Origin of the sequence: Pseudomonas sp. 31 R 17, assembly GCF_900004915.1 — a bacterium.
GTDB lineage: Bacteria > Pseudomonadota > Gammaproteobacteria > Pseudomonadales > Pseudomonadaceae > Aquipseudomonas > Aquipseudomonas orientalis_A.
Map to the genome: position 1 here is coordinate 111,200 of NZ_CVTN01000056.1, position 57,671 is coordinate 168,870.

Below are 57,671 nucleotides of genomic sequence, written 5' to 3' on the forward strand. Positions count from 1 at the left end.
CGGCTAACCCGGCGTCCTGCCGGGTTACCCACGGATTCAAGCCTGCGTTCGGCCAGCGTGGTTTAACGGGGCGCCTGAGATCAAGATCAAGAGCAGATCAAGATCAAGAGCGGCTCGCTTCGCATCGTGGTTAGCGGTGGGCGCTACGGCGTCATGGTCATCGGGGGCAGGCCCCTCCACACTGGGGCCTCCTGCAACTTCAAGCCTGTTGCTTATCCAGTTTCTTTTCGTGGGCGGTGACTTGCTGGCACAACTCGATCATCTGTTCGCGCATCCAGCGGTTCGCCGGGTCCTGGTCGGTGCTTTCATGCCAGTACAGATGGGTTTCCACCGGCGGCACGTCATTGACGGGCAGGTTGAACCAGTGCAGTTCATGGCGGCGGGCGAAGCGTTCGGGCACGGTCATGACCATGTCGGTCTGCTGCAATACTTGCGATGCCATCAGGTAGTGCTGGGAGCGCAGGGCGATTTTGCGCTGGATGCCCATCTTGCCCAGGGCGAGGTCGACATGCCCCAGGCCGTTGCGGCGGCTGGAAATATGGATATGGGTCAGCGACAGGTAGTCATCCAGGGTGAATTTGTCCTTGCCCGCCATCGGGTGCCCCTTGCGCATGGCGCATACGTAGCGGTCTTCCATCAGCTTGACGTGACGCACTTGCGGGTCGGTGTTGAGCGGCGCATCCACGGCGAAATCCAGGCGCCCGGCGGCCAGTTCCTTGGTGGTTTCGCGGCGTTTGGACAGGAAACTCTCGATGACCACCGTCGGCGCGAGGCGGCGCAGGCGTTGGAACAGCAGCGGTAAAATCACCGCTTCGGTCAGGTCGGTCATGCTGATGCGATAAGTCTTGGCCGCCTGTTGCGGGTTGAAAATCCGGCTCTCTTGCACGGAAACCCGCAGCAACGACAACGCGTTGCGCACCGGGCCGATGATGTTCTGCGCCATCGGCGTAGGCACCATGCCCTGGGCGGTGCGCACGAACAGCGGGTCGTTGAAGGTCTCGCGCAGGCGTGCCAGGGCGTTGGACACCGCCGGCTGGGTGATACCGACAATCTGCCCGGCCCGGGTGAGGTTGGCTTCGGTGTAGATCGCGTCGAAGACGATAAAGAGATTGAGGTCGACCTTGCTCAGATTCATGGGGGTTGCGCTCTTATTATCAGGTGGCGATTTTTTACGTCTTCAGACGCCAATCATATATCGGTGATGAATGTTAATACACGCCGAGAATAGGCTAGGTAAATTATCAACGCTGTTCTAGCATCGATTGCATGACCTAAACAACCTCTCAGAGAAGGGAGCCGCTCATGGATTTCGCCTATTCGCCCAAGGTTCAGGAACTGCGTGAACGCGTCAGCGCATTCATGGACGCTTACGTCTACCCGGCCGAGCCGGTGTTCGAACGCCAGGTCAGCGAAGGTGACCGCTGGCAGCCCACTGCGATCATGGACGAGCTCAAAGCCAAGGCTAAAGCCGAGGGGTTGTGGAACCTGTTCCTGCCGGAGTCCGAGTTGGGCGCCGGCCTGACCAACCTCGAATACGCGCCACTGGCCGAAATCATGGGCCGCTCGTTGCTGGGTCCGGAACCGTTCAACTGCTCGGCCCCCGATACCGGCAATATGGAAGTGCTGGTGCGTTACGCCAATCAAGAGCAGAAACAACGCTGGCTCGAGCCGCTGCTGCGCGGCGAGATTCGTTCAGCCTTCGCCATGACCGAACCCGACGTGGCTTCCTCGGACGCCACCAACATGGCCGCCCGCGCCGAACGCCAGGGCGATGAATGGGTGATCAACGGCAAGAAGTGGTGGACCTCCGGCGCCTGCGATCCGCGTTGCAAGATCCTGATCTTCATGGGCCTGAGCAACCCGGACGCGCCACGCCACCAGCAACATTCGATGATCCTGGTGCCGGTGGACACGCCTGGCGTAACAATCCTGCGCCCGCTGCCGGTGTTCGGCTACGACGATGCGCCCCACGGCCACGCCGAAGTGCTGTTCGACAACGTGCGCGTGCCTTACGAAAATGTGCTGTTGGGTGAGGGGCGCGGGTTTGAGATCGCCCAGGGCCGGCTTGGCCCGGGCCGTATCCACCACTGCATGCGCTCGATCGGCATGGCCGAGCGCGCGCTGGAATTGATGTGCAAACGCTCGGTCAGCCGCAGCGCCTTCGGCAAGCCGTTGGCGCGCCTGGGGGGCAATATCGACAAGATCGCCGACTCGCGCATGGAAATCGACATGGCGCGGCTGCTGACCCTGAAAGCGGCGTACATGATGGACACGGTGGGCAATAAAGTCGCCAAAAGCGAAATCGCCCAGATCAAGGTGGTTGCGCCTAACGTGGCACTCAAGGTTATCGACCGCGCCATCCAGATTCATGGCGGTGCCGGTGTGTCCAATGACTTCCCGCTGGCCTATATGTACGCCATGCAGCGCACCCTGCGCCTGGCCGACGGCCCGGATGAAGTGCACCGGGCAGCGATCGGCAAGTTTGAGATTGGCAAGTATGTGCCCAAAGAGATGATGCGCGGCGGGCAGTGAGACCGCGTCGCCTGCTATCGGCGGCAAGCCACCTCCCACATTTTGACTGTATTCACAAATCCAAGTGTGGGAGGGGGCTTGCCCCCGATGAGGCCGGCTTGAACACCCCAAAAACCAGCCTCAGTACACCCAGACCTCCACCCGCCGATTCTTGATCCGGCCTTCATCCGCCGTATTCGCCGCCACCGGCATCTGTGCGCCGAACCCGCGAATATCGCGCAGTATCACGCCGCTTTTCACCAACTCCCGGCGCACCGCCATGGCCCGCAACTTCGACAACAAGGCCGCCCGCTGCGGATCATTCTTGGCATCGCCAAACCCCACCAGCGTCACTTGCTTGTGCAGTTTGCCGTGGCTTTTCAGGTAGGCCACCACTCGCTGCACATCCTGGCGCGCCTTGTTGTCCAGGCTGGCGCTGCCTTCCTCGAAACGAAAGTTCACCGTCAAGCGCTGGGCGTTGCGCACAATCGCCTGGTAATCCTCGGGCATCGAAGCGCGGGGCTCCACGCCGATTGCCTGCACGTGCTGGGCGATAAAACCATTGGCCGCCACGATCGCCTGGCCCTGGCTGCTCTGGGCGAAGTCCACCAGTGCCTTGGCCCAGGGATTCTGCGTCGACGGCGGCAGATAAACGTACAGTCGCCGTGACAGCGGGTAATCCTCGGTGGCGATCAGGCTGCCCAGTGGCAGCATCGGTTGCGAGTCGCCATCAACCACCGCCACCGTCTTGGCCTTGCGGACGTAGGGCAGCCCGATAAAACCGATGCCTTGAGGGTCCTGGCTGACCGCATCGGACAGCGCTTCACTGGACTCGAAACGCCGTGCCGACGCCACCAGCGGTGTGTCGCGGCGGTTCAGCACCAGGTCCTTGAAGGTGTCATAGGTGCCGGACCGGTCATCGCGGGCGTACACATGAATGGCGCCGCCACTGCCGCCCAGGGCTTCCCAGGTGCTGATCCGGCCATTGAAGATTTGCGCCAGTTGCTCGGTGTCCAGCGTATTGAGCGGGTTGCGGGGGTTGAGGATGATTGCCAGGCCATCGATGGCGATCACCTGTTCGGCTTCCGGGCTTTTCAGGTCGCCCAGGGTTTCCAGGTCGACCAGTTCGCTGTCTTTGATCGGGCGCGACGATGCGGCGAGGTCGGCACTGTGGTTTTTCAGCGCGGCAAATCCTGTACTGGAACCATGGGCGGCTACGTCGATGCTCACGGTTTTACCCTGACGGGTCTTGCCGATCACGTGCTGTTCATTGGCGCCCTCGGCGGGTTCGATGCGCACGCCTTGCAAACCCTGGCGCTCCATCAACCCCTTGACCAGCGCCGGGCCCAATCCCGCGCCGATGGTGTTGGAACCCTGGATACGCAATGCCGGGCCTTGATCGGGAAGCGGGAGGGGGGCGGACACAGCGAAAAACGGGAAAAGCGTCAGCAGTAACAGAACGCGCAGCCTCATGCCGGCACCTTTTTGCGCCAAAGGAAGTGCCGGGAGATTAAGTCAGTTGGATTGCAAACATGTGACTGGTACACCACAGATCTAAATGTGGGAGGGGGCACGCCCTGGCCCTCTGTAGGAGCGAGCTTGCTCGCGAAAAACTCACGGGCACCGCGTTCGTTCAGTAAACACGCGGTATCGTTGACGTTTTTCGCGAGCAAGCTCGCTCCTACAAGTTGATCGAGTAGTGTCAGGGAATTAACTCAATTCCAGCCAGATCGGCGCATGGTCCGAGGGCTTTTCCAATGCCCGCAGATCATAATCGACGCCGGCATCCTTGACCCGGGGAAGCAAGCCATTGGACGCCATGATCACGTCGATGCGCAGGCCGCGCTTGGGCTCGTCCTCAAAGCCACGGCTGCGGTAATCGAACCAGCTGAAACGGTCGGTCACCTCAGGGTGCAAGTGGCGGAAGCTGTCCACCAGGCCCCAGTTTTTCAGGCGGGCCATCCATTCGCGCTCTTCCGGCAGGAAGCTGCATTTGCCGGTTTTCAGCCAGCGTTTGGCGTTGTCGGCGCCGATGCCGATGTCGCAGTCTTGCGGGGAAATATTCACGTCGCCCATCACCACCAGTGCCTGGTCATTGCTGAACTGGCTTTCCAGCAACTGTTGCAGGTCTTCATAGAAGCGCTGTTTGGCCGGGAACTTGGTGGGGTGGTCGCGGCTTTCGCCCTGGGGGAAGTAGCCGTTCATGATGATGACCGGGTTGCCGTTCTCGTCGGCGAAGGTGCCCCAGATAAAACGGCGCTGCGCGTCTTCTTCATCGGTGGCAAAACCCTTGTGCACACTCAACGCTTCCTTGCGCGAAAGGAGAGCCACGCCGTAGTGGCCTTTCTGGCCGTGGTAATACACGTGGTAGCCCAGCGCCTGGACGTCGGCCAGCGGGAACTGGTCGTCGTGCACCTTGGTTTCCTGCAGGCCAATGACGTCCGGCTGGTGTTTTTCAATCAGCGCCGCCAGCTGATGAGGGCGGGCACGCAGCCCGTTGATATTGAAGGAGACGATTTTCATGGTCGGCGGTCCAGTCTGGCAAAAGGGCGATGCTAGCCGACAAGTCGGACGGGGGCCAGCGTGGCGGTAGGATGCATGCGCTGCTAATGTCTGGGAACGACTGGCGCTGCGCAGGTTCGTACCCATAAGAACGCCATCTTTTTGAATGGCGTCCAGGAGATTGATTGTTATGCCTGACACCTCGACGGCAGCTGCCGAGATTCGCCTGCTCAACAGCGGTTATTCCCGCGAAGCGCGTTCCCTGTTGTACCAGGCCTACCGTCACGAACCGACCTTCGCCTACATCTTCGAAGCCGAGCGTCCAGGTTATGAACAGCGGGTACGCGCAACAGTGCGCGAGTTGGTCAAGCAGCACTTCTTTCAGAAACTTCCGGCCATCGGCCTGTTCGTCAACGACCGTTTGATTGGCGTCGCCCTCATCGCGCCGCCGCAGCGGCGCCTGGGCATCACCGAGAGCTGGGCCTGGCAGATTCGCATGTGGTTGAGCACCGGTGTGCGCGGTACGCGGCGTTACCTGGAATACCATCAGGCCGTGCTGGCGTGCCTGCCCGGTGAGTCGGTGCATGTGTTGCCGTTGCTCGGTATTCATCCGCAGTTGCAAGGTCAACACTATGGCGAGCAGTTGCTCGAGGCGGTCCATAACTGGTGCGCCGAAGACCCGCACTCATCGGGCGTGGTGCTCGACACGGGCAATTCCCGTTACCTGGATTTCTACAAGCGCCAGGGCTACGAGGAAATCGGTGAAATTGCGGTAGGACCTGTCGTGGAGCATGTGTTTTTTCATCCCAATCCCCAGGCGTTACATGTTGCAACGGCCTGAGACAGAATTATTCAGATAAATCCGAGTTCAAAGTACCTCTCTCGCTCGTGTAGCATCCGCGCCTATGAAGTTTCCAGGAAGATTTACCAGCGGCTTGATTCTGCTGTTCACAAGCTGTGGCGCATTGGCGCAAAGCGAACTGGACGTGCGGATCAAACCCTCAAATGACGCGCTGAAAGCCAACATCGAAGGCTATATCGGCAGTGTTGGCGATCGTGACGAAGAAGCCCTGCTGCGATTCAGCCGTGGTGCCGAAGAGCAGGCGCGCAAAGCGGCCCAGGCGCTGGGCTTCTATCAGCCGCGGATCGCCAGTGAGGTGAAGGGCGGCAAGAACCCGCGCCTGACCCTGACCGTCGACCCCGGCGAGCCGGTGCATCTGCGCAACGTGACCTTGCGCGTCGATGGCCCGGCGGCGAGCCTCAAGGCCTTTCGCGTGCCCGCCAGTGATGACCTCAAGCCCGGCGCGGTGCTCAATCACGGGCATTACGACGACGCCAAGCGTTTGATCCAGAATCAGGCGTCGCGCTATGGCTTTTTCAGCGGGCGTTTTACCCGCCAGAAACTGGCCGTAGACCCTCAAGCGGGCGTGGCTGACATCGAACTCATTTACGACAGCGGCCCGCGCTACAGCATGGGCAAGGTCAGCTTCAGCGGCGACACGCCCTTTGACGAAGAGCTGTTGCAGCGCATGGTGCCGTTCACGCCAGGTACACCCTATGACTCCGAACTGATCGCCGAACTCAACCAGAACCTGCAGGCCAGTGGCTTCTTCGAAAGCGTGCGCGTGGACGCCAGCCCCGCGGCCTCAAGCAATGACGTGATTCCGGTGGCCGTGCAACTGGACACGCGCAAGCCCCGCACCATGGGCCTGGGCCTGGGGTTCTCGACGGACGTCGGCCCGCGGGGCAAGGCCAACTGGACGCGCCACTGGGTCAATCCCCAGGGCCACAGTTATGGCTGGGAAGCCGAGTTGTCGGCGCCGCGCCAGAACGTCGGCCTGTGGTACGACATTCCGCTGGACCCTCCGCTCACCGACAAATTGCGTTTTGCCGGCGGCTATCAGAATGAAGAGATCGCCAACACCGACACCTTGAGCAAGCTGCTCACCCTCGGCCCCGAATGGCACAGCAAATTGCCCAGCGGTTGGACCCGGGTCATCTCGCTCAAATACCAGCGCGAGGAATATCGCCTGGGCAATGACTCGGGGTTGAGTAACCTGGTGATGCCGGGCATCAGCTACTCCTACCTGCGCAGCGACAACCGCATCGATCCGCACAACGGCTATCGCCTGATGTTCGACAGCAAGGTCGCCAAGGAAGGGCTCGGTTCCGACACCAACCTGCTGTATGGCACCGCCACGATCAAGGGATTGACTACCCTCTGGGATAACCACCGTTTCCTGGGCCGCGCGCAAGTGGGCGGCAGTGCCACCAATGGCTACCAGTCGGTGCCGCCGTCGCTGCGCTTCTTCGCCGGTGGCGACCAGAGCGTGCGCGGTTATGAATACCAGACCCTGTCGCCGGAAAACGACCGTGGCGACCGCATCGGCGGCCGCTACATGGTGGCGCTGAGCGCCGAGTATCAATATTCCATCACCGAAAAATGGCGGGTCGCGACCTTTATCGACCAGGGTAACTCGTTCAACACCCTGGATATGCCCAGCCTCAAAACTGGCGTGGGTGTGGGGGTGCGCTGGGTCTCGCCTGTGGGCCCGATCCGCCTCGACCTGGCCCATGCCCTGGAAGATCCGGGCGGCGTTCGATTGCACTTTTCCATGGGGCCTGAGCTGTGATGCGTGGTTTGAAAATAGCGGGGCTGGCATTGATCGCCGTCCTCGCGCTGTTGCTGTTGACGCTGTGGGCGGTGCTCGGTACCCAGGCCGGCAGTCGCTGGGTGCTGGGCCAGGTGCCGGGCTTGAGCGTGGAGAATTTCCACGGACGCCTGGGCGGGCAGTGGAGCGCCGACCACCTGCTGTGGCAGCAGGACGGCAGCCGCGTCGAGCTCAATGCACCGACGTTTGACTGGTCGCCGGGTTGCCTGTTGCGCATGACCTTGTGCATCAACCGGTTGGATGTGGACCAGGTCAGCCTGACGGTTGCACCCAGTACCGAAGAAAGCAGCAGCGGGCCGATCCAACTGCCCGACCTGAAGCTGCCGGTTGCTATCCAATTGGGCGATGTTCGTATCGGCAGCCTGCTGTTCAACGGCAGTGAAGCACTCAAGGGCTTGCAACTGGCGGCGCATTGGACCGCCGCCGGCATGCAGATCGACTCCGTTCATGTGCAGCGCGACGACCTGGTGCTGGACCTCGCCGGCCTGCTGCAACCCACAGGCGATTGGCCGCTCAATGCCACCGGCACGCTCAGTTTGCCCTACGCTCCGGGCGGCGCACCCTGGACCGTCGCGGTTAACATCAACGGCGACCTGCTCAAGACCCTCAAGCTCGATGCCGACAGCAGCGGTTACCTGCCGGCCAAGCTCAGCGGCGAGCTGCAACCCCTGGCGGAAAACCTGCCGGCGCAGTTGCGCATCACCTCCGAGGCGTTCAAGCCCAGCGCCGATCTGCCCGACACCTTGCAACTCAACCAATTGGACCTGAGCGCCAAGGGCGACCTTAAAGCGGGTTATCAGTTGCTGGGCAAGGCGGTATTACCGGCGCAAAAAGGCCCGGTGGATTTACTGCTGCAAGGCAAGGTCGACGCCAACGGGGCGCAGATCGCCGGCCTCGACCTGAACGCCGGCGACAAGCAAAGCCTCAAGCTCAGCGCCAACCTGGACTGGCAACAAGGTTTCAGCGCCGATGCCAAAATCGACTGGCTGGACTTTCCCTGGCACCGCCTCTATCCGCTGATCGACGAACCGCAGGTGGCCTTGCGCACCTTCAACGGTGAAGTTTCCTATAAGGACGGCAACTACCTGGGCAACCTCAAGGCCGACCTTGACGGCCCGGCGGGCGCCTTCACGGTGGTCACGCCGTTCAGCGGCGACCTCAAGCAAGTCTTCCTGCCCGAACTGAAGTTGAGCGCCGGCCAAGGCAAGGCCGAGGGCCATCTGAACCTACAGTTTGCCGACGGTATCGCCTGGGACACCGCGCTCGACCTGTCGGCATTGAACCCGGCGTACTGGGTCGCCGAATTGCCCGGCACCCTGGCCGGGCCGCTGCGCAGCAAAGGCGAATTCAAGAACGAGCAGCTCAAGCTCAACGCCGACCTCGACCTCAAGGGTCGCCTGCGCGGACAGGCCGCCGTGTTTGCAGCCAAGGCCGAAGGCGCTGGGCAGCAATGGACCCTTGCCAACCTGGACATCCGCCTGGGCGACAACCGCATCAACGGCAGCGGCAGCCTGCAGCAACGCCTGGCCGGGCAGATCGACATCAAGCTGGCGCGCCTGGCCCAGCTCTGGCCGCAACTGCGCGGGCAGGTCAATGGCCGCCTCGATGTGGCCGGCACCTTGCAGGCGCCCCAAGGCAAGCTCGACCTCAAGGGCCAGCAACTGGCATTGGCCGACAACCGCCTGCAAAGCCTCAACCTCGACGCCACACTGGACAGCGCCCAGCGCGCCAGGCTCGACCTCAAGGGCAGCGGCATCCAGAGCGGCGAGACCCAGGTCGGCACGTTCACCGCCAGCGCCCAGGGCGATATCAAGAACCAGAAGGTTCAACTGGACCTGGCCGGACCGTTGCTCAAGCTGGCCCTGGCCCTGGATGGCAACCTCGACAACGGTAACTGGCGTGGGCGCCTGGCCAGTGGTGACGTACAAGCCGGCGGCCAGGACTGGCGGCTGCAAGCCCCGGCGAAAATCGAGCGACTGGCCGATGGCAAGCTGACCTTCGCCGCGCACTGCTGGGTGTCCGGTGGCGCCAGCCTGTGTGGCGAAGTCCAGCGCCTGATGCCCGAGCCGAAGCTGCGCTACCACCTCAAGCAATTCCCTATCGACAGTCTTGCGGCGTTCCTGCCCAAAGACTTCGCCTGGCAGGGCAGGCTCAATGCCGACGTACAACTCGACCTGCCGGCCAGCGGCCCGAAGGGCGTGGTCTCGGTAGACGCCGGTGGCGGCAACCTGCGGGTGCGGGACAAGGGCCAATGGCTGGATTTCCCCTACGACACCCTGAAACTGGAAACCACCCTCAACCCCAAGCGCATCGATACCCAGCTCAACTTTCGTGGCGGCAAGCTCGGTGAACTGCTGTTGCAGGCGCAGATCAACCCGCTGCCGGCCAACAAGCCGATCACCGGCAATTTCAGCCTCACCGGCCTGGACCTCGCCGTGGCGCGACCCTTTGTGCCGATGGTGGAAAAGCTCAACGGCAAGCTCAACGGCAATGGCCGCATCTCCGGCGGTTTGCTCGCGCCCCTGGTTAACGGCAACGTGAATCTGGTGGACGGTGAAGTCTCGGGTCCTGAACTGCCCATCAGCCTCGAGGGCCTGAACCTGCAGGCGCAGATCGCCGGCAAAAGCGTGCAGCTTAACGGCGGCTGGCACAGCGGCAAGGCCGGGCAGGGCAGCCTCAAGGGCCAGATCGACTGGGGCCGCGCCCTGGTGGTCGACCTCAGCCTCAAGGGCTCGCAACTGCCGGTCACCGTCGAACCCTATGCCAAGCTGGAAGTGGCCCCCGACCTGAAGATCAGCCTCAAGGACGACAAGCTGGCGATTGCCGGCAAGGTGCACATCCCGCGCGGCGATATCACCGTGCGCGAGCTGCCGCCCTCGACGGTCAAGGTGTCCGATGACACGGTGATCGTCGGCAGCCAGACCGAAGAAGGCAAACCGCCGATGGCGATGGCCATGGATATCGACGTGGAAGTGGGCGAAGACCAGCTCAACTTCGCCGGTTTCGGCCTCACCGCCAAAGTGCAGGGCCATGTGCATATCGGCGACAACATGGACACCCGTGGCGAGCTGTGGCTTAACGACGGCCGCTACCGCGCCTACGGCCAGCGCCTCAACGTGCGCCGTGCACGGCTGTTGTTTGCCGGGCCGTTGGACCAACCGTTCCTGGATATCGAAGCGGTGCGTGTGGTGGTCGAATCGTCCCGCACCGTGACCGCCGGTATTCGCCTGAGCGGCAGCGCCGAGCAGCCGACCACGCAGATCTTCTCCGAGCCCGCCATGGCGCAGGAAGACGCGTTGTCCTACCTGGTGCTGGGACGTTCGCGCACCAACAACGGTGAAGACAACAACATGCTTGCCGAAGCCGCCCTGGGCCTGGGCCTGATGGGCAGCGCCGGCGTGACCTCGGACATCGCCAATAAACTCGGCATCCGCGATTTCGACCTGGATACCCAAGGCACCGGCAACAGCACTGCCGTGGTGGCCAGCGGCAAGATCAACGACAAACTCAGCCTGCGTTACGGGGTAGGGGTGTTCGAACCGGCCAACACCATCGCCTTGCGCTATCTGCTGAGCAAGAAGGTGTACCTGGAAGTGGCCACAGGCGTGGCCAGCTCCCTGGATATCTTCTACAAGCGCGACTTCTAAGCCTAACTGGGTCAAATGTGGGAGGGGGCTTGCCCCCGATTGCGGTCTTTCAGTCAGCTAATCTGTAGCTGACCCACCGCCATCGGGGGCAAGCCCCCTCCCACATGGACAACTATTTTCACTCAAGCTCTTGATCAATTACCAAGCAACCTAACTATTCCATTTGACATTCGCTGCCTAAGCAGTAATATCTCGTCACACATTCACTGCCTAGGCAGTAATAAGGTGACTTTCGATGCCTCATTTCACCCCTGACAACTTCCACAACTGCCATCTGGGCCTGTTGCTGGGCCGCGCCGCGATCCTCAAAGACCGCATCATCGACACCCATATGGAACCCCACGGCATCACCGCCGCGCAGTTCAAGGTGTTGATCATCATGGCCCAGTTCGGTGTCGACACCCCGGCCGAGCTGTGCCGCCACCTGTCCCTGGACAGCGGCTCGATGACGCGCATGCTCGACCGGCTGGAGCAGAAAGGCTTGCTCAGCCGCAAACGTTCCGAACTGGACCGCCGCCAGGTGCAGTTGGTGCTGACCGCCGACGGCCAGCGCCTGGCGGACATGCTGCCGCAGATCGGCGCCCAGGCCCTCAACCAACTGGCCGGCGTCCTCGAGTCGGGCGAGCTGGAAACCCTGGAACGGATCCTCAAGAAAATCCTGATCGCTGCGGGTGACCCCATCACGATCCTGCGGGTAGGTAACCAATGAACACACGCGCACTCAGCCTGGTGCTGGCGGCGATGACGCTGGCCGGTTGTGCCAACTACAGTGGCCTCGACACCCAGGGCCAACGCCTGGACGCCAACACCCTGCAAGCCGGCAAGTCCTTGAGCGGCGTGACGCTGTCGGAGGCCGCCTGGCCCAGCGCCGACTGGTGGAAAAGCCTTGGCGACCCACAGCTCGACGGGCTGATCCAGGAAGCCCTGCAAAACAGCCCCGACATGCAAGTGGCCAGCGCCCGCGCCCATCAGGCCGAAGCCGCGGCCTATGCCGCCAACGCCGCGCGCCTGCCGACCGTGGATGCCAGCGCCGGTGTCAGCCGTTCGCGCCTGGCCAGGGACCAGGACCCGCGCGGGCAGGGCGATGCCTACTCGACCGTGCGCAACATCGGCGCCAGCTTCAATTACAACTTTGACCTGTGGGGCGGCCAACGCGCTGCCTGGGAAGCCGCCCTGGGCCAGGCCCGCGCCGCCGAAGTCGATCAGCAGGCCGCGCGCCTGACCCTGGCGGCCAACGTGGCCAAGGCCTACAGCGACCTGGGCCAGGCGCATATCGTGCGCGACCTGGCCGTGGACGACCTCAAGCGCACCCGCCAGATGCTCGACCTGAGTCAGCGCCGCCTGAGTTCCGGTATCGACAGCGAGTACCAGTACCAGCAGACCGAAAGCCTGGAAGCCAGCGCCCAGTCGCAACTGATCGATGCGGAAAAACAACTGCAAAGCGCCAGGATCGCCCTCGCGGTATTGCTCGGCAAAGGCCCCGACCGTGGCAACGAACTGGTCCGCCCGGCGGTATTGAAACCCGCTGCCGTCGCCGTGCCTTCCGTGTTGCCCGCCGAGTTGCTTGGCCGGCGGCCGGACCTGATCGCCGCGCGGTGGCGCGTGGAAGCCGCGAGCAAGGACATCGCCGCCAGCAAGACCCGCTTCTACCCCAACCTCAACCTGAGCGCGAGCGCAGGCGCCGAGTCGTTGCTGGGGGACGCAATGTTTGGTTCGGCCAGTCGCTTCTTCAACATTGCACCCACCGTATCGCTGCCGATCTTCGACGGCGGCCGCCTGCGCGCCGACCTCGATGCCCGCGACGCCGATTACGACCTGGCCGTGGCCCAGTACAACAAGACCCTGGTGCAAGCCCTGGGCGATATCGGCACCACCCTGTCGCAATTGCGCGACACCGGGCGGCAGATCCAGGCGCAGCAACATGCCGCCGACATCGCCCAACAGTCCTACGACACCGGGGTGCAACGCTACAGCTCCGGCATCGGTAACTACCTGGATGTGCTCAGCATCGAGCAGCAACTGCTGCAGGCCCAGCGTCAGTTGGCGACCCTGAATGCTGCGCAGATCGACCTGTCGATTCAATTGATGCAGGCCCTGGGTGGCGGATTCAACGCCCACAACGTCGCCGCGACCACCCCAGCCACCCGCACGGAATAATTTGAGGTATTTGTCATGGCCACTGCCGACAGCAACAACGCAACTGAACAAACCAAGGACAACAACCCGCGCAAACGCAAAGTCATGTTGATCGGCCTGGCGCTGATCGTCATCTTGGGCGTCGTCGGCGTGTGGGCCTGGTACGAGCTTTACGGGCGCTTCAACGAAAGCACCGACGACGCCTATGTGAACGGCAACGTGGTGGAAATCACCCCGCTGGTCACCGGCACCGTGGTCAGCATCGGCGCCGACGATGGCGACCTGGTCCACGAAGGCCAGGTGCTGGTCAACTTCGACCCCAACGACGCGGCCGTCGGCCTGCAAAGTGCCCAGGCCAACCTGGCCCGCACCGTGCGCCAGGTGCGTGGCTTGTACAGCAACGTCGATGGCATGAAAGCCCAGGTCAACGCGCAGAAAGCCGACGTGCAGACCGCCCAGGACAACTACAACCGCCGCAAGACCCTGGCCCAGGGCGGCGCGATCTCCCAGGAAGAACTGTCCCACGCCCGTGACAGCCTGACCGCGGCGAAGAACGCTTTGACCAACCTTGAACAGCAACTGAAAACCACCAATGCCCTGGTGGATGACACGGTGATTTCGTCCCATCCGGATGTGCAAGCCGCCGCCGCGCAACTGCGCCAGGCTTACCTGACCAACGCGCGCAGCACCTTGATCGCACCCGTCACCGGCTATGTGGCCAAGCGCACCGTGCAGCTGGGCCAGCGCGTCCAGCCGGGTACCGCGTTGATGGCGGTGATCCCGCTGGACCAGCTGTGGATCGATGCCAACTTCAAGGAAACCCAGTTGCGTGATATGCGCATCGGCCAGCCGGTGGACATCGAGTCGGACATCTACGGCAGCGACGTGAAGTACAGCGGCACTGTCGACAGCCTCGGCGCCGGCACCGGCAGCGCGTTCGCCCTGTTGCCCGCGCAGAACGCCACCGGCAACTGGATCAAGATCGTGCAGCGCGTACCGGTGCGCATCCATATCAATGCCGAAGAACTGGCCAAGCACCCGTTGCGCGTGGGTTTGAGCACCGTGGTCAATGTGGACCTGCACGACCAGAGCGGCCCGGTCCTGGCGCAACAGCCGCCGCAGAAGGCTTCGTTCACCACCACTGTGTATGACCGCCAGCTGGTCGAGGCCGATGCCATGATCAACCAGTTGATCCATGACAACAGCGTCGCCGCTCCCAAGGCTGCGCAACGCTGATGAGCAATAACGCCTCGTTCACCCCACCCAGCCTGCTGATGGCCACTATCGGGCTGTCGCTGGCGACCTTCATGCAGGTGCTCGACACCACCATCGCCAACGTGGCGTTGCCGACCATTTCCGGCAACCTGGGCGTGAGTTCGGAGCAGGGCACCTGGGTCATTACCTCGTTTGCGGTGAGCAACGCCATTGCCTTGCCGCTCACCGGTTGGTTGAGCCGACGCTTCGGCGAGGTGAAGCTGTTCCTGTGGGCGACCATGCTGTTTGTGCTGGCCTCGTTCCTGTGCGGTATTTCCACCTCGATGCCCGAGTTGATCGGCTTTCGCGTGCTGCAAGGGCTGGTGGCGGGGCCGTTGTACCCGATGACCCAGACGCTGCTGATCGCGGTCTACCCACCGGCCAAGCGCGGCATGGCCCTGGCGCTCTTGGCGATGGTCACGGTGGTGGCGCCGATTGCGGGACCGATCCTCGGCGGCTGGATCACCGACAGCTACAGCTGGCCGTGGATCTTCTTCATCAACGTGCCGATCGGCATCTTTGCGGTGATGGTGGTGCGTGCGCAGTTGAAGAAACGCCCGGTGGTCACCAGCTACCAGCCGATGGACTATGTAGGGTTGTTGAGCCTGATCGTCGGTGTCGGCGCCTTGCAGATCATCCTCGACAAGGGCAATGACCTGGACTGGTTCGAATCCAATTTCATCATTATCGGTGCAGTGATCTCGGCGATTGCCCTGGCGGTGTTCGTGATCTGGGAGATGACCGACAAGCACCCGGTGGTGAACCTGCGCCTGTTCGCCTACCGCAACTTCCGCATCGGCACCATTGTGTTGATCGGCGGGTACGCGGGCTTTTTTGGCATCAACCTGATCCTGCCGCAGTGGCTGCAAACCCAGATGGGCTACACCGCCACCTGGGCCGGCCTGGCGGTGGCGCCGATCGGCATTCTGCCGGTGCTGATGTCACCGTTCGTGGGCAAATACGCGCACAAATTCGACTTGCGCCTGCTGGCGGGGTTGTCGTTCCTGGCGATGGGCTTGAGCTGCTTCATGCGCGCAGGCTTCACCAATGAGGTGGACTTCACCCACATCGCCCTGGTGCAGCTGTTCATGGGGATCGGCGTGGCGCTGTTCTTCATGCCGACCTTGAGCATCCTGATGTCCGACCTGCCGCCGCAGCAGATTGCCGACGGCGCGGGGCTGGCAACCTTCTTGCGCACCTTGGGCGGCAGCTTCGCGGCCTCGCTCACCACCTGGATCTGGATTCGCCGCGCCGACCAGCACCATGCGTACATGAGCGAGAACATGACCACTTATGACTCGACCACGCGCGACGCGATACAGGCCCTCGGCGGGGCGGGGCAGAAAGCGTATGCGCAGTTGGACCAGATCCTCACCAGCCAGGCCTACATGATGTCCACCGTGGACTATTTCACCTTGATGGGGTGGATCTTCGCGGGCTTGATGTTGCTGGTGTGGCTGGCCAAGCCGCCGTTTACCGCCAAGGCGGGGCCTGCGGCTTCGGGGCACTGACTGCCTAGGGCTGACATGCAATCAACTGTGGGAGGGGGCTTGCCCCCGATAGCGGTGGGTCAGTCAAAGATGTATCAACTGACACACCCTCATCGGGGGCAAGCCCCCTCCCACATTGGATGTGTGTTGTCAGGTATCAAGCGCCAGGCAGGGCCAACTGCGGATTGTTGCTGGTATGGCTGGCCAAGCCGCCGTTTGGCGCGAAAGCCGGGCCGGAAGCAAGGCCACTGATCCGAACGGATTGGAACGCAATCAACTGTGGGAGGGGGCTTGCCCCCGATAGCGGTGGGTCAGTCACAGATGTATCAACTGACACTCCCTCATCGGGGGCAAGCCCCCTCCCACATTGGATGTGTGTTGTCAGGTATCAAGCGCCAGGCAGGGTCAACTGCGGATTGTTGCTGGTATGGCTGGCCAAGCCGCCGTTTGGCGCGAAAGCCGGGCCGGAAGCAAGCGGCCACTGATCCGAACGGATTGGAACGCAATCAACTGTGGGAGGGGGCTTGCCCCCGATGGCGGTGGGTCAGTCACAGATGCATCAACTGACACACCCTCATCGGGGGCAAGCCCCCTCCCACAGTTTGATCTCTGTTCACATGGGATCAGTGGTATTGCGTATCAAGCGCCTGGCAGGGCCAGCTGCGGATTGACGAAGTCAAACGCCGCCAGTTGAAAGCCTTGCTCATCCACCTGCAACGCCCAGCCTTGCTTGTCCCAATCCCCCAGCACAATCCGCTTGGCCGCCTGGTCGCCAATCTGCAACTTATGAATGGCGGGGCGGTGCGTGTGGCCGTGGACCAGGGTGCGCACGCCGAATTGCTGCATCACTCGCGGTACTTCTTCGGCGGTGACATCGACAATGTCGTTGGCCTTCATGCGCGTCTGTGCACGGCTTTCGCTGCGCAGCTTTCGCGCCAGCTTGTGGCGTGTGCCCAGGGGCAGGTGGCGCAGGATAAACAGCACAACCGGGTTACGCAGGATGCGCCGCAGCTTCATATAGCCGAGGTCGCGGGTGCAGAGGCTGTCGCCGTGCATCAGCAGCACGGGCTCGCCATAAAACTGCACGACACTCGGGTCCTTGAGCAAGCTGGCGCCTGCGGCTTTGCAGAACGCCTTGCCGATCAGGAAATCGCGGTTGCCGTGCATGATGAAAATCGCGGTGCCGCTGTCGCTCAGTTCGCGCAGCGCGTCACAGATGGAGCGCTGGAACGCGGTCATCCCATCGTCGCCAATCCAGGCTTCGAAGAAGTCCCCCAGAATGTACAACGCCTGGGCACCACGGGCGCGGCCGTGGAGCAGATCCAGAAACGCCCGGGTAATGTCCGGGCGCTCCTCTTCCAGATGCAAGTCTGAAATCAGCAATATCACCCAACGATCTCGGCTTTCTCGACGATGACGTCTTCGGCTGGAACGTCCTGGTGACCGGCTTTGGACGTGGTGGACACGCCTTTGATCTTGTCGACGACGTCCTGGCCTTCGGTGACTTTACCGAATACGGCGTAACCCCAGCCCTGCACGTTCTTGCCGCTGTGGTTGAGGAAAGCGTTGTCGGCCACGTTGATGAAGAACTGCGCGGAGGCCGAATGCGGCTCCATGGTACGGGCCATGGCGACGGTGTACTTGTCGTTGGAAAGGCCGTTGTCCGCTTCGTTCTGGATGCTTGGGCGCTTGTCTTTCTTCTCTTTCATGCCTGGCTCGAAACCGCCGCCCTGGATCATGAAGTTGCCGATGACACGGTGGAAAACGGTGTTTTCGTAGTGGCCGGCGTTGACGTACTCGATGAAGTTGGCGACGGTGATCGGCGCTTTCTCGGCGTTCAACTCGATGACGATGTCACCGTGGTTGGTGGTCAGTTTGACTTGAGTCATGTTCACTACTCTTTTCAGGGAATTCGTGGGTTTGAGTGCCCGGGGCACCTTACCTGTCTGGCTTAAACGACGGCCAAGGCGCGCAGTTTAGCGTGCCCCGCAGGAATTTCGAGGTGGTTTTTTACCGCCCCGGCCATAAAAGCAGTAATTAAACAGCAGTTTTTGGTCCCGGCCTGTCAGTGTCTTGACTGCATCGGCTATTATGAGCCCTTTGTTTTATCTGGCCCCACCCGGCCACGAACCTGTCTGTTCAAGGATCCTATGAGCAAGCCCACTGTCGACTCTACCCCGAATGCCAAGGCCGGACCTGCCGTCCCGGTCAACTTCCTGCGCCCGATCATCCAGGCGGACCTGGATTCGGGCAAGCACACGCAGATCGTCACCCGTTTCCCGCCAGAGCCCAACGGCTACCTGCACATCGGTCACGCCAAGTCGATCTGTGTGAACTTCGGTCTGGCCCAGGAGTTCGGTGGCGTCACGCACCTGCGTTTCGACGACACCAACCCGGCCAAGGAAGACCAGGAATACATCGACGCCATCGAAAGCGACATCAAGTGGCTGGGCTTCGAGTGGTCCGGTGAAGTGCGCTATGCCTCCAAGTATTTCGACCAGTTGTTCGACTGGGCCGTCGAGCTGATCAAGGCCGGCAAGGCCTACGTCGACGACCTGAGCCCGGAACAGGCCAAGGAATACCGTGGCACCCTGACCGAGCCGGGCAAGAACAGCCCGTTCCGCGACCGTTCGGTGGAAGAGAACCTGGACTGGTTCAACCGTATGCGCGCCGGCGAATTCCCCGACGGCGCCCGCGTACTGCGCGCCAAGATCGACATGGCCTCGCCGAACATGAACCTGCGCGACCCGATCATGTACCGCATCCGCCATGCCCACCATCACCAGACCGGTGACAAGTGGTGCATCTACCCCAACTACGACTTCACCCACGGTCAGTCGGACGCCATCGAAGGCATCACCCACTCCATCTGCACCCTGGAGTTCGAGAGCCATCGTCCGCTGTACGAGTGGTTCCTGAGCAACCTGCCGGTGCCGGCCCAGCCGCGCCAGTACGAATTCAGCCGCCTGAACCTGAACTACACCATCACCAGCAAGCGCAAGCTCAAGCAGCTGGTGGATGAAAAGCACGTGCATGGCTGGGATGACCCGCGCATGTCGACCCTGTCGGGCTTCCGCCGTCGTGGCTACACCCCGGCGTCGATCCGCAACTTCTGCGACATGGTCGGCACCAACCGCTCCGACGGCGTGGTCGACTTCGGCATGCTCGAGTTCAGCATCCGCCAGGACCTCGATGCAAACGCCCCACGCGCCATGTGCGTGCTGCGTCCGTTGAAAGTCGTGATCACCAATTACCCGGAAGACAAAGTCGACAACCTTGAGTTGCCGCGTCATCCGCAAAAAGAAGAACTCGGCGTGCGCAAGCTGCCGTTCGCCCGTGAAATCTACATCGACCGCGATGACTTCATGGAAGAGCCGCCAAAAGGCTACAAGCGCCTGGAGCCGAACGGCGAAGTGCGCCTGCGCGGCAGCTACGTGATCCGTGCCGATGAAGCGATCAAGGACGCCGACGGTAACATCGTCGAACTGCGCTGCTCGTACGACCCCGACACCCTGGGCAAGAACCCTGAAGGCCGCAAGGTCAAGGGCGTGGTCCACTGGGTGCCGGCCGCTGCCAGCATCGAGTGCGAAGTGCGTTTGTACGATCGTCTGTTCCGTTCGCCGAACCCCGAGAAGGCCGAAGACAGCGCCAGTTTCCTCGACAACATCAACCCTGACTCCCTGCAAGTGCTCACCGGTTGTCGTGCCGAACCCTCTTTGGGCGACGCACAGCCGGAAGACCGGTTCCAGTTCGAGCGCGAAGGTTACTTCTGCGCGGATATCAAGGACTCCAAACCTGGTCAGCCGGTATTCAACCGTACCGTGACCTTGCGTGATTCGTGGGGCCAGTGATTCTGTTTAAGGAACTGTCGTGCTAACGATCTACAACACACTCAGCAAGACCAAAGAAGTCTTCAAGCCGCTGGATGGCAACAAGGTGCGCATGTACGTGTGCGGCATGACCGTGTACGACTACTGCCACATCGGCCACGGCCGCAGCATGGTTGCCTTCGACCTGGTGACCCGCTGGTTGCGTTTCAGCGGCTATGACTTGACCTATGTGCGCAACATCACCGACATCGACGACAAGATCATCAACCGCGCCAATGAAAACGGCGAGTCGTTCGACGCGCTGACCGAGCGCATGATCGCCGCGATGCACGAGGACGAGGCGCGCCTCAACATCCTCAAGCCGGACATGGAACCGCGCGCCACGGACCACATCCCTGGCATGCACGCGATGATCCAGACCCTGATCGACAAGGGCTACGCCTACGCCCCGGGCAATGGCGACGTGTACTACCGCGTCGCCAAGTTCATGGGCTACGGCAAGCTGTCGCGCAAGCGGATCGAAGACCTGCGCATCGGCGCACGCATCGAAGTCGACGAAGCCAAGCAGGACCCGCTCGACTTCGTGCTGTGGAAAGCCACCAAGCCCGGCGAGCCGAGCTGGGAGTCGCCGTGGGGCGCCGGGCGTCCGGGCTGGCACATCGAATGCTCGGTAATGTCCACCTGCTGCCTGGGCGAGACCTTCGACATTCATGGCGGCGGCAGCGACCTGGAGTTTCCGCATCACGAAAACGAAATCGCCCAGAGCGAAGCCGCCACCGGCAAGACCTACGCCAACGCCTGGATGCACTGCGGCATGATCCGCATCAATGGCGAGAAGATGTCCAAGTCCTTGAACAACTTCTTCACCATTCGCGACGTGCTGGAAAAGTATCATCCGGAAGTGGTGCGGTATTTGTTGGTGTCGAGCCACTACCGCAGCGCCATCAACTACTCGGAAGACAACCTCAAGGACGCCAAGGGCGCCCTGGAGCGGTTCTACCATGCGTTGAAAGGCTTGCCCGCAGTGGCCCCGGCCGGCGGCGAAGCCTTCGTGGCACGCTTCACTGAAGTCATGAACGACGACTTCGGCACCCCCGAAGCTTGCGCGGTGCTGTTCGAGATGGTGCGCGAGATCAACCGTCTGCGCGAGACGGATATCGACGCAGCGGCAGGTTTGGCGGCACGCTTGAAAGAGCTGGCCAGCGTGCTGGGCGTGTTGCAGATGGAGGCGGATGACTTCCTGCAAGCCGGCGCTGAAGGGCGCGTGGACGCGGCGCAAGTGGATGCCTTGATCCAGGCGCGTCTGGCTGCTCGGGCTGGTAAAGACTGGGCGGAATCCGACCGTATCCGTGACCAACTGACCGCCATGGGCGTGGTGTTGGAAGACGGGAAGGGCGGGACGACCTGGCGGCTGGCTGACTGACCGTTGATAGCAACAGGCTGAATGAAAAACGCCCCGACTGGTTTGGGGCGTTTTTTGAGGAGCAAAAAAAGATGCCCCTTAACGTTTCCACCACCAATTTAAGTCCTGCTTGACTGGAAATGCACTAGCGTGCAGAAAGAAGCAAATAAGCGCTAGCCACCCAATAAAAATATGCTCATCGATTATGTCTGGCCTATATCCTAGGAGCGGGAACTTGTTGAGGTACGCGATTTGGTAATGCAGAGCCATAGCTAGCATGTTTGGAATTAGTCCAAGAAATAGCTTGGTGTATCCTAAGGTTTCACTGGAAAGTAATACTCTAAGTGAGAATGCACAGGCCACGCCAAGTATGGATAATGTCGGGAAGATCCAGGCGATCATTTTTTTTGCTCTTCGTAAAGCTGATTTATTGTAATTCCATTTATAACCGCTTCAGCTCCCAATGAACTTGGGCTCATTATTTTATAAGCTCGCACACGGTCCGCGTCTAGGTATCTGAACAAGCGCCAAGCGTCAGGCTTCAGCACGTGCCTCACAATACTGTAGGCGGATAATCCAATATCTACGGCGCCATAAGCCATGTTTGCCTCTCGCTCTCCGTGACCGGCGGCGAAGGCGACTGATTGATACATGGCACGAGCCGGTCCGACGGTGTCTGATTGTCCTGTTGCTAGGTTACGTCCGCCTTCATATAAATTATTAGCACCGTGCGCCATCAATGGCACCCCTGCGATGAGGCAGAGCGTACCCACCGAGGCGTAGCAAATTCCAGCGCCTGCGGCGATCTGAAGTGCCCCCGCAACAACTCCAACTCCTTTTTGTGCGATTTCTTTTGACTGATCCAGCAAGCTACGCTGCTCTTTTTTTATCTCAATCAGCCCCTCTGCGACTGTCTTTTTTCCCTGCTCTACATCATTAACAATACTGCGAGCGTAATAGGCCACTTCCCGATTGAATATCGAACGATTAACGCCATCCTGTAGATGTCGGGCACTTATTGCGCACGCATGACTGGTCAGTTTTGCAGCGGCTTTGCTGACTATCCCCAAGTCATAGAAAGTAGGCGTTTGATTTTTGTTCTTTGAGTTTATCGCCCGCTTTCCCATGAGCCATAGCCGCTGGTCCCCGCGATGTGATGTGTCCAGATAATTTCCCGATAACGAATCGCCAGATGTTCTTGTGCGTCTACATCATTCAGGAGTACGGAATGGGGAACATCGACGGTCAGGCTGGCAATGATGCAGCCCCTTATATCGACGGTGTAGTATTTTTCGTGCCGACCAAACTGTGAAATTCGATAGAAGTTGATGACGCAGTTCAGTTCTTCTCTGTTGGATAATGCCACGGCCAGCAAGGGCGAGGATTTATCAATGCTTTTTGTGATGATCACCGGGCCATGAGTGGAAGCTCTGACATTGCCGGTGTTGAGCATATTGTGGTTGAAGGACATCACCATGATTTCGTCTCGATGCCCTTCCTGACACTTGTTGCCAATGGAGTCTTGAGTTGAGCAGCCAGCCGAAATCAGGCCTTGAGATTTTCCGTTAATGGACATGTAACCGTGGTTAGCCATGGACGTTGGTATCCTGATGTATTCGCCATAAACATACGGAAAAATGTAAATAGGAAATATCGGATGTTTCGCCTTTTATCGTGCGAGCGGGATGTAGGATTATTCGGGTTTGTGCGAGAAGAAAAACGCCCCGTTATGCCGGGGCGTTTTGCTGGGGTTGTGCGAGCGAAGGTAATGACGGCATTCGTCGCCTACTATTTTTCAATTCCCGCGCAATGCTCATTCAGTGCTTCATTCACCAGAAGCTGGATAGTTTCCACCATTCGGCAAATCCCTAGTGCCACGCTGCGTGGTATGCCATCAATCTCAAAGGCTAAATGACTAGCCAATGCCTGAACCGACGCAAGATCCTCCGTAGCATTGACCAGTAGTGTCTCGGCATCCAGTCCTTTACGTACAGTAAAAAGACCTAGCCCGTCATCAGGTGGCCCAGGCGTTGAAGACGGATTCAAATGATGGTTAATCGCACGATCAGCACAAGCGTGAAGCGAAGATGAAACCAGCGGCGGATTCGAATTGTCTTTAATCATGGCGAAGCTCCCAGAGTATTGGAGTCACCTAGAGTCTAATCGGGCTGCGAAACCCGGTCGCTGAATTTGCAGCGACCACCGAAGATTAGGCAGCCATCTTCCGAGCGACAACCCTAAAACGCTGTCGGAAGTTTCCTGCTGAGACTCACGCTTGATCTGAGTTGTTCGGCGGGGCGCGGAGCGTCCCGGGCGGCATTACCACGCGGAGCGTGGGAACGATCAAAATGGGCGGCGCGCATCAGGTTTTTCGTCTGATGCAAAACCAACTGTGGGGGAGGGTTTGCTCGCGAATGCAGTCTTTCATTCAGAGCAGCAGTGGCTGACTCACCGTATTCGCGAGCAAGCCCGCTCCCGCATTTTGACCGTGCTCACCTTGCCGGGTCTTCGGTTTCAAATTTATTGGGGATGCACGCACTTCAATATTCGCGTAGGCCCGTAAATCCAATGGCTTACTTTGAAGTGAGCCCATTACCTTTTCGTGCGTTCTTGTGGCGAGTCCCGGCGGTTTCTATCCTGAAGGCCTATCGAACATTCAGGAGTACCCGCCATGACCCTCGCGCTTCCCCCAGCCATCGCCCGTTACTTCGCCGCCAGGGCAGGCGATTTCAGCGAGTGTTTCACTGCCGATGCGGTGGTGAAGGACGAAGGCCACACTTATGTCGGGTTGCTGGCTATCCAGGCCTGGAAAGCCGGCACCGGCAACAAGTACACCTACACCAGCGAACCGTTTGCCTGTGAAGAGCAGGGCGATAAAACCGTCGTCACCAGCCATCTGGTCGGCAATTTTCCTGGAAGCCCGCTGGACCTGCAGTATTGCTTCAGTCTGGAAGGCGACAGGATTGCTGCACTGGAGATCGGAGTATGAGCTTTGACCTCGGCCTGAAGGGCCTTCGGGCACTGGTCACGGGCGGTACTAAAGGCATCGGCGCCGCCGTGGTTGCGGTGTTGCATGAGCAAGGCGCCCAAGTGATTTCGGTTGCGCGTTCGGCAGCGGATTCGACGCGCGAAGGCGTGCATTTCATTGCCGCCGACCTGGGCACCTCCGTCGGTTGTGCGAGCGCTACCGAAGCGGTGAAAGATCGGTTCGGCGGCGTGGATATCATCGTCAATGTGCTCGGCGGCTCCAGCGCGCCCGGCGGTGGTTTTGCGGTGCTCGATGATGAGCAATGGGCGAATGCGCTGAACCAGAATCTGATGGCGGCCGTGCGGGTGGACCGGGCGTTGCTGCCAGGGATGGTCGAGCGTGGCGCTGGTGTGATTATTCACGTCACCTCGATCCAGCGGGAATTGCCGTTGCCCGAATCGACCACGGCCTACGCCGCTGCCAAGGCGGCATTGGCAACGTACAGCAAGAGCCTGTCCAAAGAAGTGACGCCCAAGGGCGTGCGGGTGGTGCGTGTCTCGCCGGGCTGGGTGGAGACGGATGCAGCGGTGGCCCTGGCGGAGCGGCTGGCGGATGAAGCGGGTACGGATTATGAAGGCGGCAAGCAGATCATCATGCAGGCGCTGGGCGGGATTCCCCTCGGGCGGCCGGCCAAGCCCGAGGAAGTGGCCGACTTGATCGCGTTTCTGGTATCGCTGCGCGCCGCTTCGATCAGCGGCACCGAGTATGTGATCGATGGCGGTACGGTGCCCACGGTCTAGCTCGCGGGTTTGGCGGCCTGCCATTTGAGCAGCCCGTCCAGCACCGGGCACAGGCTCTGGCCCCATTCTGTCATACGGTACTCGACCTTGGGTGGCACCACCGGGTAAGCCGTGCGGTGCACCAGGCCATCGGCTTCGAGCTGGCGCAGCTGTTGGGCCAGCATCTTCTGCGAGATCTCCGGGATCAGCCGCTCAAGGTCGGAATAGCGCTGCACCTGGCCACCGAACAGGTGAAACAGGATGATCAGCTTCCAGCGCCCGCCGAGCCAGGCGAGTGTGGTTTCCACGTCGGCTGCGGCGGTGGCGGGGGTGTAGGTTTTGCTCATTGCGTGCGTCCTGGGAATCGCCGGAATTGGCGTTGCGAATCCGTTCCATTGCCTGGCATCTATCCAACAGTGGGAGCTGGCTTGCCTGCGATAGCGGTGCGTCAGCCAACATTTTCGGTGGCTGACACGCCCTCATCGCAGGCAAGCCAGCTCCCACATTTTGCACTGTGTTCATTTGATGAATCAGCGGCGGCTGCTGACTTCGGCCGGTACGTCGTCACCCGCCATACGCTTGCGAAACAGCGCCGTTCGCGCCAGCAGCAACGTTGTGACCGGCACCGTGATCGACAGCAAAATCGGAATCAACCACCCGTGCAGCACCGGCCCGGACTTGAGCACCGAAAAGTAGATGATCGATGCCAACGCCACACACCACGAACCCAGCGTCGAGGCCAGCGCCGGTGGGTGCATGCGCTGGAAAAAATCCTTCATGCGCAACAACCCGAGCGCCCCTATCAGCGCAAACAGGCTGCTCAGGACCAGCAGCACTCCGACGACGGCTTCCATCCATAACGGCATCATTCAATCACCTCCCCACGCAACAGGAATTTGGCCAGGGCGAACGAGCCGACAAAGCCGAACAGCGCAATCAGCAGCGCCGCTTCAAAGTAGGTGTCACTGGCATAACGGATGCCCAGCACCAGCATCATCAGCATCGCCAGGATGTACAGATAATCCAGCGCCAGTACGCGGTCCTGGGCAGACGGACCTTTGAACAGGCGGATCAACGTCAGCACCATCGCCAGTGAGAACAGGAACAGGCTCAACAGGATCGCATTGGAGAGCAGGGCGCTCATTCGAAGATCTCCATCAGGGGCCGTTCGTAGGCGGATTTGAAATGCTCGATAAACTGCGCCTCATCGTCCAGGTCGAACACATGCAGCAGCAGGACGCTGCGGTCCAGCGCCAGTTCCGACCAGATCGTGCCGGGGATTACCGTCGTGATCATCGACAGCGCCGCGAGGCCGTTGGGGCTGCGCAGGTCGATGGGGATCTTGATGAAGCGCGCGCGCGGCGGGCGTGAGCCGCAGGTCAACACGCCCCAGGCCACTTGCAGGTTGGAGACAATCACGTCGCGCCCCACCAGCAGAAACAGGCGCAGGATCACGCCGGGACGGCGCAGGCTGATCGGTTGCGGGCGCAGTGGCGCCATCATCAGCGGCGCCAGCACGCCCAGCAATGCACCGAGCAACAGGTTGCCGGGGCTCATGGACAGGTTCAGCACCAGCCACAAACCCAGCAGGGCCAGGGACAACCACGGTGCGGGAAACAGGCGCTTCATGGTTGCACCTCCAGGGCGGCTGCCTGGGCTTCGGGGCTCGGCACCGGGCGCGTCGCCATCACTGCCATCACGTAGCTTTCCGGGTTGTTCAGGCTCTTGGCGGTGGCCAGCGTGTAGCGCATCAGTGGCTCGGCCTTGAAGGTCAGCGCGATGCTCAGGCCCAGCAGCAGGAAGATCGGCACACATTCATAGCGGCGCAGCAGGGGCGAGGGCCGTTCTTCCGGGGTCCAGAAACGCTGGATGCCAAGCCGGGCGAAGGCAATCAGCGAGGCCAGCCCCGACAGGATCAACAGCGCCACCAGGCCCCAGGCCGCCGGGCGGATGGGTTCATCCACCGCGTTGCCCAGGCCCAGCGGATTGACCAGCGCATGCAGCAGGCTCAGCTTGCCGATAAACCCGGACAGGGGCGGCATGCCGATGATCAGCAGCGCGCAGGCAATAAAGCTCAGGCCCAGGAACGCCATGGTCCAGGGGATCACCTGGCCGATCACGGCTTTCTGTTCATCGTCGAGGTTGACGCCGGGCCGTGGATGCAGGGATTCCATGGCCTTGGGCAGGGCGTCGATTTCCTCGTCCAGCGGCAGGTCATTGGCCGAGCGCGAGCGTTCGATCAATTCCGCCAGTAAAAACAGCGCGCTCAACGCCAGGGTGGAGCTGACCAGATAGAACAGCGCCCCGGCCGTCAGGCTGGGCTGGGCAAACCCCACGGCCGACAGCAGGATGCCGGCCGATACCAGGATGCTCAGGCTCGCCATGCGTTCCAGGCGTTGCGCCGCGAGCATCGCCAGCGCCGCGCAGAGGATGGTCGCCATGCCGCCGTACACCAGCCAGTCACCGCCAAACAACGCCGAAGCGCCGGCCTGGCCGGAAAACAGCAAGGTCCACAGGCGCAGCACGGTGTACACGCCGACTTTGGTCATGATCGCGAACATCGCCGCCACCGGCGCGCTGGCCGATGAGTAAGCGGGCGCCAGCCAGAAGTTCAGCGGCCACATGCCGGCCTTGGCCAGGAACGCGGTGGCCAGGATCGCCGCGCCGGCGTGCAGCAGGCCGCGATCGGCCTCCGGCACCAGCGGGATTTTCAGTGCCAGGTCAGCGAAGTTCAGCGTGCCGGTCACCCCGTAGATCATCGCCGCGCCAATCAAAAACAGCGACGACGCCAGCAGGTTGATCGCGATGTAATGCAGCCCCGACGATACTCGGGCGCGGCCGGAACCGTGCAGCATCAGGCCGTAGGAGGCCGCCAGCAACACCTCGAAGAACACGAACAGATTGAATAGGTCGGCGGTGAGGAAGGCACCGTACAGGCCCATCATCTGCACCTGGAACAGCGCATGGAAACTGGTGCCGGCACGGTCCCAGCGGGCCATGGCGAACAACAGCGCGCTGACGCCGATGATCCCGGTCAGCACCAGCATCAGCGCCGACAGCTGATCCACCACCAGCACGATACCGAACGGCACTTGCCAGTTGCCCGGCAGGTACACGCCGATCGAGCCCGGGCCGCCTTGTTGTGTCCAGTACAGCAGCAATACGGCGATGCCCAGGCCGATGATGCTGGAGAACAGATTGATCCTGGCTTTGAGCGGGCGGCGTTTTTCGCCGAGCATCAGCATCAGCGCCGCGGTCAGTAACGGCAGCAGGATCGGCGCAACGATCAGTTGGTTGACCCAATTCATTCCTTGGGCTCCCGGCCGTCCACATGGTCAGTACCGGTCAGGCCCCGTGAAGCCAGCAGCACCACCAGGAACAGCGCGGTCATGGCGAAGCTGATCACGATGGCCGTGAGCACCAGCGCCTGGGGCAGGGGGTCGGTGTAGTTGAGCAGGTCTTGCGGCACGCCGTCCTTGATGATCGGCTCCTTGCCGATAAACAGGCTGCCCATGCTGAAAATGAACAGGTTGACCCCGTATGACAACAGGCACAGGCCCATCACCACCTGGAACGTCCGTGGGCGCAGGATCAACCAGACGCCGGAGGCCGCCAGGACCCCAATGGCAATTGCAATGACTTCTTCCATCAGGCGGCAGCTCCTTGTGGGTTGACGACGGCTTTGGGCTGGTTGCTCGGTTTATGCGCGCGCACCGACTGGTGGCCGAGGGCGGTGAGCATCAGCAGGGTCGAGCCGACGACCATGGCGTAGACGCCGACATCGAAGAACAGCGCGCTGGCCACATGGATATCGCCCAGCACCGGCAAGCTCAAATGCCAGGTATGGGTGGTGAGGAACGGGTAGCCGGCAAACAACGCGCCGAGCCCGGTGAGCGTTGCCGCCAACAGGCCGAAGCCCATCCAGCGCATCGGCCGCAGGCTCATCTGCGCCTCGACCCACTGCGTGCCGGCCACCATGTATTGCAGGATAAACGCCACCGACATCACCAAGCCGGCGACAAAACCGCCGCCCGGCTGGTTATGGCCGCGCATGAACAGGTAGAACGACACCACCATCGCGATCGGCAACAGCAGGCGCACCAGCACCGCCGGCACCATCATGAAGCCCAGGGCGGTGTCGCTGGCCTGGCGCGGGTTGACCAGGTCGGTGGCCACGTCCGGCGCCAGCTGGCGCTGTTGCGGCGGCAGTTCCATGCTTTCTTTCGACGGGCGGAAGCGTCGCAGCAGGGCGTACACGGTCAGGGCCACGGCGCCGAGCACGGTGATTTCGCCAAGGGTATCGAAGCCGCGGAAGTCCACCAGCATCACGTTCACCACATTGCTGCCGCCACCCTCGGGCAGGGCGCGACTGAGGTAGAACGAGGAGATATCGTTGGGGGTCTGGCGTGTCAGCATCGCGTAGGACAACAGCGCCATGCCGCCGCCCACCACGGTGGACAGCAGGAAGTCGCGCACCCGCCGAATCCGCGCCTTGCGCAGCGTGTTGGGCAGTGGCGACACCTCTTCGATCCGCCGTGGCAGCCAGCGCAGGCCGAGCAGGATCAACACGGTGGTGACCACTTCCACCACCAGTTGCGTCAGGGCCAGGTCCGGCGCCGAGAACCACACGAAGGTAATGCACGTCATCAGGCCGCACACGCTGACCATGGTCAGGGCTGCCAGCCGGTGATACTTGGCCTGCCAGGCGGCGCCCAGTGCGCAGGCAATCGCCAGCACCCACAGGGTGACGAACACGACGGAGCCGGGGATCTTCGGCCGGTCACCCCAGGTCAGGCCGCTGTTGAGCATCGGGATCAGGGCGCCGATCACCGCCACGGTCACCAGCAGGAACAATTGGGTTTGCAGGCGTTTGGTGCTGATGCGTTTTTCGATCTTGCGCACCCCGCGCATCATCACCACCAGGCAACGCTCGAAGCCGCGCTTGCCGTTGAAGTAGCCAATCAGCGGCGGATAGGTGAAACGGCCACGCTTGAGTTGCTTGCGCAGCATCAGGTACAGCACCACACCGCCGGACATCGCCACCAGGCTCATGATCATCGGCGCGTTCCAGCCGTGCCAGATCGCCAGGCTGTATTCAGGCAGCGCGCCGCCCACCACCGGCAAGGCGGCGGCGGCCAGGATCGAGCCGACCATCTGCGCCGGGAAGATACCCACCAGCAGGCAGGTGAACACCAGCAGTTCAACCGGTGCGCGCATCCAGCGTGGAGGTTCGTGGGGGGTGTGCGGCAGGTCGGTCGCCGGTGGGCCGAAGAACACGTCCACGGTGAACCGCAATGCATAGGCCACGCTGAAGGTGCCGGCGATGGTCGCGATCACGGGCAGCATGACTTCCACCCATTTTGTCGACGAGATGAATACGGTTTCGGCGAAGAACATCTCTTTGGACAGGAAGCCATTGAGCAACGGCACGCCGGCCATCGAGGCGCTGGCCACCATCGCCAGGGTCGCGGTGAACGGGATCAGGCGCACCAGCCCACTGAGCTTGCGGATGTCCCGCGTGCCGCTTTCGTGGTCGATAATGCCCGCCGCCATGAACAGCGAGGCCTTGAAGGTGGCGTGGTTGAGGATATGGAACACTGCCGCGACGGCGGCCAGCGGGCTGTTGAGGCCCAGCAGCAGGGTGATCAGCCCGAGGTGACTGATGGTGGAGTAGGCCAGCAGGCCCTTGAGATCGTTCTGGAACATGGCGCAGTAGGCGCCGAGGAGGAGGGTGAGCGCGCCGGCACCGCCGACGATCCAGAACCACTCTTCGCTGCCGGACAGCGACGGCCACAGGCGGGCCAGCAGGAACACGCCGGCCTTCACCATCGTCGCCGAGTGCAGGTAGGCCGAAACCGGTGTCGGCGCGGCCATGGCGTGGGGCAGCCAGAAGTGGAAGGGGAACTGTGCGCTTTTGCTCAGGGCGCCGATCAGCACCAGGGCCAGCATGACCGGGTACAGCGAATGCGCGCGAATCTGATCGCCCGCCACCAGCACCTGGTCCAGGTCATAGCTGCCGACGATGTGCCCCAGCAGCATCACCCCGGCCAGCAGGCACAAACCCCCTGCGCCGGTGACCATCAGCGCCATGTACGCACCCCGTCGCGCATCGGCGCGGTGGTGCCAGTAACCGATCAACAGGAAGGAAAACAGGCTGGTCAGTTCCCAGAAAAACACGATCTGGATCAGGTTGCCGGAAATCACCAGCCCGAGCATGGCGCCCATGAAGGCCAGGAAAAACGCGAAGAACCGCGGCACCGGATCGTCCGGCGACATGTAGTAACGCGCATACAGCGCCACCAGCGTACCGATACCCAGCACCAGCATCGAGAACAGCCAGGCGAAGCCATCCAGGCGCAGCACGAAATTCAGGCCGAGGCTGGGCAGCCACATGAACTCTTCACGGATGACGCCACCGTGGGCGATCTGGGGGTAGAGCAGGGCGACTTGAACGGTGCCGACCAGAGCCACCAGGCCGGCCAGCAGGGATTCGCTATTACGTGCATTGTGCGGCAGCAAGGCCGCCAGACAGCTGCCAATGAATGGCAGAAGCAGTAGAACTATCAGGGACATAGGCTTCTAATCTGCGGGAGTTTGGGATGCATCATACGTGCCGCTTTCGCGATCACCAAACGGCAAGATGTGGCAGGATCCTACAAGGGTAGGAGTAAAGCGGCTACAGCGGTTGAAAGTGGCAAGCTGCAAGCCGCAAGCTACAAGCCGAACGCCTGCCTCTTGCAGCTTGTGGCTTGCAGCTTGTAGCTCAACACATCACCCCCGATTTTCCTGCTCGACCGCGTCCTGCACATCGCCAGTTTTCGAGCTACTCCTCTTCAACTCACTCACAATCACCGCCACCACAATCAACACCGCGCCTGCCATCGCGATCGGCGGGAAGCGCTCGCCGGCAATCCGCCCGACTACGCCGGCCCACACCGGCTCGCCGGCATAGATCAAGGTGGCGCGGGTCGGCGATACACTCTGCTGCGCCCAGTTCATCGCCACCTGGATCACCGCACTGGTCAGGCCCAGGCCCACCGCGCTGAACAACAGCAGCCAGGAAAAGCCCGGCAGCGGCTCGCCCATCGGCACCACCATCAGGAATGACAGCAGCGACGCCGTGGCCAGTTGCACCACGGTCACCCGCCGCACGTCCACTTGCCCGGCAAAAGCGCTGATCAGAATGATTTCGGCGGCAATCGCCACGGCACTGATCAACGTGGCGATTTCACCGGGGCTGAAATTCAGCGACGCACCGGTCGGGCCGGTCAACAGCATCAACCCGGCAAACGCCAGCATGATGCCAATGCTCGGCATCAAGCCCGGGCGACGACCCAGCACCAGCCACTGCAACAAGGGCACAAAGGGCACATAGAGCGCGGTGATGAACGCCGACTGGCTGCTCAGGATCGTCTGCAGGCCAATGGTTTGCAAGCCGTAGCCGAACATGATCGCCACGCCGATGGACACCCCGGCCTTCAACTCGAACAGCGTCAGGTCGCGTAGCGTACGCAGGGAGAAAAAGCCGACCACAATGGCCGCTGCCGCAAAGCGCAGGCCCACGAAAAACATCGGCCCGCTGACGCTCATGGCATGCTGCACCAGCAAGAAGGTGCCGCCCCAGATCATGGTGATGACCACCAGGATGCATTCGGCTTTGCTGAAGCGATTGAAACGCGAAGGGGAGTTCGGGGCAGTCATGGCGGCTCGGTCTTGCAAGGGAAAGGCACGGACCGCACAATGCGCCGCACGCTGGGCAGTATACTGCGCACACCTACCCATTGAGCAATATAGTGCACAAAGAAAATCCACACCGGGCTTCGGTCCTGCAACACGTCAGCCAGAACGTTCGGCGCCTGCGCCATGCCGCCGACCTGAGCCAGACCGCGCTCGCGGAAAAATCCGGGGTCAGTCGGCGCATGCTGGTGGCCATCGAGGCCGGCGAAAAGAACGTCAGCCTGTCCACCCTGGACCGTGTGGCCGAAGCGCTGGAGGTGGCGTTCAGCGATTTGATCCAGGCGCCGGACGCCGGCGACCACAGTCGCATCAACGAACTGGCCTGGGCGGGTGATATCCCCGGCAGCAAAGCCGTGTTGCTGGCCAAGGCCACGGCGCGGCGTGAAGTCGAACTGTGGGAGATGCGCCTGGAGCCGGGTGATCGCTATCGTCCTGAACCTGATCCGCAAGGCTGGAGCGTGCAGGTCTTTGTGTTCGAAGGCTGTTTGACCCTGACGCTGGATGGCACGAGCAAACACATAGCGGCGGGTGAGTTCTTTATGTTTTCCAGCGATCAAACCCACGTCTATTGCAATGATGGCGTCGGGGCTGTTCGGTTTGTTCGCAATGTGGTGATTTGAAGCAACACTGAAAGTTCTGTCGCGATTCTCGGATTAGTCATCGCGACGTCCCAACTTGGGTGCATTACTTTTTTCCCGAGTTCTCCAAATGGAGAACACTGGAATAAGGGGAGATGCCCATGGCTGTAAGCCCACTTGGTATGACCAGACCGCCTTCGCCGTTAGATAATGATGCGTCATTAATCAATACGCACGCCAGTCCGGTCAAGTCCAACAGTGAGTGCCCGCCACACTGGCGTAGCTGGGAGGCTGAGCATGTGGTCGGCGCAGAAGAAAAGAAACGGGCCACGTTCGCCACACCTTTACGGTATCGCAACTACCGCGAGGATAAAGGCGTCAATCTCCCTCCCGTTGATAGAACCGCCCTGGCCCGAGCCCCATTGTGCTCAAAAAAATCCGCCGATAAATACAACATGCCTCAAGTAGGGCTCGTCTCCGAGGCCGGCTTGGAAACACGCATCGCTCGCTATACGCACAATCAGGTGCTGCCTGATTTCATCTACAATTTTTTTACGCAGGCTGACGACAAAAAGTTCCTCGCTTTCCGGCAACACCCCGAGCAGTTTCCAGTAACGCCGTTCACTTCGCAGGGCGGCATCGTATTGATGCCCAATACGCGATACATAGAAAAATATCCCGAGATTTTTCCAGAGCCCTTGAACTTGAGCGCCCGCACTCGTGATACCGGCGGCTTTGCGCTGGTGGGATACTGGATACCACCTGATCTGTTTGAACATCGCCAGGCGTTTCAAGAGATTTTCAAAAATCCCATGAATACCGGTGAGGGTGTGAATGTGCGCGAACGTGTAGGCGAATATGAAAGACGTACAAAGCGCACGTTTTTGGTGAATCCCATCGACGTGAAAAAAGAACACCTTGGCCTGCTTAAATCCTTTAAGGAAGTGAGCATGCGTTCCATCGAGCAGGTTTACGGTTATCAGCCGGGCAAGGACACTGTGCAAATATATTTGCACAGCCCGATCTACGGAGACTCAACCGCCGGCCTGCATATTCATGTGCGCGTGAATCAGCGGCTTCCGGCAGGTGAGGCCGACGCCGGCAGTATCGCACTGGATAAAATTATTGACGTGCTGGAGGACAAGGCGTTTGGCAGCGGCACTATCAAGGGCAAGGTGTTGGAGATGATGCCTAGAACGCGCTCGGGACTTTGGGTGTCGTTTAATTCGGCTTCGAATAAAAAACAGTTTGAAGGGATTCCTGTTACCTATGTTTCCAATCCATGGAAGCAACCTTGAAAAAGTAAATACAGCATGGGTCGGGTCAGTAATTGAATGCTGTGCTGATATTGGAATCCCCTTCGCCGACCTTGAGTGGGTGAAGCGATCGTTAGAATGTGTTTATTTCATGCAGAGGTCATGGCTATGTTAGTTTCTTCCACGTCACCGTCATTGGTTCCTTATACCTCGATGACCGCGCCTTCGAGTACATCAACAACCAACACCGATACAGAGCGCGCTCGCGGGGCGATGCCGAAGGCACCCGTCAATCTCTCGGGTGGAGTGCCCGTGGAGCGCAGCAGTAATGGGATTTTATTCACGCGTGATGCTCAGTTTATCGAACATGATAATGAGCTATATCGCGTAAAAAACCCTTACTACACCAATTACGTCGCCGCTGAAGAAGTGGTAATGGGGAATCTGTTCTCGATGACCGGGCTGGGCGCGCCCAAGATGATGCTGTGCAATGGTTGTGAAGGTTTTTTTGACTTTAATAAAACCACCAGAGGGGACTTTTCCGCGAATGCGGACTTGTCAAAATTTGCGTGTGTTGCGTCCAAGGTCGAGCCGAGCTTCAAGGACCTCGGTACATTCCTGTTAGATACCAAGGTGATGCCTGAATTACTCAAGGCCGAAGGTGAAAAGTCGCTCGTCAGCGCGCCAGCCGTCAAGAAAGTCATCGATTCTTATCATGCGCTCGTTCAATCCTATAAAAACGCGGACAGTCGTCTTGAAGATATTTATCAAGCTTTTCCTGACGGCCAGCATCGGCAGGCGCCGGGCGTGCTGGATAAAGTAAAGGCTGAAAACCTGATCAAGTTTTCGGTGCTGGAGAAACTCAATGACTTGTTGCCGCCAGAACTCAAGCAGGAACAGCAGCGGCACTACTTTGCCTCGCGGTTGATTAATAACTGGGATTACCTGAATTTTTCATTTTGCAATTTTGGTTATTTTCAACCCGACACGGCCAAAGACCAATACCGGGGCATGACGGTTGATTTTGGCGGGAGCGGGACGTTGGGATTTGGCGGGCTTTCCAAGGCGGAGAGCTTTGAACGTGCAACCCAGGGCGCGCGCCCGGAAAATCCGTTGCAATCGACCAGCTTGTTCGAGCGCAAGGATTCCACCTTCTCCAGCGATTTCCCGCCCTCGCTGACGGGCATCAGCACCATCCCGCGCAGCAGGCCGCTTCTTTCCACCATCAAGGATATGGTCAAGACCGAAAACGATATTTATGAGGCCAAAAATATCCAGAGCCACGAAAAGGCGCTCGGGCCTGCTCTTGAAGTCGCCTACAGATTATCGGTATTGCCCGAGCCCGCACTCCAGCAATTTTTTACCGAAAACTGGGTGGCGGGCCGTCAGGACTTCCCGTACCGCGACAAGAGCCCGGAACACAATGTCGGCACGCAACAAATGACCACCATCATGGCCGACAGGAAGAACGCCTTTATCGATCAATTCGGGCGGCGAAATATTGAACGCTGGGAAGCCAATAACCCTGAGCGCGCAGCACAGGCGAGGGCTGAGGTGGAGCATGCGGTCAATAGCGTGGTCGAGGGCAAGTATGAGGTCAGACCCCTTGGCGCTGGTAGCCAGACCATCTGACGCGGCGTGTTGCAGGCTTTCCATAAAAACGCCGCCCGGTTCAGCTGTTGGTAGCGCAACAGCAATTGAACATTTTGCTGCCCGGAGATCGCGAAAAACAGCGCTTGTTTCTACAGCCTGTTGATTTTCAGGGTGATTTATAAACGGCACGACTCCTGCAAAGGCTCCGTTATTCATTCGGAGCCTGGAGTCGGCCCATGTCAGCCCACCCTCAACATTCAGCCCATATCATCCGCTCGGACGCGGAAGCCATCGAGGTCGCTACGCGGCTGGCGGCGCGGTTTGCCCTGGAGGCCAGCGAGCGCGACCGTGAGCGGCGCCTGCCGGTGGCGGAACTCGACGAGTTCTCTGCCAGCGGCCTGTGGGGCATCACCATTCCCAAAGCCTATGGCGGCGCCGAGGTTTCGTATGTGACTGTGGCCGAGGTGATCAAGCTGATCTCCGCCGCCGACCCGTCACTGGGGCAGATTCCGCAGAACCATCTCGGCGTGGTGGATATCCTCCTGCAAACCGGCACCGAGGAGCAGAAGCGCCACTACTTCGGCAAGGTGCTGGCGGGCTATCGCTTCGGCAATGCCTTTTCCGAAGCCAAGAGCAAAAACGCCGGCACGTTCGACACGCAGATTCGCATCGACGGCGACTTCGCCCGCGTTGACGGCGAGAAGTTCTACTGCACCGGCGCGTTGTTTGCGCACATCGTGCCGACCGTCGGCAACAACGAGCACGGGCAGGCGCTGATTGCCTTTATCGAACGCGATGCGCCCGGCCTCACGGTGATTGACAGCTGGGACGGCTTCGGCCAACGCACCACCGCCAGTGGTGGCGTAACCCTCGACGGTGTGAGCGTGCCCTTGAGTGCAGTCATCCCCGCACACCTGGCGTTTGATCAACCCACCGCCGACGGCCCGATCTCGCAGATTATCCAGGCCGCAGTCGATACCGGCATTGCGCTGGGCGCGCTGGAGCAGGCGAAGATTCACGCCCGCCAGGCACGGCCCTGGATCGACAGCCAGCAGGATCACGGCTGGCAAGACCCATTCACCATTGCCGCCATCGGCGATCTGGCGTGGCGCGTGCACGGCACCGAAGCGATTCTCGCCAAGGCGGGCAGGGCGGTCGACCTGGCCCTCGCCGAACCGACTGAAGACACCGTCGCCAACGCCTCGCTGATCGTCGCCCAGGCCAAGGTGCTGTCCGCCGAAACGGCCTTGCTCGCCAGCAGCAAACTCTTCGAGCTGGCCGGCACTCGCTCGGTCACCGGCAAGCACAACCTCGACCGTTTCTGGCGTAACGCGCGCACCCACACCTTGCACGACCCGGCGCGCTGGAAATACCACCTGATCGGCAACTTCGTGCTCAACGGCGTGAAGCCCGCACGCCATGCCTGGAACTGAGGACCCTCACCCATGACTGCACTGAACCACGCACGCCAACTGCTGGAAACCACCCGCCGCTTTGTCGAGCGCAGCGACGACCCTTACGTGATCAGCCGCTTCGGCGATTTGCAGATTCGTGTCGACGTGGCTGCGGCCCTGTTCGAGCGCGCCGAAACCGACCCGAGCCCGGTGGCTGTCACCGAGGCACAGATCGCGGCCGCCGAAGCTCTTATCGCCGCCAGCAATGCGCAGTTCGAATTGACCGGCCACCGCACCGCGCTGCCGTCGCCGCTCGATGACCCGCTGCGCGTGAAATACCGGATCGTCGGCAACTACCACCTCAACGGAGTGCTTTGATGTCTCGCGAAATTCGCCTGAATGCCTTCGACATGAACTGTGTCGGCCACCAGTCGCCCGGTTTGTGGGCGCACCCCCGGGACCGTTCCTGGCAGTACAAGGACCTGGAATACTGGACGGACCTGGCGAAGATCCTCGAGCGCGGCAAGTTCGACGGGCTGTTCATCGCCGATGTGCTGGGTATCTACGACGTCTACAACGGCAATGGCGACGCGGCGATCCGCCAGGCGACGCAAGTGCCGGTCAATGATCCGCTGTCGCTGATCGCACCGATGGCCCTGGTCACCGAGCACCTGGGGTTCGGCCTGACGGCGTCGCTGTCCTTCGAGCATCCGTACCCGTTCGCGCGCAGGCTCTCCACCCTCGACCACCTGACCAAGGGCCGGGTCGGTTGGAACATTGTCACCTCCTATCTGGAAAGCGGCGCCAGGAACCTTGGGCAAAAAGCCCAGACCGAACACGATGCACGCTATGACTATGCCGAGGAATACCTGCAGGTTTGCTACAAACTCTGGGAAGGCAGCTGGGAAGACGGCGCGGTAGTGCGCGACCGCGAGCGCCGGGTGTTCAGCGACCCGCGCAAGATTCACGAGATTCGTCATGTGGGCAAACACTTCCAGGTGCCCGGCATCCACCTGTGCGAACCCTCGCCGCAGCGCACGCCGGTGCTGTACCAGGCCGGCGCCTCCAGCCGTGGCAAGCAATTCGCCGCCGAACAGGCCGAGTGCGTGTTCGTGGCGGCGCCGTCCAAGGTGCTGCTGAAAAAGACCGTCGCCGATATTCGCCGGCGTGCGGCCGAGGCGGGGCGCGATCCGCGCAAAATCCTGATCTTCAACCTGCAGACGGTGATCGTCGGCGAGACCGACGCGCAGGCCAAGGCCAAGTTCGATGACTATAAGTCCTATGTCAGCTACGAAGGCGCGATGGCGCTGATCTCCGGCTGGACCGGTATCGATTTCAGCCAGTTCAAACCCGAAGAGCCGCTCAAGCATGTGCACACCAACGCCATCCAGTCGGCGGTGGAAGCCTTTTCCACGGCCGATCCCGACAAGGTCTGGACGCCGAATGAACTGGCTAACTGGGTTGGCATCGGCGGCTTCGGCCCGCTGTTTGTCGGCGGCCCGCAGACGGTGGCGGACCTGCTGCAGGAATGGGTCGAAGAGACCGATGTGGACGGCTTCAACCTGGCGTATGCGCTGACCCACGAGACCTTTGTCGACGCCGTGGAGTGGCTGGTGCCGGAGCTGCAGAAGCGTGGCGTGTACAAGACCGAATACGCCCAGGGCACGTTGCGCGAGAAGCTGTTTGGCGAGGGCCCGAGGTTGGGCGCCAATCACCCCGGCGCCGGCTACCGCGACCTGTCCGGTTCACACAAAACCCCTGTGGCAGGGGGCTTGCCCCCGATAGCGGTGGGTCAGTCAACAGTGGTTTAACTGACATACCGCCATCGGGGGCAAGCCCCTCCCACATTTGCCCTGTGTCGTTTTGAACATTTCAGCCAGCGGACCACCGCACGCTCAAACATCCAATAGGAGTCATCCCTATGAGCGTGCTCGAACCCAAAGCCGCCCTGGAACGCCTGCACCACTGGGCGCAGCTCACACCCTTGCAGGTCGCCCTGCGCCACAAACGCCAGGGCCAATGGCATGCCTGGCGCTGGATCGATGTGTTGCGTGACGTCGAACGCGCGACTGATGGCTTGCGCCAGCAAGGCTTCAGCGAACAGTCGCGGTTGGCGCTCAGCGGCGCATTTGAGCCGAACCTGCTGTTGCTGGCGCTGGCCGCCCAATCCGTGGGCGGGCAGGTGCTGACGCTGGCCGATAATCTGGAGCCGCCAGCCCTGGAGCAACAGCTCTGGCGCCTCCACCCCAGCCACGCCTGCGTCCAGGGTCGGCAAGCCGATTGGGCATTCACCCAGCGCGTGGACTTCGCTCAACTGCTCGGCCCGTCCGACCCGGCGCAACGCCTGCAACGCTGGTGGCAGCCCGGCGCTGAAACCGTGCTGTGGAGCGAGGAGGGCACCCAGTGGCAAGGCGGTCTCGCCGTGGTGCTGGAGCAATGGCTCAACAGCGGCCACGGCCTGGCGTTTCCGGAAACCCTGGCCTCGGCGCGACGCGATCGCAGCGAAGTCGCCCCCACCGGTCTGCTGCTGTCACCCGAGCGTTTGCAGTACCTGGCCGACGAGATCGAAAGCCGCCTCGCCGCCCACGGCACCTGGCGCCGACGCCTGTGTGAATGGGCCATCGCCCATCCACAGGGCGGTCTGCGCCGGTTGCTGAAAAACCGTGTGCGCAAGCTGCTCGGGTTTCAGCGCCTGGGCTATATCTGGCAGCCGCTTAAAACCACCGCTGAGCCAACCTGGCTGGCCGAATTAAAACGGGACATTGCATGAGCCAGGCCATTTTGCAGGTGCGCGATATTTCGCTGTCGTTCAAGGGCGTCAAAGCGATCAATGCGCTGTCGTTCGAGGTGCGGCGCGGCGAGATCTGCGCGCTGATCGGCCCCAACGGCGCGGGCAAGAGCTCGTTGCTCAATGTGCTCAACGGTGTCTACCGTTTCGATGCCGGTGAGATTGTGTTCGAGGCCCAACACTTGCAGCGGATCGACCCGCTGGGCGCCGCCCGCAGAGGCATCGGCCGTACGTTCCAGAACAATGCGCTGTTCAAGAAAATGAGCGTGCTCGACAACGTCCTCACCGGCCTGTCGCGGCATATGCGCACCCACCTGATCGAACAGGCCCTCGGCCTGCCCCGCGCGCGGCGTGAAGCCGAGGCGTTTCGCCTGCGCGGGCAGGGCATCCTCGAATTTCTTGAGCTGCAAGCCCATCGCGATGTGCTGGTGGGCAACCTGTCCTATGGCCTGCAAAAGCGCGTGGAGTTGGGCCGTGCGCTGATCGCCGGGCCCAGCCTGTTGCTGCTCGACGAACCCATGGCCGGCATGAACGCCGATGAGAAACAGGACATGGCGCGCTTCGTCGCCGACGTGAATCGCGACCTGGGTACCACCGTGGTGTTGATCGAACACGACATGGGCGTGGTCATGGGCCTGTCCGACCATGTGGTGGTGCTCGACTACGGGCGCAAAGTCGGCGACGGCACGCCGGCCCAGGTGCAGGCCAACCCCGACGTGATCGCGGCCTATCTGGGAGCGGTGCATTGATGATCTCTTTCTTCGAAACCCTGCTTGGCGGTTTGCTTGCCGGCACCCTGTACTCGCTGGTCGCCATCGGCTTCGTGCTGATCTACAAGGCCAGCGGCGTGTTCAATTTCGCCCAGGGCGCGATGCTGCTGTTTGCCGCGCTGACTTTCGTCAGCCTGCACGACCAGGGCGTGCCGTTTGCCCTGGCGCTGCTGCTGACGGTGGTGGTGATGAGCGTCGGCGCCTTGCTCATCGAGCGGCTGGTGCTGCGCCCGTTGGTGAACCGCTCGCAGATCACCCTGTTCATGGCCACGCTGGGCCTGTCGTTCATCATCGAAGGCCTGGCCCAGGGCCTGATGGGCTCGCAGGTCCGTGCGCTGGACCTGGGCATCGACGACGTGCCGCTGTTTGTCGGCCCGCTGATGCTCAGCCAGTTCGACCTGATCGCTGCGGCGGCTGCCGTGGTGCTGGTGAGCATCCTCGCGCTGCTGTTCAACAAGACGCGCATCGGTGTATCGCTGCGCGCGGTGGCGGATGACACCACGGCGGCGCTGTCCATCGGCATCAACCTCAATCGCATCTGGCAGATCGTCTGGGCGGCGGCCGGCATCGTCGGGCTGGTCGCCGGGCTGTTGTGGGGCGCGCGCCAGGGGGTGCAGTTCTCGTTGTCGCTGGTGGTGCTCAAGGCCTTGCCGGTGTTGATTATCGGCGGCTTCACCTCGATAGGCGGGGCGATTGTCGGCGGGCTGATCGTCGGCGCGGCCGAGAACCTCGCCGAGGTGTACATCGGCCCGTTGATCGGCGGCGGTATCACGCCGTGGTTCGCCTATGTATTGGCGCTGGCCTTCCTGTATATCCGTCCCGCCGGCCTGTTCGGCGAGCGTGCCATCGAGCGAGTCTGAAACCATGTCGATTCCCATTGTTCAAACCGCGCCACTCTTGCTGGTACAGCGCCGAGTTCCCTGGGGCCTGCTCGGTCTGCTGGCCCTGGCCTTTGTCGTGGTGCCGCTGTGGAGCAACGACTATTGGCTCAATGCGATCCTGATCCCCTTTCTGGTGCTGTCCCTGGCCGGGCTGGGCTTGAACCTGCTGACCGGCTACACCGGGCAAACGTCGGTGGGCGCGGCCGGCTTCATGGCGGTGGGCGCGTTCGCCACCTACGGGTTTTTGCTGCGCCTGCCCGAGCTGGGCTTGCCGGTGGCGCTGCTGGGCGGCGGGATTATCAGCGCCTTGGTGGGCCTGTTGTTCGGCCTGCCCAGCTCGCGGATCAAGGGCTTCTACCTGATGGTCACGACGCTGGCGGCGCAGTTCTTTCTCGAGTGGCTGTTCGTCAAGTTCCCCTGGTTCTATAACTATGGCTCGTCCGGGACCATCTCCGCACCGCAGCTGACGCTGTTGGGTCACGACCTCAACACGCCGCTGGGCCGCTACTGGCTGACCCTGGTCACGGTACTGCTGCTGACCTGGACCGCCGTCAACCTGGTGCGCAGCCAGGTCGGGCGCAACTGGATGGCGATCCGCGACATGGACACCGCCGCCGCCGTGGTCGGCATCCCGGTGGTGCGCTACAAGCGCCTGGCGTTCGCGGTCAGCTCGTTCTACTTAGGCATTGCCGGTGCGTTGTGGGCGTTCGCCTACCTGGGCACGGCCAGCGCCAGCAGCTTCGATATCAACCGCTCGTTCCAGATCCTGTTCATCATCATTATCGGTGGCATGGGCAGCATTGCCGGCAACTTCGTGGGCGCGGCCTTCATCAGCCTGCTGCCGATCCTGCTCAGCCACGCCGGGCAGGCGCTGTTCGGCGGCTCGGTCGATGCGGGGCAGTTGCAGAACCTGCAGAAAATCATTTTTGGCGTGTTGATCATCGTGTTCCTGATCAAGGAACCCGAGGGCTTGATTCGCCTGTTGCACACCCTGCGTGACCGTCTGCGGCAGTGGCCGCTGCGTTTCTAACCTTTGCTCAAGAGAACTTCCATGCCTGCATCCTTGAAACGTTCCCTGCTCGGCACCGCGTTCGCGCTGGTGGCCCTGGCCGGTGTTGTGCCCCAGGTCGTGGCCTCGCCCGACCAGCAATTCATTCCCCTGGCGACCTACCGGGTCGGCGCCTATGCCTCCAGCGGCGTGCAGGTGTGGGCCGGGATGATCGACTACCTGCGCTATATCAATGAAGTCGAGGGCGGCATCAATGGCGTGAAGCTGGTGTGGCAGGAGTGCGAGACCGAGTGGACCGCGGAGAAGGGCATCGAATGCTACGAGCGCTTCAAAAATGGCCTGGATGGCGCGCCGGTCGCGGTCTACCAGCCCAACGGCGCGCCGGCCGCCTACGCACTGAGTGAACGGGCGGAAGTGGACAAGATTCCGCTGATCACCCTCGGTTACGGTCGCACCGAAGCCACCGACGGCACGGTGTTTCCCTACAACTTCCCGGTGATGCTGACTTTCTACAGCGAGGCCTCGACCCTGGTGAACTACATTGCCGAGCGCGAAGGCGGCTTCGACAAACTCAAGGGCAAGAAGATCGCCACGGTCTATCACGACTCGGCCTACGGTCGCGAAACCCTCGGCCCGTTGAAGTTGCTCGCCGACAAGTACGGCTTCGAGAATATCCAGATTCCGGTGGCCGACCCCGGCAACGAGCAGTCGGCGCAGTGGCGCCAGGTACGCCAGGCCAATCCGGACTGGGTATTCCTGCGCACCTGGGGCGTGTCCACCCCGGTGGCGGTGAAGACGGCGGCGCGCTTCGGCTTCCCGGTGGACCATATCATCGGCGATATCTGGGCCAGTTCCAGCGAAGACGTGCTGCCGGCCGGTGCTGCCGCCAAAGGCTATCTGGCGCTCACGCCGTACCCGGCAGGCAGCGACTTCGAGATCCACAAGCGTCTCAAGCAGTCGGTCCTCGACAAGGGCCACAGCGACCTCAAGGACCTGAAGAACTTCGGCAGCGTCTACTACAACTCGGGCCTGGTGAACGCCGCCGTGGCCGTGGAGGCGATTCGCACGGCCCAGGCCAAATTCGGCAAGCGCCCGCTCAATGGCGAAGAAGGGCGCTGGGGCCTCGAACACCTGAACATTGATGATGCGCGCCTCAAGGACATGGGCTACCTGGGCCTGATGCAAAACCTCAAGCTGTCGTGCCGCGACCATGAAGGCGGCGGTTCGGCGCGAGTGCAGCAGTGGGACGGTGCCAACTGGACACTGATCAGCGACTGGATCGCCGCCGACCGGGCGTTGTTGCGTCCGCTGATCGATGAAAAATCCGCCGCGTTCGCCAAGGAAAAGCACCTGACGCCGCGCACCTGCAGCGGGGATGAATAAACCATGAATCAGCCTGCCACTGAGCCCGGGCACCCGGCGCTGCTGACGGTCGACGACATCGAAGTGATCTATGACGGGGCGATCCTGGCGGTGGCCGGGGTGTCGCTGAGTGTGCCCAAGGGCGCAATCGTTGCGTTGCTCGGCGCCAATGGCGCGGGCAAAAGCACCACCCTCAAGGCCATTTCCGGGCTGGTGCGGGCCGAGCGCGCCGAAGTCAGCCGTGGCCGGATCGACTACGCAGGCCTGAACCTGGCGGGCGTAGAGCCCAGCCAACGGGTGCGCCAGGGCATGGTGCATGTGCTCGAAGGCCGGCATGTGTTCGGCCAGCTCACGGTGGAAGACAACCTGCGCAGCGGCGGCTTTGTACGGCGCCTGAGCCGCAGGGAACTGGCGCAGGATCTGGAGCGCATCTACACTTGGTTCCCCAGGCTCAAGACCAAGCGCCACACCCGCGCCGGCCTGACCTCCGGTGGCGAGCAGCAAATGGTCGCCATTGGCCGGGCGTTGATGACCCGTCCGGCCCTGGTGCTGCTCGACGAGCCATCGATGGGGTTGGCGCCGATGATCGTGCAGGAGATTTTCGCGATCATCGCGCAGCTCAACCGCGAGCAACAGGTGAGCTTTTTGATCGCCGAACAGAATATCAATGTCGCGCTCACCTATGCGTCCCGGGGCTACGTGCTGGATACTGGGCGAGTGGTGTTGAGTGGCAGCGCCGCCGAGCTGCTGGGACGGGGTGACTTGCATGACATTTATCTGGGCAAACAGTAAGGGCGAAGGTGCATGAGTGAATCGATCCGCAACGCTGATGTATTGATCATCGGCGGCGGCCTGAGCGGCACGATGCTGGCGGTGCAACTGCTGCGCCTGCCGGGCAAGCGGCGCCTGCTGGTGATCGAGCCGCGTGCGCAACTGGGGCGCGGCGAGGCCTACAGTGCGATCGAACTGGGTCACACCCTGAACGGCAATGCGGCGCGCATGAGTGTCGACCCGGACAATGCCGATGACCTGACCCAATGGCTCACCGACTACATCGGCGCCGGAGGGTGGCCGGAGTCGGCGCAACAGCCGGTGCCCATCAGCGAACTGTTCCCGCCACGGGGCATTTTTGGCCTGTACGCGCAGCAGCGCCTGGCGCAGGCCAGAGCGCTGTCCGCATCCACCGTCGAACATATCCGTGCAGAGGCGGCCGACGTGCACATCGACGCGGCGGGCGTCCTGTTGACCCTGGATAACGGCGAACGCCTGCGGGGCGCCTTTGCCGTATTGGCCACCGGCATGTTCCCGGCGGCGCGTACGCCGCAGACCGAATCCAGCGGCGTGAACGCGGCGGCGCTGGACCCCTGGGATGTACAGGCCATGACCCGGCTCGACCCGCAATCAAGCGTGCTGATCATCGGCTCCGGGCTGACCATGGTGGATGCCGTGGTCTCCCTGGAACAAGCAGGGCATCGCGGGCCGATCGAGGTGTTCTCGCGCCATGGCCTGTTGCCCCATGTGCGCCGCCAGCCGCCGGGCTGGGACGATTTTCTGGGTGCCGATCACACGCTGCGCAGCCCTCGGCAACTGTTGCGTGAAGTGCGGCGCCAATGCCGCAGGGCGCTCGATCAGGGCGTGGATTGGCAGGCACCGCTGGACACGGTTCGGGTGCATATCGCCCGGTTGTGGAGCCAGGCGAGCGAACGCGAGAAGCGTCAGTTCGTGCGCCATGTGCGGCCGTGGTGGGAAAGCCATCACCACCGTTCGCCGCCGTTGAGTGCGCAGTTGGTGGAGCGGTTGCACGCGCAGGGGCGGTTGCGGATTCACGCCGCGTCGTTCAAGGGGCTGGAACCTTCGGCCAGCGGCGTAACCATTGGCGTGCGTTATCGCGGCGAGCAGAGACTCACACAAGTGTCCGGCGCGGCGCTGATCAACTCCAGCGGCATCGAATACGACTGGCGCCGCGTGGCCCGGCCGTTGCCGCAACAATTGCTCAAGCGCGGGTTGGTCCAGCCTGGGCCGTTGGCGCTGGGGATTGCGGCGGACACTTCAGGCGCGGTGCTGGATGCCCAGGGCCAGGTGAGCGGGCGGCTGTTCGCCATGGGCCCGCCGCTGCGCGGGATGTGGTGGGAGAGTACGGCGGTGACGGATGTGGCGATCCAGGCCAAGGCGCTGGCCGCCAGGCTCACACACATTTAAATGTGGGAGGGGGCAGGCTCTGCCAGTGTAGGAGCGAGGGGGGCGCCTAGCCCTTGCTCGCGAAAAACTCACAGGCACCGCGTTCATTCAGGAAGCACGCGTTATCGTTGATGTTTTTCGCGAGCAAGCTCGCTCCTACAGACTGGCATCAGGGCAAGCCCCTCCCACATTTGGATCTGCATTTATTTTGAGATTTTCACCAGTCCGGGCTTGAGGCCAAACACTTCAACGCCCTGGGGCGTCGATTGCCCGGTTGTCACCTTCACCCGTTCCACAGGCTTGTCCATCGACTCCCGAAATTCAACCGTCATATCGGGCCCGATCGCCTCGCTCGGCACCACAATCGCCTGCGCATTGTTGTACGTCACAATGGTCAACCGCGCGCTCATTCCCAGGCGCACTTGCTGCAATTGCTGCGGCGTGAGGCTGGGGATCGACAACGTTACCGGAAACTGCGCGCTGCCCTGGCTGTCATTGGCGATTGCCAGGCCGCTGACCACGCTCACCGAACCGGTCAGCCGCTCACCGTCAAAACCATCCCCCATCACCTCCACCGCCTGGCCCTGGTGCAGTTGATTGATGTCCAGTTCGGAGACCCTGGCGACGATTTTCAAGCGTTCGATATTGGCCAGGCCAAACAACACCTGGCCTTGGCTGACCTTGCTGCCGGCTTGTACCGGTGCGTTGTTGCTGGCGCCGCTTGGGGAGGCCGTGCTGTTGCCGGGTGCGGGCACGACGATGCCGGAGAAGGGCGCCTTGACCTCCTTGCCCTCGAGCAGCTTGTGCAGGGCGTCGTATTTGACCGTGGCGTTGGTCAACTCCATATCGGCGATCTGTCGGTATTCGCCCTTGCCCTGTTCCAGCGCCTGTTGCAGTTCACTGCGCGCCGCTGCCAGGTCCAGTTGCTGCTGCTGGGTCTGTTGCTTGAGGTCGTCGAGTTCGTTGCGCGGAATGATGCCGCGCTTGAACAGGTTTTCGCTTTCGGTGAGCTTGCGCCGGGTGTTGCCGGCGTTCATTTCTGCGGTGCGCAGGCTGCGCCGGGCGCGGCTGACGGCGGCGCTGCTGTCCCAGTCCTGCATTTCCTGCACGGTGCGCCGCGCCTTGAGCTGGGCCGAGAGGGCGTCGCGCAGTTGCACTTCGAGGGTGGCCGGGTCCATGCGCAACAGCACCTGGCCGGCCTCGACGCGCTGGCCTTGCTCGACCAGATTGACCAGTACATTGCCGTCGAACGGTGCGGTGAGGGTGACGGTGGTGTCGGGCTCGATCTTGCCCACCAGGCCGATCTGATGCACCAGCGCGTCGGGTTTCACCGCCAGCCACTGGTCACCGGTGGCGGTCGGACTTTCGGCCGAGGGGCGCAGGGCCAGCCCGAGGCCTGCCACCAGCAGAATCAATACCGCGCCCAGCAGGCGTTTGCGATTAGTAGTCATTGAGGGCTATTTCCCAACTTTCCAGGGTCATGCCCAGCGTCAAGTCAAGCTGGGTCTGAGCGTTCAAATAAGCGATCAGCGCGTTGAGCCGCGCGTTTTCGGCGTTGCGCAGGTCAGTTTCGAAACTCAACACCTGGAAGTTGGTGGAGCGCCCGGCGCTGAGTTTTTCCCGTTCAATCTCGATCTTGCGCCGCGACAGGTCCACGGCGCGCTGGGCGATCTCGTACTGGCGCCAGCGGGTGCCAAGGTCGCGCACCACATCGTTGACGCTGCGCTCAAGTTCCTGGCGGGCGTCGGTGATGCGGATTTCCTGGTCCTCGACATCCACCCGGGCCCTGACTTCGGCCTGGCGCGTGCTGATATCGCCGATGGGAATCTGCACCTGCACGCCGGCATAGCTGTCCCAGTTGCGGTTATGGGTGCGGCCATTATCGCTGTCGTTGGCGTCGCGCACCTGGTTCGCGCCCGCCACCAGGTCCACTTGCCAGCGTCCCGAATCCTTGGCGATCACCAGATTGAGGTCGGCCCGCTGGCTGCCGAGCAGGGCGGCAAGGTATTCCGGTTGCTGGGTTTGCGCGAGGTTGAACGCCTGGCGCTTGTCGATTTCCATGGGCCGGGCTTCCAGCGCTTCGGTGGCGCGAATCGGTGTGGACAGGTCCAGGGCCAGCAGGCGCAGCAGGGCCAGGCGACTGGTATCGAGCTGGTTCTGCGCTTCCTCCACGCCCAATTGCTGGGTGGCGATGTCGGCTTCGGTCTGCACGATCTCGAATTCGGCCATGCGCCCGGCACTGATCAACGCCTTGTTCACCTCCAGCAAGGTATTGGAGCGCTTGAGCGCGTCCTGCACGATCACCTGTTGCTCCTGGGCCCGCAGCAACTCGCGGTAGGTGGCGATGATCTGGCTGATGGTTTGTGCCACGGTGGCCTTGAGGTTGAGACGGTTGGCCTGTTCCGCCAGGCGCGACAGTCGCAGCGGCGCGGTAGTGGCGTCCCAGCCGGCGCCACGCATCAGCGGCTGGATGATGGCCAGGTCAAGGCCGTCGCTGCGGTAACGGCCGGCACGGTCGGCGTTGTTCAGTTGCTGGGTCCAGGCCATGCTCAGGCGGGTGCCGTATTCGCCGAGCAGGCTGGTGGACGGCGCCAGGTTGGCGTTGCGCGCACTGTCCTGGGAGCCGCGTGTGCCACGGTAATAACTGTTGAGGGTGAGCTTGGGGTTGAACACGTCTTCGGCGACCCGCAGGTCGAACTTCTGCGCGACCCGCTGCAGGTAGGCGCTGCGGATCGCCGGGTTGTTGCGCAGGCCCAGGTACACGGCGTCGCCCAGGGTCAGGGTGGTCACCTGGGCGTTCAGCGACACGCCGCGATCATAGCCGCTGCGGGTGGTGCTGGGCGCCGAGGGTTTGATCACCACCTCGGCGGCCCCGGCGGGCAGGCTGAGCAGCGCCAGCAGCAGTAACCATTTACTCATCGCGCAAGGCCTCCACCGGCTGCAGGCGTGAGGCCGAGACCGCCGGGTAGATGCCAAAGAACAACCCCACCAGCAATGTGCTGCCCACGCCCAGGGGCAGGGCGGCCACCGCCAGGGAAAACACCCAGCCCGACAGCCAGGCGTAGAACCAGGCGGCGGTCATGCCGAGCACCGCGCCGCACAGCGCGCCGACAGCGGTCAAGGTGACGGCTTCGAGCAGGAACAGGTTGCGGATATCCCGTTGCCGAGCGCCCAGGGCCATGCGAATGCCGATCTCGCGACGGCGCTCGGACACGTTCATCAGCATCACATTCATCACCCCCACGCCGCCGCCCACCAGGGAAATCGCGCCGAGGGCCAGCAACAGGTACGCGAAGGTGCGGCTTTGGCGGGTCATGCCATCGATCATTTGCTGGGGCACCGTGATGTCGACGTTGTGCTCGGTCAGTTGCGGTTGCAACGCGGCGGCGGCGTCCCGTGCCACACGTTCCATATCCTGGCCTGGCCGGGCCCGGATGATCAGGTTGTTGATCTGCGGGTTGGCAAAGATACGCCGCATGCCCTCGGCGGGAATGAACAGCGATTCATTGGCTTGCACCGGCATCAGCATCGCACGTGGCTGGTTCTGCAGGATGCCGATGATCAGGAACAGGTAGTCGTTGATGCGCACGCGGTCGCCCGTTTTGAGCGGTTCTCCGGGTACGCCGAGGGCCTGGGCGACCTGGTCACCGATCACCGCATAGGTCTGGTTGGCATCGAAGGCCGACAGGAAACGCCCTTCACGCACCGCCAGGCGCATGGCGGCCTGCACATCCGGGGTGCTGCCGACGAAGTTGGCATTGGCGGTGCGCCCATGGAACACAATGGGCCCGCTGAACAGGCTGAGCGCGCCGATGTGCGCAATGCCCGGTACGGCCAGGCGCACCGCGCCCAGGTCGAGCCGGGTGTGCATCGGCACATTGGCGCTGCCTTTGGGCGGGAACTGGACGACCAGGGTGTCGGTGCCCATGTCCTTGAAAATCATGGCGGCATCCACAGCAGCGTTATGGCCGATATTGATCAAGGCGACCACCGACGAACTGCCGATCACGATACCCAGCAGCGCCAGCACCGAGCGTTTGCCCAGGGTACGCAGGCTGATAAACGCTTCATGCAACAGTTGGCTCAGACTCTGTTCGACCCGCAGGCTCATAGGCGCTCGGCCTCGTGCACCACGCCGTTGCGCACCAGAATCTTGCGCTCCAGCCGCTCGGCGATGTGCGCATCGTGGGTGACGATGATCAGCGTCACCTGTTGCTCGCGATTGAGCGCCAGAAGCAGGTCCATGATGTCCTGGGCGGTGCTGCTGTCGAGGTTGCCGGTGGGTTCGTCGGCGAGGATTACCGAGGGCTTGCCGACCAGCGCCCGCGCGATGGCGACACGCTGGCGCTGGCCGCCGGACAGGTCGGCCGGGCGGTGGTGGGCGCGCTCGGCCAGGCCGACCTGATCAAGCATGCGCAAGGCCTGTTCCACCGATTCATGGCGGGATACGCCACGGTAACTGAGGGGCAGCGCGACGTTGTCCAGAGCGCTGAGGCGCGGCAGCAGGTTGAAGCTCTGGAACACAAAACCGATCTGCTGGTTGCGGATCGCCGCCAGTTCATCGGGACTGCTGTTGAAAATATCGTGACCGGCGAAGCGGTACTGGCCGCAGTTGGGCAGGTCCAGCAGCCCGAGGATATTGAGCAGGGTGCTTTTGCCGGAGCCGGACGCGCCGAGAATGCCGCAGCTGTCCCCGCTGGCGATGGACAGGCACACGTCATTCAGAATGGACAGGTGTTGCCCGGCAAGCTGGTAGCTTTTGCCGATGCCCTGCAAGGAAATCAGGTGGGGGTGCGCGGAGGGCTCTGTGATCATGACTACGCCTGCCGTCTCAACGGTGCGGTGCTGTCCCGTAAATCTTTGTAACAACTTGGGAAGCCGCCAGTGCCCGTCGGGAACTGATTATTTTCTTGTTTTTAAAAGATTGTTTGAATAGTAACCGCGTTCATTGCGCTTCGCCAGCGGTGGATTTAGAGCGGTTTGATGCGTTGAAACAAGCGCTTCAGACCCATTGCGCGGTGTGCAAAAAGCTGCAGGAAACTCTCGACATTGCCGGATGCGGAGGCTTTCGAGCATATGGCACCGTGTCATTACTTGCTTTCGAACGAAGGCCCCGGTATAAAAAATCAAAATATTTTTTAAAACAATATTTCCCCCCCGTGGAACCCTTATGGCTGCGAAGAAACTCAGCGCTCCAAACATTACCAAGACTCGACTGCTGGATGCGACAGAGGCGCTCTTTATTAAGTACGGATATGACGCCGTTTTATTACGGCAGATTACCGAGCGTGCCCAAGTCAACCTGGCTGCGGTGAATTACCACTTCGGGGACAAGGATTCCCTGATGAAAACCCTGCTGATGCAGCGCCTCGAGCCGCTCAATGAGCAGCGCCTGGAGTTGCTGGCGCGTTGTGAAGCCCAAGCCGATGGCCCGCTCGACTGTGACACGCTGCTCGGTGTGCTGTTCGCCCCCGCCATGGGGCTGGAGCGCAGCGATCCCGCCAGCGGGGAAGGGCGTTCGTTCATTCGCTTCCTGGGCCGGGTCTATAGCGACACTTCGCCCTTTATCCAGGAATACCTCAAGGTCCATTACCAGCCGGTGTTCCAGCGTTTCTTCGAAGCGTTTGCCCTGGCGCTGCCGGACCTGCCGCGCAACGAACTGGGTGTGCGCCTGCAATTTGCCCTCAAGGCGATTTCCGGGGTGATGGCCGGCACCGAATTGCGCCTGCTGATGAACTCCATGAGCCTGGGCCGCCCGGCCACGGACGCCGAGGTGATGGCCAAGCTGATTACCCTGGTGTCGGCGGCGATTCGGGTGCCGCAGCAAAGCGCCGAGGCCGAGACTGCGTTGGCCAAAGTGCTGGAGACCCAGCGGGCGATTCGTGAGCAGGCGAATGCACCCGCCGCCAAGGTTGCGCGCTAGGCCAAATCCAGGGCAAAAAAAAGCCCGCTGGGGCGGCGGGCTTGATATGCAACGTTTGTAACGGATGAGGCTTCACACTACGTCCCGGCTTGTGAATAAAACGTGAAAAATATGTAAGAGAAAGTATGAAAGTACGTTGGCGTTTTTAAAAAATGGCAGCCGGGCCTGGCGATGCCGTTGGTCGCCACTGTCAGTTCTCACAGCTAGACGTTCGATAGGGGCAAGTGTCTCCTGATTCCAGGCGCGTGTGCTGGCTGCACGCTGATCAATCTGGAGGCCTCTCATGTCTACCACTCCCCTTGCTCCACGCCCCTTACCTGTAATCGTCGAACCGGCCCAGCCGAAAGAGTCTCCCACTGAGCCGGGGGTCATGATCATTGAAAGCCTGGAGCCTCCCTTTACCTCGCCCCGACAGGTCGTGCCCGTGCAAAACGCTGCATACGGGCTGGGCATACGCCATATCGAAGATGGCTTGCACTATATTTTCAAACGCTGGGATGACCCCGCGCTGGGTGACGTCGCGATTGGGGATGTTTACTCGATAAAAATGAACGGCATCATATTGGCCGAAGGTGTTGTTGAAGTCGCGACCGTGAACAACGAGCAGTTTTACCTGAGGATTCCCCGGCAATTATTGCAGTTGGGCTTTATCCCGAACGTATACGGCGAGGTCCGCAGGAACGGTTCATCCATCCCCCTTACGTCTGTCCCGCAAGTCGTGTTCATCAAGGACACACGTCCAGGCGGCGAAGACGAAATACCCGGTGATGGTTGGCATTCCAAGCTGGTGTTGACGCTTTCGCACACCGTCATTGACAGCACGGTGGTGGACAATGTGACGGGCACCATCAAGGCCTGGGAGAACATGCGCGTCAACGACAGTGTGCGACTCTACATCGGGGAGCATCTTTACCCCCTTGCGCCAGTGACCGAAAGCCAGGTGGGCAGTGACCTGCAGTTTCAGATCGACCCGCAGTTCCTGAGGGCGCTCGACAATGGCCAGTACGTCGCGCAGTTTTACTTGCTGGACGAAGTGCAGAATATTTCCGGTTCGCTGGAACACAAGTCCAGGCCTCAGCTGGTGCAAGTCAACCTGGAGGATCTCGAGCCACTTGCGCCACCCGAGATTGTCGAGGCCGACGCCGCCAGCCTGACACTGGACGCCGATACGCTGGGCCGAAACCCGGCGACGGCGTCGGTATTCGTTGCCCGCAATGACCCGAACTTCCAGGCCGGTGATGTCATTCGCGTGACTGTGCGAGGCACCACCCCCGACGGTGAATTCGTGACCGAATCGGTTCAACAGGACATGATCCGTGGGTACAACGACTTTCCCATTAGAAACGAACTGGTGCGGTCCCTTATTCAAAGCTCGTTGACCGTCTATTACGAGCGCGTAAGAGATGGCGTAGCGGACTTGGGGTCAAAGAAGTTGACCGTCAACGTCATCGGCCGTCGCTACGAATTGCCCAAACCCAGCGTCAGAGAGGCCTATGGCCCCTTCATCGCACCGGACCATGCGCGTATTACCGTGGAAATGCCGGATTACCAGCCACCCGGCAATCCGGGCGACAACCTCAAGGTCGAGATTCAGGGGCATCGCCTGGACGGTACGGTGGAACGTGTGTCGTCAACGCGGCTTGCCGGCACCCATGTACGCACTCGCGATTTCGTCAACGCCGAGTACAGTAAGTTCGAGGGCCTGGGCAATACGAATGTGCACTATGAAGTCTCCGGCGCCAACGACGTGCGCGAGTCGGAGCGCCTGTACGTGCAGATCGGGCGAGCCGCGCTTGATTTGCCTGCGCCTATCATCCACGAGGCAGTCAACGGCAATGTCGACCCCGCTGCGGTGGGCAGTGTCGGCACGCTCGAGTTGCGCACCGAGTTCAAACAGGGCGATATCATCATCGTCAAATACACGGGCTCCTCGAGCGGTGTCGTGCAGTTCCAATACACCTTGGGCGCGCCACCGCCCAATCCGTTGTTGCTGGATATTCCCCGGCAGTTGTTTCTGGACAACCTGGACGGCACGCTGACGGTCAGTTACCTGCGTGATCGTTTTGGCGCCGTCCAGTATTCCGAGGACCTGCTGGTGACGATTGGCACGGCCCTGGGTGAGCTGTTTGCGCCCGAGGTTCTGGAGGCCACCACCGACCCTGACGAGCTAGATCCTGCACGGTGCTGGCCAAACGGTGCGACAGTGCGGGTGCGGTACGAACAGATCAAGCGCATGGACAAGGTTGTGATGCATTGGCAGGGCTTGCCCGAAGAGGGCACTTACTCGGAGTCCAAAGACAACCAGGCCGGCGACTTTATCGATTTCACCGTCCCAACCCCGGTGATCGGTTTCAACCTCCACCCTCTGGGGCGCGTCATCAAGGTGTTCTTTGAGGTGGTCCGCAACGGTTTTGCCACCGTCTCGCCGGTCCTGGAGGTGCGCCTGTTGCCGCCGCGTCAGCTGGCCGGGCCGGTCATCGACAGCATTGGTGACAGTGCGGTCCTGGAGGTTCCGCTGCTTCAGGACTTCGATGAAACACGCTTGCCGGCCTGGCCCTATGCCTTCCCCGGGCAGCGTATGTGGTTTATATATGAAGGTGTGCGCAGTAACGGCACGCCCTATCTCAACGAAGTGTATCGAGGGCGCGACGTTAATGCCGACGAGGTTCTTAACGGCATTACCAGTGACACACCGGTCCTGGCCTTGCGCAATTTGCAGGAGGGGTCTGATCTGACGATCAGCTTCTGGGTGACCTTCAATCGCACCGGCACCTTTGAAGACGCTGTGCTGTTTGACGTCCGGCACCACAAGATTCAACTGCAGCAGCACATCTTCCCGCACCCGAACATCAAGGATTCCATACCGGCCACCGGGCCGGTTGTATCGGTCGATCCGCTGACGGTCGAGAACAAATGCCAGGTCAACGTCAGTTATCCCGATATGAACAAGGGCGGTACCGACAGCGTTACCCTGCATTGGATCTATGCGGACGGAACGCAGCCCTACATCGCCCCTCAGGACGGGTTGGACGGCGGTACCGTCACGTTCAATATCGATAATCTGATCCTGGGCAGCAGCGTCAACAGTACCGTGAGCCTGCAATATTCCGTTGTGCTGGCAGGCGCAGGCGAGGGTTCTTCCGAGGTGCAGAAAGTCATGGTTGGCAGTTTTGCACCTGCCGATCTGCCGCGAGTATTGATCAACCAAATCCCTCACGGCGGCACCATCAATCCGCCTGCATTGAACGGCAATGCACTGGCGGGCTCGCCCAAATGGCGCCTGAGTGTAGAAGGCCAGCACGTCTGGTCGACAATCACCACCAACAGCCCCGGGGTCGCGCCGTTGGTGTTGCTGGAAAACCATTCCATCACTGCGATAGAGCAAGCCAACGGGTTGGCGAACGTGCCGGTATCCCGAGATTGGCTGCAGAGCCTGCCCAATGGCGCTCGCATCACGGTCAGCACCAAGGTCAACTATCAGCCCGGCAACGAAGATGAGTTCGCGGCGGTGAGCTTCCCGGACACGGAGTACACCATCAGTCTCACCTCGCCATTGGTGATCGACCAGACGTACGTCTATCTCGATGCAACCACCTACATACTGCCGGACTATCCCAACATTCTGCCGAACTTCAATGCGGGCAATTCGGTTCGAATCAATGCTTCGGGAGGAACGCCGCCGTATAAGTACACAAGCAGCAATACTGCGGTGGCGGTCGTTGACTCGACCGGCTTTGTTTCATTGCGAGGCAACGGTGAATGCGTGATAACGGTGTCTGACAGTGCCTCGCCGCCGCAGACGAGGAACTGCACGGTCAGTGGCTACGAGGTCTGGCATGTCTATGGCCTGGGAGGCGGGACATTGAGTGACATCCGCTCAAGAGCCGTCGGTCGAGGCCTGACCTCGGTCTATATCGACGAGCTGTATGCAATCAGGGATGCGTATGGCAACCGTTGGCCGATGGGGAATGCCAATTATTGGTCGGTTACACTTTCCCACAAAGACATCTATGGCCTCAGTTGGTATTACGGGATAAACCTGGCCACGGGGGCGCTGGGTGTGCTGCAGGATAATGTGATTAACAGCGCACTCGGCATCGGTGTCATCCGCAGGTAGACCCAAGGCTATGCCGTTAGGGGAAGACCGTCATGCGTCTGCGCAGGCGGTCCTTCCTCACCTAGATGTTCCAGCGTCTGGATGACTGGGCCAACCGCTGGCGCAGGGCATCCACATTGGTTGCCAATTGCACTGTCAGCAGCCGATACCCGTCCAATGCGTTGTACACCGGTGCCTGCATTTCGGTTTCGCCTGTCACGGGGGGCGCCTCTCGCTCCAATCGCTCCGTCACCCCCGACTTCAACGCCCGCGCCATCCCCACCAACTGCACGCGGATTTGCCGGTGCTCGGCCTTCAGCATCAACTGCATTCGCGCGGTCGCCTGCTCATCCCGAGGGTCCGGCCGGGTATTGCCGAGAATCTCCAGGGTGCTCATGCACAGGCGCAAATGCCGCTGAATGGTGTCCAGTTCAGTCATCGAAATCCGCACTTCCTTGGACACCGACGGCATCAGCGAGCGCAGTTGCAGTATCGCCGTGTTCAAGCGGTTGAGCAGCTTGAGGTGCTCATCGTCGGTGACGGATTGGCCATTGATGATGCGGCTGTAGATCGCCGCACCATCGCGCAGGGCGCCGGCCAGGTTGTAGCGCCACGAGTACACCGCGTACAGCGGCAGGGCGAAGGAAAATGCGAGGGCCAGTGCGATGCCGATCAGGATGTCGACGGTGCGCCACAGGCCATCCGAGATCGGGTTGTCGCCGTGCCCGGCCACGATAAACACCGTGATCGCCGACAGCAGCGCGATATAGCCGCCCTTGCCGATGGCATGGTAGGAAAAGAACCCACACACCGCCGACATCAGCAGGTACGTCAGGAAGGGCTGGCCGAAATAGGCTTTTTGCACCACCAGCAGCAACCCGACGCTGGCGCCGATCAGCGTACCGTACGCACGCT

General features: G+C 61.4%; 48 protein-coding genes (1 of these 48 cut by a window edge). 27 read left to right on the forward strand and 21 right to left on the reverse strand.

The genetic code is table 11. The features are described from left to right. Positions 1-199: 199 nt before the first annotated feature. Positions 200-1,135 (reverse strand): LysR family transcriptional regulator, encoded by a 936-nt coding sequence (locus tag BFP89_RS07555; RefSeq protein ID WP_027606275.1) that lies wholly within the window; start codon positions 1,133-1,135, stop codon positions 200-202. Positions 1,136-1,302: 167 nt separating this feature from the next. On the opposite strand from BFP89_RS07555, the gene BFP89_RS07560 reads away from it, so the two are divergent. After that, complete coding sequence (locus BFP89_RS07560) at positions 1,303-2,532, forward strand: acyl-CoA dehydrogenase (RefSeq protein WP_065884894.1); 1,230 nt, start codon at positions 1,303-1,305, stop codon at positions 2,530-2,532. A gap of 120 nt (positions 2,533-2,652) precedes the next feature. Here the strand turns inward: BFP89_RS07560 and BFP89_RS07565 are convergent, their stop codons facing one another. Continuing rightward, a complete protein-coding gene (locus BFP89_RS07565) occupies positions 2,653-3,984 on the reverse strand; it encodes a substrate-binding domain-containing protein (protein WP_065884895.1) in 1,332 nt (443 codons plus the stop codon). A 237-nt stretch (positions 3,985-4,221) separates the two neighbouring features. Continuing rightward, entirely contained in the window at positions 4,222-5,034 is an 813-nt protein-coding gene (xthA, locus tag BFP89_RS07570; protein WP_065884896.1) for an exodeoxyribonuclease III, read from the reverse strand. 169 nt (positions 5,035-5,203) lie between these two features. Between xthA and BFP89_RS07575 the strand changes: the two genes are divergently transcribed. From BFP89_RS07575 to BFP89_RS07605, 7 genes are all read left to right on the forward strand, one after another. Beyond that, positions 5,204-5,854, forward strand: coding sequence for a GNAT family N-acetyltransferase (locus BFP89_RS07575; protein WP_065884897.1), 651 nt, complete (start codon positions 5,204-5,206; stop codon positions 5,852-5,854). A gap of 64 nt (positions 5,855-5,918) precedes the next feature. Continuing rightward, positions 5,919-7,646, forward strand: coding sequence for an autotransporter assembly complex protein TamA (locus BFP89_RS07580; RefSeq protein ID WP_065884898.1), 1,728 nt, complete (start codon positions 5,919-5,921; stop codon positions 7,644-7,646). Next, positions 7,646-11,332, forward strand: coding sequence for a translocation/assembly module TamB domain-containing protein (locus BFP89_RS07585; protein WP_176718399.1), 3,687 nt, complete (start codon positions 7,646-7,648; stop codon positions 11,330-11,332). Before BFP89_RS07580 ends, BFP89_RS07585 begins: the two co-directional genes overlap by 1 nt. A gap of 235 nt (positions 11,333-11,567) precedes the next feature. Then, positions 11,568-12,041, forward strand: a complete 474-nt coding sequence (locus tag BFP89_RS07590) for a MarR family winged helix-turn-helix transcriptional regulator (protein ID WP_065884900.1) — start codon at positions 11,568-11,570, stop codon at positions 12,039-12,041. Beyond that, the gene (locus tag BFP89_RS07595) at positions 12,038-13,489 is read left to right on the forward strand and encodes an efflux transporter outer membrane subunit (RefSeq protein WP_065884901.1); all 1,452 of its coding nucleotides are present in this window, start codon (positions 12,038-12,040) and stop codon (positions 13,487-13,489) included. The genes BFP89_RS07590 and BFP89_RS07595 overlap by 4 nt, the downstream gene beginning before the upstream one ends. A 15-nt stretch (positions 13,490-13,504) precedes the next feature. Further along, positions 13,505-14,704, forward strand: coding sequence for an HlyD family secretion protein (locus BFP89_RS07600; protein ID WP_065884902.1), 1,200 nt, complete (start codon positions 13,505-13,507; stop codon positions 14,702-14,704). Beyond that, complete coding sequence (locus BFP89_RS07605) at positions 14,704-16,233, forward strand: DHA2 family efflux MFS transporter permease subunit (protein ID WP_065884903.1); 1,530 nt, start codon at positions 14,704-14,706, stop codon at positions 16,231-16,233. Before BFP89_RS07600 ends, BFP89_RS07605 begins: the two co-directional genes overlap by 1 nt. Before the next feature lie 618 nt (positions 16,234-16,851). Here the strand turns inward: BFP89_RS07605 and lpxH are convergent. Both lpxH and BFP89_RS07615 read right to left on the reverse strand, forming a co-directional pair. Beyond that, the gene (gene lpxH / locus BFP89_RS07610) at positions 16,852-17,601 is read right to left on the reverse strand and encodes a UDP-2,3-diacylglucosamine diphosphatase (protein WP_065884904.1); all 750 of its coding nucleotides are present in this window, start codon (positions 17,599-17,601) and stop codon (positions 16,852-16,854) included. Then, entirely contained in the window at positions 17,598-18,101 is a 504-nt protein-coding gene (locus tag BFP89_RS07615; RefSeq protein WP_057721741.1) for a peptidylprolyl isomerase, read from the reverse strand. Before BFP89_RS07615 ends, lpxH begins: the two co-directional genes overlap by 4 nt. Before the next feature lie 261 nt (positions 18,102-18,362). On the opposite strand from BFP89_RS07615, the gene BFP89_RS07620 reads away from it, so the two are divergent. Both BFP89_RS07620 and cysS read left to right on the forward strand, forming a co-directional pair. Then, on the forward strand, positions 18,363-20,063 hold the full coding sequence (locus BFP89_RS07620; RefSeq protein ID WP_065884905.1) for a glutamine--tRNA ligase/YqeY domain fusion protein: 1,701 nt from the start codon (positions 18,363-18,365) through the stop codon (positions 20,061-20,063). A gap of 19 nt (positions 20,064-20,082) precedes the next feature. Next, positions 20,083-21,465: a cysteine--tRNA ligase gene (cysS, locus tag BFP89_RS07625; RefSeq protein ID WP_065884906.1), complete on the forward strand. Its 1,383-nt coding sequence runs from the start codon at positions 20,083-20,085 to the stop codon at positions 21,463-21,465. Positions 21,466-21,842: 377 nt separating this feature from the next. Here the strand turns inward: cysS and BFP89_RS07635 are convergent, their stop codons facing one another. The 3 genes from BFP89_RS07635 to BFP89_RS27185 all read right to left on the reverse strand — a co-directional run bounded on the left by BFP89_RS07635 (position 21,843) and on the right by BFP89_RS27185 (position 23,568). Beyond that, complete coding sequence (locus BFP89_RS07635) at positions 21,843-22,571, reverse strand: DUF4225 domain-containing protein (RefSeq protein WP_176718400.1); 729 nt, start codon at positions 22,569-22,571, stop codon at positions 21,843-21,845. Then, complete coding sequence (locus tag BFP89_RS07640) at positions 22,553-23,038, reverse strand: Hcp family type VI secretion system effector (RefSeq protein WP_065884908.1); 486 nt, start codon at positions 23,036-23,038, stop codon at positions 22,553-22,555. The genes BFP89_RS07635 and BFP89_RS07640 overlap by 19 nt, the downstream gene beginning before the upstream one ends. Positions 23,039-23,232: 194 nt before the next feature. Beyond that, a complete protein-coding gene (locus tag BFP89_RS27185; RefSeq protein ID WP_083208026.1) occupies positions 23,233-23,568 on the reverse strand; it encodes a DUF6124 family protein in 336 nt (111 codons plus the stop codon). Positions 23,569-24,115: 547 nt separating this feature from the next. Between BFP89_RS27185 and BFP89_RS07645 the strand changes: the two genes are divergently transcribed. Both BFP89_RS07645 and BFP89_RS07650 read left to right on the forward strand, forming a co-directional pair. Beyond that, entirely contained in the window at positions 24,116-24,433 is a 318-nt protein-coding gene (locus BFP89_RS07645; RefSeq protein ID WP_065884909.1) for a nuclear transport factor 2 family protein, read from the forward strand. Beyond that, on the forward strand, positions 24,430-25,212 hold the full coding sequence (locus tag BFP89_RS07650; RefSeq protein ID WP_065884910.1) for an SDR family oxidoreductase: 783 nt from the start codon (positions 24,430-24,432) through the stop codon (positions 25,210-25,212). Before BFP89_RS07645 ends, BFP89_RS07650 begins: the two co-directional genes overlap by 4 nt. Here BFP89_RS07650 and BFP89_RS07655 read toward each other — a convergent pair. The 8 genes from BFP89_RS07655 to BFP89_RS07690 all read right to left on the reverse strand — a co-directional run bounded on the left by BFP89_RS07655 (position 25,209) and on the right by BFP89_RS07690 (position 32,892). Then, on the reverse strand, positions 25,209-25,538 hold the full coding sequence (locus tag BFP89_RS07655; RefSeq protein ID WP_065884911.1) for a winged helix-turn-helix transcriptional regulator: 330 nt from the start codon (positions 25,536-25,538) through the stop codon (positions 25,209-25,211). The genes BFP89_RS07650 and BFP89_RS07655 overlap by 4 nt on opposite strands. A gap of 183 nt (positions 25,539-25,721) precedes the next feature. Further along, positions 25,722-26,060 (reverse strand): Na+/H+ antiporter subunit G, encoded by a 339-nt coding sequence (locus tag BFP89_RS07660; RefSeq protein WP_065884912.1) that lies wholly within the window; start codon positions 26,058-26,060, stop codon positions 25,722-25,724. Next, complete coding sequence (locus BFP89_RS07665; protein WP_010209507.1) at positions 26,057-26,335, reverse strand: K+/H+ antiporter subunit F; 279 nt, start codon at positions 26,333-26,335, stop codon at positions 26,057-26,059. The genes BFP89_RS07660 and BFP89_RS07665 overlap by 4 nt, the downstream gene beginning before the upstream one ends. After that, positions 26,332-26,820: a Na+/H+ antiporter subunit E gene (locus BFP89_RS07670; RefSeq protein ID WP_065884913.1), complete on the reverse strand. Its 489-nt coding sequence runs from the start codon at positions 26,818-26,820 to the stop codon at positions 26,332-26,334. The genes BFP89_RS07665 and BFP89_RS07670 overlap by 4 nt, the downstream gene beginning before the upstream one ends. Next, complete coding sequence (locus BFP89_RS07675) at positions 26,817-28,499, reverse strand: monovalent cation/H+ antiporter subunit D (RefSeq protein WP_065884914.1); 1,683 nt, start codon at positions 28,497-28,499, stop codon at positions 26,817-26,819. The genes BFP89_RS07670 and BFP89_RS07675 overlap by 4 nt, the downstream gene beginning before the upstream one ends. Continuing rightward, positions 28,496-28,840 carry a Na+/H+ antiporter subunit C gene (locus BFP89_RS07680; RefSeq protein ID WP_003192163.1) on the reverse strand — a complete coding sequence of 115 codons (345 nt, stop codon included), beginning with the start codon at positions 28,838-28,840 and terminating at the stop codon, positions 28,496-28,498. The genes BFP89_RS07675 and BFP89_RS07680 overlap by 4 nt, the downstream gene beginning before the upstream one ends. Next, entirely contained in the window at positions 28,840-31,764 is a 2,925-nt protein-coding gene (locus BFP89_RS07685) for a monovalent cation/H+ antiporter subunit A (protein ID WP_065884915.1), read from the reverse strand. Before BFP89_RS07685 ends, BFP89_RS07680 begins: the two co-directional genes overlap by 1 nt. A gap of 198 nt (positions 31,765-31,962) precedes the next feature. Next, entirely contained in the window at positions 31,963-32,892 is a 930-nt protein-coding gene (locus BFP89_RS07690) for a DMT family transporter (RefSeq protein ID WP_065884916.1), read from the reverse strand. A gap of 92 nt (positions 32,893-32,984) precedes the next feature. Here BFP89_RS07690 and BFP89_RS07695 point away from each other — a divergent pair, with 92 nt between their 5' ends. The 13 genes from BFP89_RS07695 to BFP89_RS07755 all read left to right on the forward strand — a co-directional run bounded on the left by BFP89_RS07695 (position 32,985) and on the right by BFP89_RS07755 (position 46,758). Next, positions 32,985-33,548, forward strand: a complete 564-nt coding sequence (locus BFP89_RS07695) for a helix-turn-helix domain-containing protein (protein WP_065884917.1) — start codon at positions 32,985-32,987, stop codon at positions 33,546-33,548. A gap of 119 nt (positions 33,549-33,667) precedes the next feature. Next, entirely contained in the window at positions 33,668-34,804 is a 1,137-nt protein-coding gene (locus BFP89_RS07700; protein WP_141689054.1) for a hypothetical protein, read from the forward strand. A 126-nt stretch (positions 34,805-34,930) separates the two neighbouring features. After that, a complete protein-coding gene (locus BFP89_RS07705) occupies positions 34,931-36,394 on the forward strand; it encodes a hypothetical protein (RefSeq protein ID WP_218061316.1) in 1,464 nt (487 codons plus the stop codon). A gap of 197 nt (positions 36,395-36,591) precedes the next feature. After that, a complete protein-coding gene (locus BFP89_RS07710; RefSeq protein WP_065884920.1) occupies positions 36,592-37,788 on the forward strand; it encodes an SfnB family sulfur acquisition oxidoreductase in 1,197 nt (398 codons plus the stop codon). Between the two features lie 12 nt (positions 37,789-37,800). Next, complete coding sequence (locus tag BFP89_RS07715; RefSeq protein ID WP_065884921.1) at positions 37,801-38,127, forward strand: acyl-CoA dehydrogenase; 327 nt, start codon at positions 37,801-37,803, stop codon at positions 38,125-38,127. After that, a complete protein-coding gene (locus BFP89_RS07720; protein WP_065884922.1) occupies positions 38,127-39,560 on the forward strand; it encodes an LLM class flavin-dependent oxidoreductase in 1,434 nt (477 codons plus the stop codon). The genes BFP89_RS07715 and BFP89_RS07720 overlap by 1 nt, the downstream gene beginning before the upstream one ends. A 110-nt stretch (positions 39,561-39,670) precedes the next feature. Then, positions 39,671-40,519 carry an acyl-CoA synthetase gene (locus BFP89_RS07725; RefSeq protein WP_065884923.1) on the forward strand — a complete coding sequence of 283 codons (849 nt, stop codon included), beginning with the start codon at positions 39,671-39,673 and terminating at the stop codon, positions 40,517-40,519. Continuing rightward, the gene (locus BFP89_RS07730) at positions 40,516-41,286 is read left to right on the forward strand and encodes an ABC transporter ATP-binding protein (RefSeq protein ID WP_065884924.1); all 771 of its coding nucleotides are present in this window, start codon (positions 40,516-40,518) and stop codon (positions 41,284-41,286) included. The genes BFP89_RS07725 and BFP89_RS07730 overlap by 4 nt, the downstream gene beginning before the upstream one ends. Continuing rightward, complete coding sequence (locus BFP89_RS07735; protein WP_065884925.1) at positions 41,286-42,167, forward strand: branched-chain amino acid ABC transporter permease; 882 nt, start codon at positions 41,286-41,288, stop codon at positions 42,165-42,167. Before BFP89_RS07730 ends, BFP89_RS07735 begins: the two co-directional genes overlap by 1 nt. 4 nt (positions 42,168-42,171) lie before the next feature. Next, complete coding sequence (locus BFP89_RS07740) at positions 42,172-43,218, forward strand: branched-chain amino acid ABC transporter permease (RefSeq protein ID WP_065884926.1); 1,047 nt, start codon at positions 42,172-42,174, stop codon at positions 43,216-43,218. Between the two features lie 21 nt (positions 43,219-43,239). Further along, positions 43,240-44,580 carry an ABC transporter substrate-binding protein gene (locus BFP89_RS07745; protein ID WP_065884927.1) on the forward strand — a complete coding sequence of 447 codons (1,341 nt, stop codon included), beginning with the start codon at positions 43,240-43,242 and terminating at the stop codon, positions 44,578-44,580. 3 nt (positions 44,581-44,583) lie between these two features. Beyond that, positions 44,584-45,351, forward strand: coding sequence for an ABC transporter ATP-binding protein (locus BFP89_RS07750; RefSeq protein WP_065884928.1), 768 nt, complete (start codon positions 44,584-44,586; stop codon positions 45,349-45,351). A 12-nt stretch (positions 45,352-45,363) separates the two neighbouring features. Continuing rightward, complete coding sequence (locus BFP89_RS07755; protein ID WP_065884929.1) at positions 45,364-46,758, forward strand: FAD/NAD(P)-binding protein; 1,395 nt, start codon at positions 45,364-45,366, stop codon at positions 46,756-46,758. A 182-nt stretch (positions 46,759-46,940) separates the two neighbouring features. Here the strand turns inward: BFP89_RS07755 and BFP89_RS07760 are convergent, their stop codons facing one another. From BFP89_RS07760 to BFP89_RS07775, 4 genes are read right to left on the reverse strand one after another with little or no spacing between them, the layout of a single operon-like run. Next, a complete protein-coding gene (locus tag BFP89_RS07760) occupies positions 46,941-48,188 on the reverse strand; it encodes an efflux RND transporter periplasmic adaptor subunit (protein WP_065884930.1) in 1,248 nt (415 codons plus the stop codon). Next, entirely contained in the window at positions 48,178-49,656 is a 1,479-nt protein-coding gene (locus BFP89_RS07765) for a TolC family protein (RefSeq protein WP_065884931.1), read from the reverse strand. Before BFP89_RS07765 ends, BFP89_RS07760 begins: the two co-directional genes overlap by 11 nt. After that, positions 49,649-50,848 carry an ABC transporter permease gene (locus BFP89_RS07770; protein WP_065884932.1) on the reverse strand — a complete coding sequence of 400 codons (1,200 nt, stop codon included), beginning with the start codon at positions 50,846-50,848 and terminating at the stop codon, positions 49,649-49,651. Before BFP89_RS07770 ends, BFP89_RS07765 begins: the two co-directional genes overlap by 8 nt. Then, complete coding sequence (locus BFP89_RS07775; protein WP_065884933.1) at positions 50,845-51,552, reverse strand: ABC transporter ATP-binding protein; 708 nt, start codon at positions 51,550-51,552, stop codon at positions 50,845-50,847. The genes BFP89_RS07770 and BFP89_RS07775 overlap by 4 nt, the downstream gene beginning before the upstream one ends. A gap of 355 nt (positions 51,553-51,907) precedes the next feature. Between BFP89_RS07775 and BFP89_RS07780 the strand changes: the two genes are divergently transcribed. Together BFP89_RS07780 and BFP89_RS07785 are read left to right on the forward strand one after the other, a co-directional pair. Next, the gene (locus tag BFP89_RS07780; protein WP_065884934.1) at positions 51,908-52,660 is read left to right on the forward strand and encodes a TetR/AcrR family transcriptional regulator; all 753 of its coding nucleotides are present in this window, start codon (positions 51,908-51,910) and stop codon (positions 52,658-52,660) included. Positions 52,661-52,943: 283 nt separating this feature from the next. Beyond that, on the forward strand, positions 52,944-56,777 hold the full coding sequence (locus tag BFP89_RS07785) for a hypothetical protein (RefSeq protein WP_256097329.1): 3,834 nt from the start codon (positions 52,944-52,946) through the stop codon (positions 56,775-56,777). Between the two features lie 61 nt (positions 56,778-56,838). Here the strand turns inward: BFP89_RS07785 and BFP89_RS07790 are convergent, their stop codons facing one another. Next, a protein-coding gene (locus tag BFP89_RS07790) for an FUSC family protein (RefSeq protein WP_065884936.1) crosses the window boundary here: on the reverse strand, positions 56,839-57,671 show its 3' portion. Its footprint extends 229 nt past the window's final position; only the last 833 of its 1,062 coding nucleotides appear in the window; its start codon lies beyond the right edge, outside the window; the stop codon is at positions 56,839-56,841.

Excerpts from the sequence above, each read along its gene's own strand:
- BFP89_RS07555 (WP_027606275.1), bottom strand. The coding sequence starts at position 1,135 with ATGAATCTGAGCAAGGTCGACCTCAATCTCTTTATCGTCTTCGACGCG.
- BFP89_RS07560 (WP_065884894.1), top strand. The coding sequence starts at position 1,303 with ATGGATTTCGCCTATTCGCCCAAGGTTCAGGAACTGCGTGAACGCGTC.
- BFP89_RS07565 (WP_065884895.1), bottom strand. The coding sequence starts at position 3,984 with ATGAGGCTGCGCGTTCTGTTACTGCTGACGCTTTTCCCGTTTTTCGCT.
- xthA (WP_065884896.1), bottom strand. The coding sequence starts at position 5,034 with ATGAAAATCGTCTCCTTCAATATCAACGGGCTGCGTGCCCGCCCTCAT.
- BFP89_RS07575 (WP_065884897.1), top strand. The coding sequence starts at position 5,204 with ATGCCTGACACCTCGACGGCAGCTGCCGAGATTCGCCTGCTCAACAGC.
- BFP89_RS07580 (WP_065884898.1), top strand. The coding sequence starts at position 5,919 with ATGAAGTTTCCAGGAAGATTTACCAGCGGCTTGATTCTGCTGTTCACA.
- BFP89_RS07585 (WP_176718399.1), top strand. The coding sequence starts at position 7,646 with ATGCGTGGTTTGAAAATAGCGGGGCTGGCATTGATCGCCGTCCTCGCG.
- BFP89_RS07590 (WP_065884900.1), top strand. The coding sequence starts at position 11,568 with ATGCCTCATTTCACCCCTGACAACTTCCACAACTGCCATCTGGGCCTG.
- BFP89_RS07595 (WP_065884901.1), top strand. The coding sequence starts at position 12,038 with ATGAACACACGCGCACTCAGCCTGGTGCTGGCGGCGATGACGCTGGCC.
- BFP89_RS07600 (WP_065884902.1), top strand. The coding sequence starts at position 13,505 with ATGGCCACTGCCGACAGCAACAACGCAACTGAACAAACCAAGGACAAC.
- BFP89_RS07605 (WP_065884903.1), top strand. The coding sequence starts at position 14,704 with ATGAGCAATAACGCCTCGTTCACCCCACCCAGCCTGCTGATGGCCACT.
- BFP89_RS07615 (WP_057721741.1), bottom strand. The coding sequence starts at position 18,101 with ATGACTCAAGTCAAACTGACCACCAACCACGGTGACATCGTCATCGAG.
- BFP89_RS07620 (WP_065884905.1), top strand. The coding sequence starts at position 18,363 with ATGAGCAAGCCCACTGTCGACTCTACCCCGAATGCCAAGGCCGGACCT.
- BFP89_RS07635 (WP_176718400.1), bottom strand. The coding sequence starts at position 22,571 with ATGGGAAAGCGGGCGATAAACTCAAAGAACAAAAATCAAACGCCTACT.
- BFP89_RS07640 (WP_065884908.1), bottom strand. The coding sequence starts at position 23,038 with ATGGCTAACCACGGTTACATGTCCATTAACGGAAAATCTCAAGGCCTG.
- BFP89_RS27185 (WP_083208026.1), bottom strand. The coding sequence starts at position 23,568 with ATGATTAAAGACAATTCGAATCCGCCGCTGGTTTCATCTTCGCTTCAC.
- BFP89_RS07645 (WP_065884909.1), top strand. The coding sequence starts at position 24,116 with ATGACCCTCGCGCTTCCCCCAGCCATCGCCCGTTACTTCGCCGCCAGG.
- BFP89_RS07650 (WP_065884910.1), top strand. The coding sequence starts at position 24,430 with ATGAGCTTTGACCTCGGCCTGAAGGGCCTTCGGGCACTGGTCACGGGC.
- BFP89_RS07655 (WP_065884911.1), bottom strand. The coding sequence starts at position 25,538 with ATGAGCAAAACCTACACCCCCGCCACCGCCGCAGCCGACGTGGAAACC.
- BFP89_RS07660 (WP_065884912.1), bottom strand. The coding sequence starts at position 26,060 with ATGATGCCGTTATGGATGGAAGCCGTCGTCGGAGTGCTGCTGGTCCTG.
- BFP89_RS07665 (WP_010209507.1), bottom strand. The coding sequence starts at position 26,335 with ATGAGCGCCCTGCTCTCCAATGCGATCCTGTTGAGCCTGTTCCTGTTC.
- BFP89_RS07670 (WP_065884913.1), bottom strand. The coding sequence starts at position 26,820 with ATGAAGCGCCTGTTTCCCGCACCGTGGTTGTCCCTGGCCCTGCTGGGT.
- BFP89_RS07675 (WP_065884914.1), bottom strand. The coding sequence starts at position 28,499 with ATGAATTGGGTCAACCAACTGATCGTTGCGCCGATCCTGCTGCCGTTA.
- BFP89_RS07680 (WP_003192163.1), bottom strand. The coding sequence starts at position 28,840 with ATGGAAGAAGTCATTGCAATTGCCATTGGGGTCCTGGCGGCCTCCGGC.
- BFP89_RS07685 (WP_065884915.1), bottom strand. The coding sequence starts at position 31,764 with ATGTCCCTGATAGTTCTACTGCTTCTGCCATTCATTGGCAGCTGTCTG.
- BFP89_RS07690 (WP_065884916.1), bottom strand. The coding sequence starts at position 32,892 with ATGACTGCCCCGAACTCCCCTTCGCGTTTCAATCGCTTCAGCAAAGCC.
- BFP89_RS07700 (WP_141689054.1), top strand. The coding sequence starts at position 33,668 with ATGGCTGTAAGCCCACTTGGTATGACCAGACCGCCTTCGCCGTTAGAT.
- BFP89_RS07705 (WP_218061316.1), top strand. The coding sequence starts at position 34,931 with ATGTTAGTTTCTTCCACGTCACCGTCATTGGTTCCTTATACCTCGATG.
- BFP89_RS07710 (WP_065884920.1), top strand. The coding sequence starts at position 36,592 with ATGTCAGCCCACCCTCAACATTCAGCCCATATCATCCGCTCGGACGCG.
- BFP89_RS07715 (WP_065884921.1), top strand. The coding sequence starts at position 37,801 with ATGACTGCACTGAACCACGCACGCCAACTGCTGGAAACCACCCGCCGC.
- BFP89_RS07720 (WP_065884922.1), top strand. The coding sequence starts at position 38,127 with ATGTCTCGCGAAATTCGCCTGAATGCCTTCGACATGAACTGTGTCGGC.
- BFP89_RS07725 (WP_065884923.1), top strand. The coding sequence starts at position 39,671 with ATGAGCGTGCTCGAACCCAAAGCCGCCCTGGAACGCCTGCACCACTGG.
- BFP89_RS07730 (WP_065884924.1), top strand. The coding sequence starts at position 40,516 with ATGAGCCAGGCCATTTTGCAGGTGCGCGATATTTCGCTGTCGTTCAAG.
- BFP89_RS07735 (WP_065884925.1), top strand. The coding sequence starts at position 41,286 with ATGATCTCTTTCTTCGAAACCCTGCTTGGCGGTTTGCTTGCCGGCACC.
- BFP89_RS07740 (WP_065884926.1), top strand. The coding sequence starts at position 42,172 with ATGTCGATTCCCATTGTTCAAACCGCGCCACTCTTGCTGGTACAGCGC.
- BFP89_RS07745 (WP_065884927.1), top strand. The coding sequence starts at position 43,240 with ATGCCTGCATCCTTGAAACGTTCCCTGCTCGGCACCGCGTTCGCGCTG.
- BFP89_RS07750 (WP_065884928.1), top strand. The coding sequence starts at position 44,584 with ATGAATCAGCCTGCCACTGAGCCCGGGCACCCGGCGCTGCTGACGGTC.
- BFP89_RS07755 (WP_065884929.1), top strand. The coding sequence starts at position 45,364 with ATGAGTGAATCGATCCGCAACGCTGATGTATTGATCATCGGCGGCGGC.
- BFP89_RS07760 (WP_065884930.1), bottom strand. The coding sequence starts at position 48,188 with ATGACTACTAATCGCAAACGCCTGCTGGGCGCGGTATTGATTCTGCTG.
- BFP89_RS07765 (WP_065884931.1), bottom strand. The coding sequence starts at position 49,656 with ATGAGTAAATGGTTACTGCTGCTGGCGCTGCTCAGCCTGCCCGCCGGG.
- BFP89_RS07770 (WP_065884932.1), bottom strand. The coding sequence starts at position 50,848 with ATGAGCCTGCGGGTCGAACAGAGTCTGAGCCAACTGTTGCATGAAGCG.
- BFP89_RS07775 (WP_065884933.1), bottom strand. The coding sequence starts at position 51,552 with ATGATCACAGAGCCCTCCGCGCACCCCCACCTGATTTCCTTGCAGGGC.
- BFP89_RS07780 (WP_065884934.1), top strand. The coding sequence starts at position 51,908 with ATGGCTGCGAAGAAACTCAGCGCTCCAAACATTACCAAGACTCGACTG.
- BFP89_RS07785 (WP_256097329.1), top strand. The coding sequence starts at position 52,944 with ATGTCTACCACTCCCCTTGCTCCACGCCCCTTACCTGTAATCGTCGAA.